This is a genomic window from Nitrosomonas supralitoralis (assembly GCF_003011925.2).
GTDB classification, from domain to species: Bacteria; Pseudomonadota; Gammaproteobacteria; order Burkholderiales; family Nitrosomonadaceae; genus Nitrosomonas; species Nitrosomonas supralitoralis.
Genome location: NZ_PXXU01000026.1, coordinates 1 through 47,794, shown reverse-complemented (window position 1 = coordinate 47,794; position 47,794 = coordinate 1). Strand labels below are relative to the sequence as shown.

Here is a 47,794-nt window from a genome sequence, read left to right as displayed (position 1 = left end):
TAAAATATATAGAAGAGATAGTAGGTATAGTAGAAATAGGAAAGGGAATACATGCATATAAAAGCCCCCGTAAACTTTCCGCGTTTTATCTGTGCATGGTGTGCAGTTCGCTGAAACGCACACCAGTAGAGGGCTAGAAGCGCACACGTGTAGCTGTGCACCATCTGTGCTATCTGTGCAGTTGAATCAGGAGCTTAAAAATGTTTATGCTATTAATCAATGAGATAAAAAATATGCCACAAATGAAGGCAAATTGAACGTGATACCTGTTCTGTAGAAGTGGGCCACAATTTAAAACAAGACTCAAATGTTCGCAGTAAATTGCTCGTAACAATATTTTATGCGAAACGTAGAAATTTTTGCATTCAGCCCTAAATTTTCTTAGGTGGTCTTCCAGTCCAAGCAACTCCTGCTAACTTAGCTAGCATGTAAAGCTCAAATGATGCTTTCCGGTGTGCTATACGTTCCGCTAGAGAATCGTTCATTCCTTTAGAGCGGGCTCTCGCTATAGCCTTGCGCCCATCGATTGTGCGTGGGCCACCATTACCGTGACTTTTACACTTTGATTTTCCCGGTATGGCTTCACGAGGACATCGTTGACCCTTAGAGTATTGGATTTTTGCATTACATTGCATCAGGCTGAGCTATAAGTTAGAGTTTAAATTTTTTTTGAAAGTGCTAGATGTGTAAGAATCGCTCCTCCGAAGAGAATTGCTGACCATCCCCCGCTGGCATCACCATCATCTAGCATAATGCCTCCAGCGATCAAGGACAAAATTCCAAGTATTGCAAAAAACCATCTATCTATGTTCAAAAATATTTCCTTAATTAGGTTTATCGAATAATTTTGGCACTCGGTAATTCACATACTCATCTATTCAACCACTTATGAATATCTATATAGTACCATACTAATCCAAATCTTTAATAAAAGCCCAACCTCGATTTTATTTTCTGTTTATATTAAAGTAATATGTGTTCTCATCTGTTGCATATTATAAAAAATTGATAATCGAATGTATAAATTTGAGTATATAGGTATGTGTAGGAGTCCCTAAACTCTACAAGGGGGCGCCCCCGGCACCGGGGTATCCTTTAAAAGTGTGCAGTGGACACTAAAGACCTTGGCCGCGCTCCAGGATTAACCACATTCAATTATTTTACCTTAGCCTATACCAATTTACCCTGTAATGTGCGGGTAATGCTAACCAACTCAGAATCGTCTACTCAATCTGAAATGCAGTAACTTTTACAGTAACACGAATGCGATATATTACTATATACAGCATTCATAACGGTTTTGGCTAGTTATTCAATAGACGCCGTCCCAACACCAAAGACCAACCCTTCATCCGGTTGGTTTTTTTTCGCCTACTTTCGCGTGTTTGCGGGGGCTCATGCGGATTCTTGCGGACTTTGAGGTTGCATAAACCCCGAAAAATCTGCTCACTTTTTCTCTCTTTGTGCCATTATTCTCTCCACCCCTACCCGTCATGCAAGTGTGAAGTCCGCAAGTTCGTATTATTTAGACGGTATAAATCAAGGAATTACGCGCGGACTAATCAAGCGGTTTATTTGCAGCATTGGTAGGGGAAGGAAACAGCATCTAGGCGGAGAGAATAAAAAGAATATGAAAAACTACGCATCATTAGTCTTTTGTGCCTCAATGATGCGTGCACGTATTACATCCAAAGTATGCCTCCGCTCCCACCATCTTACCACTCCTCGCCATCACCATTATCCTGCGAATTTTAATCAGGAGTAGCGATGTCAACAGCAGAAACGAGGCGAGAACATATTGAGGCATAGCAGTCTAGCGGCATGACGCAACGTGCGTATTGCCAGGTACATGGTTTGAATGTCAAAACGTTTGTTAGTTGAGTGCGTGCATACAGGGGTGTGCAATGTAGCCGATCCGCATCTATGATTCCGGTAACGATCAAGCCGATGGATGTGTTACGGTGGCGTGGCCAGGGTGATCATGTATTGGAGTTGCCGCCGACGGTAGCGCCATATTTGTTGGGGGACTTACTCAAATGTCTGGGTTGATCGTAAACCCTGGGCGTACCTGGTTGATGGTTGAGCCGGTGGATATGCATTGCGGCATTGATGGGTTGTCGTTGTTGGTGAAGCAGCGACTGCAACAATCGTCTTGTTCTGGATCAGCGTTTGTGTTTTGCAATCGTGCGGGCAATCGCATCAAGGTGCTGCTGTGGGATAGCGCCGGCGTGTGGTTGTGTCAGCGGCGACTGCATCAGGAGCGGTTTGTTTGGCAGCGCTCCGAGGAAGGGGGCATCACCATGACGCAGGCTCAATGGGAGTGGTTGATCATGGGGGTGGATTGGCGTCGTTTGAGCGCAACAATTTGCGTCAAGAAATATAGCTGAATAAACAACTGGAAGAGAAGAATCAAGCTTTGGTATACGAATTGGCGCACTTACGCCGCATGCGCTACGGCTCGAAGAGCGAAGCGATGTCAGAGATCCAGTTAAGTCTGTTCGACGTAGCGACAATTCAAGCGGAAATTGAGCAACTGCCGCTGCCTCAACCAAAAAAACCAAAGCGCGTTCGTGCCGGACGCCAGCCACTGCCGGATCATTTACCGCGTATCGAGCATCGTCATGAACCGGCATCTTGCCAATGTCAACAATGCGGCAGTGTGCTGACCAAAATCAGCGAAGATGTCACCGAACAGCTCGACGTCGAATTCGCCAAATTCTTCGTGCACCTCCACATCCGTCCGCAATACGCCTGCCGGTGCTGCGAAACCATCGTCGCAGAACCGGTGCCACCCACAATCATCGATGGCGGCATGACAGCAACTGGCCTCTTGTCGTGGATCGCTGTTTCCAAATACCTTGATCATCTACCGCTCTATCGCATCGCGCAAATCGCGGCGCGCGATGGCGTGACATTACCGATCTCCACCTTGGCCGAATGGGTTGGTTGTGTCGGTGCGGCACTGCAGCCGCTGGTTGATCGATTGACTTGGCATCTACTGCAAGGCCGCACGTTGCATGCTGTTGAAACGCCGGTGGCGCAGCTCGATCCGGGCAACGGCAAAACCAAACGCGCCTACTTATGGGCGTACCGCAGTAACGATTTCTAGTTGGGGCCGCGCATCATCGTGTTCGACTACCAAACCAGTCGCAGCGGCAAGCACGCACTTAATTTCCTGCGCAATTGGCATGGCCACCTGGTCGTCGATGACTATAGCGGCTACAAACCGTTATTTGCCATCGATGATCGCACCGAACTGGGCTGCTGGATGCATGCGCGTCGTAAATTCTTCGACTTGCACACAGCCAACAGCAGCGAAATCGCACTTGAAGCGTTGCAACGCATCGGCATACTCTACGCCATCGAAGCAGAAGGCGACCAACTCACCGTTGAAGCGCGACAACAACTACGCACAGAAAAAAGCATCCCGGCGCTGCAATCGCTACATGGCTGGTTATTGCACATTCGCCAGCAAACCGCTGACGGCAGCAGCACCGCCAAAGCGATCGACTACACCTTGAAACGTTGGCTAAGTCTCATCTGCTACGCCAACAGCGGCTCTCACCCTATCGACAACAACCCGATCGAAAACTACTTCCGCGCAATTGCCATCGGCAGAAAGAACTGGCTCTTCACCGGATCTGAACGCGCTGGCCAACGCGCCGCCGCCATCCAATCCCTGCTCACCACCGCAAAACTCAACGGCCTCGACCCCGCAAAATGGCTAACCGAAACCCTCGAAAAACTCCCCACCTGGCCTAACAGCCGCATCGACGAACTGTTGCCGTTTGCGCCAGAGGTTATTGAAACATTAATGAAAGAGTGTGAGTAGGTGGTGGGTTTAAAGGCTTACCTTTAATTGCCGAACGTAGTCTATTTCCTCTGGAAGATTTTCGTCTGCTTTCCCATCGCCTTGATCTCTCACATCTCCAGTTGATGGACAAACGCATTCCATTAAATCTCAAGCAGGAACTTTGACAAGAGCAGGCGTAAATACGAAGATTCTGCCATTGGGTGGCTTACTTATTGATGGCCAGACATTCATTACGCTTTCTTCCGGAGAATATGTTACGTTCCGCTACAGCGTTGCAGCAGGTGAATGGGAACAAAGGTAGCAGCGTGAGAAAATTGATAAAAAAGTAATCAATATTTATTCATAGTTATTGAAAACTTGCGTATTGGCAATTTCGTGGATAAACCACTACGGATTATTTTCGGATTTTATACCCTGTTTTTAGCATTCGCAATGTGCACCACGATACCACTAGGAACCATGCCACCAGAATCCCAAGGCTGAGGTAAGGTGAAACATCCGAGACGCGAAAGAAGCCGTAGCGAAACCCGTCTACCATGTAGAAAAACGGATTCATATACGATAATCCTCGCCAGAATGGAGGCAACGAGGGGATCGTATAGAATACCCCCGATAAAAATGTCAATGGCAGGACGATAAAGTTTTGCAACGCAGCAAGCTGTTCAAATTTTTCCGCCCAAATACCCGCAATGATGCCTAAGGCACCTAGCAACGCAGCGCCTATCAAGGCAAATGTGAATACCCATGCGAACGAGTACAGGGGAAGTTCAAAAAACGCCAGCGTCACCAAGTAGATACCCAGTCCTACCATCAGACCACGAACTACCGATGCCAGTACATAAGCAGTGAATATTTCCTGGTAAGAAAGCGGCGATAACAGCATGAAGATGTGATTACCCGAGACCGTCGATTGAATCAGGCTTGATGAAGAGTTAGCGAAAGCATTCTGCAACATAGCCATTATGACCAATCCGGGGATCAGAAAAACCGTGTAGGTTACACCGGGATAAACCTGCACTCTTTCTTCCAGCGCGTGAGAAAAAATCAACAGATATAGCAAGGTGGACAGCATGGGTGCAAATACGGTCTGGAGACCGACTTTCCAGAATCGCAGCAGTTCCTTGTAGAGCAATGTAAGAAATCCATTCATACCGATGCAGATTCCAAATTCTCTGTTCCGTGCATGAGTTTTACGAACACTTCTTCCAGATCAGGTTGCAATATCTGCATATCCAGAATTTGGATCTGGGCCGCGTGTAATGCTGTAATCACATTTCCAAGCTGAGAGTATTCCTCGATTGCCAGAACGTAGTAGCCTTGGTCGTGGCTGATTGTCAGTAGCTGTAACGCTGTCGGCAGCGTATCGGGAGATAGCCGCAGGCGTATCCGGTGTCCTGAAATGTTGCTGATGAGATTTCTGACGCTATCAAGCACAACGATACTGCCATTTTTGAGCATTGCCACGCGGTTGCATAAAGCCTCTGCTTCTTCGAGATAATGCGTAGTGAGTACAATGGTATGACCGTTGCGGTTTAATTGCTTGATGAAACGCCAAAGGGCCTGGCGCAATTCCACATCTACGCCTGCGGTGGGTTCATCCAAAACGATTACCGGAGGCTTGTGGACCAATGCCTGCGCTACCAGTACGCGCCGCTTCATACCGCCGGACAGCAAACGCATGTTGGTATCCGCCTTATCGGCAAGGTCGAGATGATGGATTATCTCGTCTATCCAGTTGTTATTCTTCTTCAAACCGTAATAACCGGATTGAAACACAAGTGTTTCCCGAACGGTAAAGAACGGATCGAATACCAGTTCCTGCGGCACCACGCCCAGCATGCGACGTGCTTCACGATACCCGGTGAGGACATCGTGACCCATTACCCTGACACTGCCGCTGCTGGCAAGGGCAAGACCTGCGATGATATTGATCAGCGTCGTCTTTCCCGCTCCATTGGGACCAAGCAAAGCAAAGAATTCGCCGGCGTTGATTTCGAGATCAACGCCGCATAAGGCATGCAATGTGCCGAAACGCTTGTGCACCTGCTTGATTTCGATTGCCGGCGTCATGGAGAAAGCTCCTTTTTAGGTGAAGAAATGACAATTGCGTATCGCCCGGCTATACAGCATTTGGACGCATCTGCCACGCATGCTGCCGCTCAGCGCATCATAGCAACGCTCGGATTCTTATCAGTTCTGATGGAATCCCGCTGGTCGAGAACGAAGGTGAGTTTCATTGTACAGAGTGATCATCCGTTACCGGGAATGGGCCTCAACATGGCCATTCCTTGCCGGCGCCTGCGTTGTTTGCATGGGTTCACGAAATTCGTCGAGTAGCCGGGCTGAGGTGTTTTGCGAGAAATAGTTGCTCAGGTATTGATCGAAAGGGATCTCATCCGTGGCCTCGAGCTGTTTCTGTTGCGCCAGCGATGCTTTGACCTGGAGATCAAAATTCCTCTTTATCGTTGCATCCAGCGCGGCATTCCTGAAATAACGGGTGTATTCATGGGACTTCTGCAATACCAGCTCGGTAATCGACATCTTTTGCGCGCGCATGGCCGTTAGCATCCTTGCTGAAGCCGTCAACTCGGGATGGCGAATTTTTTCGATCTGCTGGTGCAATGCGCAGGTGTAGGGGATATCGGCATTGCCGTTATCCAGGATCTCGCAGATCTCCTGCATCTGCTCACACAGCATCAGCGCCCACTGCCGTAGCGGGACTTCACGCCTGTTGTCCAGCAGCTTAAGCCTTGGGTCCCGGCCGCGATTAGCCACCAACAATGCGTTATTGCTGATCTCGTCATGCTGCTTCAAGTCATGCCCCGAATTGGGCTGAAACAAACACAAAAGACTCAGTGCCTCAAGAAAACGCGTGGTTTCGATCGCAATGCCCGTAGGTTCAAACATATCCACATCCACGGAGCGTATTTCAACATATTGAATCCCCCGGCTTTCCAGCGCCTGCAGCGGCCTCTCGCCGGATCGCGCCGGCTGTTTCGGCCGCACCGAAGTGTAATACTCGTTCTCGATTTGCAGGAAATGGGTATTTAATTGCCGGTACCGGTTGCCTGCCTTTGTTCCGATCCTTTCATATTCGAGATAAGAGATCGTTGTCGCTCTGCTCAAATCGCGGATATATTCCTCAATACTGTTAAAGGAAATATGAAACGTAGATTGAACGGGATTAAAATAGCCGATCTGGCTCATTCTCAAAGAGGTCGCGTAAGGCTTGTAATAGGAAGTTTCATCGAACTTCTCCAAGGTGCGGAAATGCGCAGACTGACGGCTATCGATGAAGCTTTTGGCGACCGCCGGAGACGAGCCGAATAAATATAGGATAAGCCAGCCATAGCGCTGCAGGTTTCTAATCATTCCCATATAAGCCTGCGTCGTGAAGGATCGCAGATCGCCGATATTTTTCATGGAATGCTGGTATTGCGGCCAGAATACCTCAGGAAGCGAGTAGTTGAAATGGATCCCGGCGATGACTTGCATGCAGCGGCCATAGCGATAGCTTAAGCCCTGCCTGTAGATGTGCTTCATCCTCCCGACATTGGAGGAACCATATTCGGCGATGGGAATGGCCGGGTTCCGTAAATCGCCGACAGGCATACTGGTCGCCAGCAATAATTCGTCATTGATATTTGCGCAGACATATTTATGCAAGTCCGCCAAGGAATTCAGCACTTCCGTTCCATCCGATAATGCTGGCGTGATCAACTCAAGTAAGGCTTCAGAATAATCAGTTGTGATATTCGGATGAGTCAACGCGGCTCCAAGCTGAGCTGGATGAGGTAACAATGATATTGATCCCTCCCGGTTAATTCGGAGGCTCTCTTTTTCGATGCCTTTCAAGCCATGAATTAATAACGGCCGAAGAGATTCGTCGATAGTTGTCGCGGTTGTTGTGCGTTCGCTACAAGATAATTGCTTTGACATTTATCCTCCGATAGTGCTTGCGATAAACAAGTAGTCAAAGTATAGGCCTGAGAACGGATAACGTGTAGTCTGCTAAATTAGTTATCAGAGTTCTGTTTTTGAAACGATGAAGAGTGCAGTAGCAGAAATGGATCCGTTGCGCAGGTTCTGTTCTAGTAGTGTTAACAGGCCCTAGTCCTCGTGCAGCATCTCGAAACGTTGTGTGAGAAAATCGATCAATGCTCGTACGGATGGCAGAAGACCGCGCCGGGACGGAAACACCGCATGAATGATTTCCCGGCGCGGCGCCCAGTCCGGCACAAGCCTGACGAGTGAGCCAGCCGCCAGTTGATCTCGTGCTATGACTATCGGTAGCTGCACTACGCCCACACCGGCCACTGCGGCATCTCTCAGCGCAATCATGTCCGTCGTCACGAAGCGTGGCGTGTGATGAAGTGTTACGTGCGCGCCATCTGGCCCATGCAGCGCCCAGGCGTGGATTTGTTGCAGGATCCCTAGACCCAGGCTCGGCCAGGTGCTCAAAGCAGCTGGTGCAGCAGGAAAGCCGAGCCGGTCGACAAGGGCTGGACTGGCTACCAGACATTGGCCTCGATCAGCCAGAACACGCATAACCAAGTTGCTATCCTGCAGAGGCGGTGGCCGTACACGAAGGGCGACGTCGACCGACTCATTGACCAGATCGACACGTCGGTTGGTCGCCTCCATCTGCACCGTGACGTGCGGATAGCGCACCATGAAACCGGCCAGCATCACTCCCACATAAGCATTCACCAGCGGTATGGGGCATGTCATCCGGATTACACCCCGGGGTTCGGCTGTTAACGTGTCTATTGCTTCCTGGGCTCTCTCAGCTTCCACCAGCATCGCCTTGCAATGCGTGTAATAAGCCTCGCCGGCATCGGTAACTGCAAAGTGACGTGTCGAGCGCTGGATCAGGCGCACACCCAAGCGTTCCTCCAGCTTGGCGATGCGGCGGCTAAGCTTCGATTTCGGCATGCTCAGGACCCGGCCAGCCGGAGCAAAGCCGCCATGATCCACGGCTTGGACGTAGTAGTAGAGATCATTCAGGTCTTGCATAGGAGTTACCTATCGTTTCAAAAATAGAACTCTGATAACTGAATCAGCAGACTACCACCTGTCCGCTTCCAGGTCTATACTCTAACCACTTGTTAATCGCAAACAATATTTGCTAATTGCGCTAGCAAGCGGTTCCCTACAGAAAGAAGTGGTAGTGAGTTAACCAAAAGGAGTGCTGAAATGGCAACAAAGTATCGAAAGTTGCAGCAATTATCCGAAAGCAGATATTCGTGCTTCCAACATGCCGTCATCGCACGAATCAGCAATGTATAAGTTTGGCCTGCTGGATCTGCTTAGAAAAGCACTGTTCTGAAACGGATCTCAAACTTTTCCCTGACAGATGAAGTATATGCAATATCAAATGATGTAACGAGACTTATCCTCATTTGATATTTATGGATAATGAAGCGAATGCCCTTGGTACTACTGCCGACGGCACATCAGTACTATGCCTCTAATAAGGCACCTCTTAACATTAATCCGCAATGCAGAAGGAGTTTTACCATGTCCACACAATTAAACGTCGAGCGCACGCTGTACGGATTTTGGCTCTCACCTTATATGAGTCAGGTCGCACACATGCTCTCGGAAACCGGTCTGCCTTATCGCTATGAACGGGTGTCTCCGTTTCAGGGGGGCACACTCACGCCAGAGCACCTGGAACGAAACCCTCTTGGGAAAATTCCCACTCTAAGGGATGTCAATGGTGTTGATATTGCAGAGAGTCACGCAATCTGTCGCTATCTCGCGAAGATCTACCCGGAAGCGCAAAAGTTTTATCCTAGTGATGACCCGATGCTCTGCGCACAGGTCGATGCCAAGAATGACTTCATTACTTTTTCCATTGCAGGTCCATTCTTCAACTGGTTTGTTGTCAGCGCATATTTTCCAAAAGCATGGAAACTCAAAATTGAAAAAGAAGCACATCACTATCATCTTTGTTCGGTCTTGTTAAGCAAAATGTGGCTACCTCGACTAGTTAACGGCTCGAGAATGGAGCCATTCTTGCTAGGCAAAGAGCCCTTTCTGCCAGATTTCCAGTTGTTCTACACGCTCGAGCTTAGCAAAATGTTTTCCGAGCTCTTTGAAATACCCGAGATGCATCTTTTTCGAGACGATCCTGCATTACAGATGTTTTACGATGCTATGTGCGAGCGTCCTTCTACCCGTGAAATACTGGCGGCCAAAGAATCAGAACTCGATGTTACGAAGAAGGAACTCTTCGGGGGGTTTGGGGCAGCCTACCTTAATAAGCATATCGACAGAAAAATCATTGGAGGGCTATTCGGACGTGAAATCTGACTGCGGATAATCTGACAACATTAATATCGTAGTTGCGCTTGGGATCTCAGGCGATGACTATATTTTATGGTGTGTTGAATTAAGACAAACCGGGCAGTCAATTATTATGGTAGCAACAAATAGAACTGTCCGGTATTAATTAAATTTATCAATTTTACGATTTAATTTTGTGGTAAGGATGTTCTACGGGGCATGCTATTTCAGATTTTAAGTTCTACGTATCACTAAGCTGTTCCAGGACTGTTTTCGCTTCAATCAAGTCGAGGTTGTCGACGCGTTCGTTGAATCTGGAGTACACAGCATTTAAGATGCGTTTGGCATCATCCAATTTATTGAGTTTTCTCCAAAGCTTAGCCAGGCTCGTAGCGGCTCGAAGTTCAAGCATTGTTGCATGCTGATCCTGCGCAATCTTCAGGGCTTCACAAAAACACTCTTCTGCTGCCTGGGTTGAGAGGATGGATTGTCCGAGCAGCAGTTCGCCTTTCAGTCGAAGCAGCTCCGCGTGCCAAAACACTTCTCCCCCAGTGACAGCAAGCTTCAGCGCTTCCTCAATGGCGGCCAAGCCTTCATCAATTCTATTTCTACGTAAATAGATTTCCGCCAACAACGCCAATGTAAATGTGTTGTTGGTACTTGCACCTGTGGCCCAGGTGGCGGAAAGCCCGTTAATTAACTTGGCAAGACCTTCCTCTTGTCCATTTTCAGCCAACGCCCAGCCTTGAAAGGATGTCGCCCACGCCAATCCCAATTCAAAGGAGTATTGTGTGGAAAGCGCAATAGCTTCATCGGCAAGCTCCCGCGTTTTCTTCGCGTTGCGTAGAGTGGAGTAGATCCACGAGAGGGACGTTAAGGCAAAAACCATAGTGAATGGGTGTTCCAACTCCCTCGCCAAACCAATGGCCTCCAGCGCCAGCGGTTCAACGTGCTCAATTTCACCTAATATCCAGAATGTCCTGGCCAGGAAACTCCTCGCGGTTGTTACGGGATCCTTGCCGTAGAAGAAGACCTGTGAACGCTGTCGATTCGGATCATCAAGGGATTTTGCGGCGAACAGATGGGTTCTGGCTTCGTCAAACCGGCCAAGAAAGAAACAGGTCACACCCAAAGCATGGTGAGCTTCAATCAGTAGATCCGAGCTTTGCTCGCGGTGAGCCAGCGCGTGCAGATTTTCGGCCAGGCCGCGCGCATTGGCGAGGTTCCCTCTGACCAGATGGAATGCCCATAATCCCCGAATGGCTAGAAACTGATGCACGGAACTGCTGTGCTCCTGTAACAAATCCTTCGCTCTTCGATAATTGTGTTCCATTTCGTCGGATGCATAGCCTTTGACGGACAGCAATGGGACTCCGCGTGCAAGTAGGAGCTCCAACTCCAAGGCATTCCGCTCCGGGCCTTGCGGCAGTTCCTTGAGCAAATCCAGCGCCCGATTAAAATGATTGAGCGCTTCGATATTGGCTGATCGTTCCGCATCGCGACGAGCCGCACGATGCCAATAATCAACTGTCGGACCAGTCAAACCTGCCTGTTCATAGTGATAAGCCAGGAGTTCCGGTTCCATGTTTACCCACTCGGGGAATCGGCTCTCCAGTGTTTTGGCAATGCGAGCATGGAGTACTCGCCGGGGTTTCTTGGGTAGGGTGCTGTAGGCCGCGTCTTGGACGAGCGCATGCTTAAAGTGGTATGTCGCAAGGGGTATCTCGCCCTCTTGGAAAATGAGCCCAGACGCGACGATCAGGTCGAGGGCATTCTTTAACTGGCTGTCCGGCACTTCGACCGTGGCCTGTAACAGCTCGTAGGTGAATTCACGCCCTATTGCTGCACCGGTTTGGACAATTTCTTTGGCCGACCCCAACCGGTCCACCCGTTCCATGAGCAACGCTTGCAGACTGTCCGGAATGGGCAATCCCTTTAGGGGGCCCTTCAAGGTAAATGAATCGTTTCCCTCAGTCAGTAGCCCGGATCCAAGCACATTTTCCGTCAACGTTTCGATGTAGAGGGGTATGCCATCGGCCTTAGCCAGAATCGCCTGCTGCACCTCAAGCGGAAGCACTTTTCCTCCTGTCATCGTCGCAACGAGTTCAGCGCTATGCCGGCGTGGCAACCGACTGAGCGTCAGGGACGTCACGTGACTATATTCCGCCCACACCGGCTTGAAGTCGGGGCGAAATGTCATCAACAACAACACGCGCATCTGCCGGATGCGGCCAATGATTCGCGTCATGAGTTCCAGCGTTGTTGGATCAAGCCAATGGGCATCTTCCACAATGAACAACACGGGGCCGTGATCGGCCAGCCCTTGTAGATATTGCACGAGTGCTTCCAGCGTCATGTCTTTGCGTTTTTCGGATAACACATTGATCAGTGGGTCCCAGTGACCTCCGCGGATCGCGAGCAGATCCGCCAGTAATGACACCGTATCCTGGTTCTCGATGCCGCTTTCGCGAGCCAGAACATCGAGCTTCTCCCGTTGCGCCTGGGCGCTGTCCTGACTGGCCAGTCCCGCTGCCTGCCGCAGACAAGTGATCGCCGGATAGAGCGCCGTATTGGTATGGTACGGTGAGCATTGAAATTGAATCGTCTGGTACCTCTCCTCGGCGAGGCGGTCACACAAACTACGGGCGATTCTCGATTTTCCGATCCCGGCCTCACCGCATAGGAGCACGACCTGTCCTTCGCCGCCGACGGCTTCGCGCCAGCGACCCAACAAGAGTGAGATTTCCTGTTCTCTGCCGACGAAATTTGTTAATTGGCTGGATCGATAGGACTCAAACCGGCTGGCCGACGGCCTGATACTCAGAATCTGCCAAGCTTGGATAGGTGTGTCGAACCCTTTCAGCAAAAAAACGCCAAGATCCAAGAACTCGAATTCATTTCCGACAAGCCGTTTCGTCACCTGATCAATGATCAATTGATCGGGTTTAGCCAGTGTTTGGAGGCGGGCGGCGAGATTCGGAGTTTCACCGAACACTGACCGTTCTTTGGCAGTGTCCTGCCCCATTAGTTCGCCGACTACGACTTGACCAGTAGCGATCCCGATTCGTGCAGCCATACTAAACTGTGGATGGGAATTGTCTAGATTAAGCGACCTCACTGTGTCTAGAATAGCCAGTCCGGCATGTACCGCTCGTTCGGCATCGTTTTCGTGTGCATGGGGGTACCCAAAATAGACCAACATCCCATCCCCCATGTATTTTGCGATATAGCCATTGAGCCGACCAATCGCTTGGCTACAGGCGTCTAAAAACTGCCGGATCACCTCCTGGAGGTCTTCAGGGTCCAAACGGCGAGATAGTGTTGTCGAATCCACAAGATCACAAAACATCACCGTCAAGTGGCGACGTTCTGCTTGATCTCGTTCGGGAGGGAATGGCTGTTCTTCCGGAATGACGCCAACGGGTATAGACCCCGGGCCCATAACTTCATCGCTCTGTGGCAATTGAGCGATCGCGCGCAAGAGTTTTTTCCGATGTCCCAGTAAGACACCCATCGCCTCCAGATCGCCCTCATTCAGCTCGGGGAGGACATCCCAAGTGATCGCATTGTGCTGAAACGACTCGCGATATATACTGAGACCAAGGTTATCCAACCATGTCGATATACGATCATTCATCATGGACAACGTCGATGGTGGATATTCCGGCCCGGCATGGGTAGGATTAACTGCGTTGAGCGTAAGAAGTTACTCGTTGCGGATCGTAATCCTTTAATCGATAATAGACCTATGATGAACAACGCTTCCACGAATACGATCTCTAAAAAGTCTTTCACTCGAAAAATGGAACGCCGACTGGTAGGTATGGCAATGGTGGTCATTGCCTACCTGATCGAGAAAGCTGTGTTGCGTTCGATCAAGCGCAGTGGCACGAAATCTTCGGCGCCGAACAACCCTGCATCGTAAACCATTTTTATCTTCAACGCCCTCGCAGCAGATCGATAACCAAGCCAAGGGTCAGCAGACCTGCGACGACCCCGAATGTTATCGGTACCCATTCGGCAACAACCGTCGACGTGGCCGTGAGTCCGCTGGTCAGGACACTCGCCGCAGCGATCAGGCCGAGCGTCAGCCGTCGTCCCGTGTGACGCACTATATCCTCCAGCGAATTGGCCCGGAAGTTCACCACAAGCTTTGGACCGCCAGGGCGGACACCGACGAGGTTTTCGACCGCCTCGACCACGCGCAGGACCCGTACTTTCAACTTCTGCGATTGATACAAGAATGTCTTTGGATTGAGCGCGGTACCCATGCGTTTGACCATCAAGCGTATCAAGTACTTGCCTGCTACATCGTAAGGATCGAGTGCTGGATCGAGCTCGGCAGTCGCCAGCTGTACCTGCGCTAGTGCCTTGATGGCGAGCGTGAGCGAAGCCGGTAGCGGTACCCCGTGCCGTAACGAGACCGCGCTCATTTCTTGCAGAAGCGGCCCGATCTGCATCTCGGCAAGCGAGGCTGTGCGATATTTTGCCATCACTTCCCCGATCTCGCTCTGGAATCTGGCCACATCGAGATCGCTGCTATTGACTGCGCTCGTCATCATCAATGTGACATCGGTGAGAAACCCGGCATCTTCCTGCCACAGAGCCATCAACATTAACAAGAGATGCTCGCGGAGGTCGGCTCCTACCGCGCCGACCATTCCGAAATCGAGAAAATAGATGCAGTCCTTCCACCACATCAGATTGCCTGGGTGGGGATCGGCATGGAAAAAGCCATCGACGATGATCTGTTTGTAGTAGCTCTCCAACAGTTGGCGAGCGGCCTGGATGCGCTCTGGACCAGCCGGCGCCTGCTTGATCGGTATGCCCTGAATCTCTTCCATCACCAATAATCTGGACGTGGACAGATCCCGGTGTACTCTGGGTACGGCAAGGCGATCATAGTCTGCGAGCACCGCCTGCATCCGCCCGATGTTGTCGGCCTCCTGACGGAAGTCGAGTTCACGATGGAGCGAGGTGGAGAGGTGTTTGAACACGGCCTCCATATCGATCACCTGATTGAGCGCAGGACGCTTTCCGACTTTCTCCGCAAACACCTCGAGCAGGGCGAGGTCCTGTTCGATATCAGCACGAGCAGTGGGTCGCTGGACCTTGACTACGACCCGATCACCACTTTCGAGTGTCGCACGATGGACCTGAGCGATTGTTCCGGCGGCGAGGGGCTTCGGGTCGATCGACTTGAATACATCCTCCCACGGGACTCCCAATTCCTGTTCAGAAACCCGGACGACCTCGCTCTCAGTCATTGGCGGCACGCGGGATTGCAACAGGGCAAGCTCCTCAATGTATTCGACTGGAAGGAGATCGGGGCGGGTTGACAACACTTGCCCGAGTTTCGAGAATATCGGGCCCAGCTCTTCCAAGGCGGCACGTAAGCGTTTGGCCCGCTGATGGCGGATGGACATATCCGGTTCGTTGGATTGGCCGAACAGCTCTGTGAGGCCATGTTTCGCCATCACGGCTGCGATATGCGTAGCACGCGCTACCAGTGGAGGCTCAAAAGGTGAGGTGTCATTAGATAGATGAGCTCGCACCGAGTCCGATGCATGCTCACCGGTAGAGTGCGCGGTGTTTACAATAATCACGGTGCAGTGGGCACTGTGACTGATGCGATTCGGTATGTTACCGAGCAAAAACTCTTTTCGACCCGCCATGCCAAAATTGCCGACCACCAGTACATCGACTGCCTCCTGCTCAGCTGCGCGGACGATCGCCAATGCCGGATCAGCATCAATGACGACCCGGGCATGACCGCGGTCCCCGGCGACCTGCCGCGCGAAGTGCGCCAGTTCATTGTTGTCAGCCGCAGCGCGCGTTTGTTCGGCTTCGCCGAATTCTGTGGCGGACGGATACTGCGGCACCACCACCTGTACCACGAACAGCTCTGCATCGTAGCGGTCGGCGAACCCGGCGACCCAGTGGACGGCCTGGTCGGCGGTTTCGGAGCGGTCGCTACCTACCATCACGCGCCGTATGACATTACTCTCCAGATGATTTTGCATACGTGCAGCAAATTCTTTAGTAAGGATAGGATAGATATTACAGGATTTGTTACTGTAACGGATGTTGAAACATTCTGCCAGCCTATCTTGTTCATGGGATTTAGGGCGCAATGGAACGCAAAACCCGGTTAATCTGCATCGTTGAGATTGCGCAATGCCTATAGCTCGTCTCGAGTAACTGCTTCAGGAACTGCGAAAGCGTAGCGTCCTAACTAATTCATGTGCCGCGCATGAACGAAGGGTGGAAACCGCGCGACATCTTCACCTCGTACCGGTAGCCCTCCTGCTATAGCTGCGCAATCACCGCGCCGATATTGATTACCAGGCCAAGGATACTCGGACTCAAATCATTTCTGCTCGATACATTATAGGAGTGCATGGGGACTCGCTATCACAAGCTGTACCACGCTAAACGCCTTATAAGCGAGTCATTGACTGCGAGAATGTGACGGATGATACCAAGTCAAAACTGCGAACTCTCTACGAAATGTTGAATTCATTTAATCTGAAACCGCAGATGATGCTAAATTAACGTAACATCTTTTTTATTTTCAGGATTATCTCGGTAATGAGGCAAATAGCACGTTTTTAACATTCGGTATTACTTTTTATTATGAGACTACGCGAGAATATAATCAAATCCTATGGAATTTGTCATGTCAAACGAAGAAGTTCAAGATGAAGCTGGGTTTCTGGAGCGACTCTCGAGTGATTTAAAGCCCTTTTATGAACCGCGTTTACCCTATCACAATTGGGATGAACATATTGAGCATGGTCTTGGCATCATCGACAATCTTTGCGAGCAAGAAAAGGCAAAAGGCAACCCAATTAACTCCTTCATCGCCAAGGTTGCTTACATGGGCCATGACGCCGGTTTCCCACATGACCTCATAACGCCAGATATCTGGAAAAAGCATGGTAGTAAAGAGGGGTATTCAACCCATATAATGGATATTCTCTTGCAAAATTACGGGCTTGAAGAATCGTATATCCGAGGTGTTCAAACATGCATAATGTTTACAAAGATGGGTGAACAGTTGCCAGAAGATATAGATGAAGAACTTGGTAACACAGCTAAAGCTGTGCGCACAGCTGACCTTTCCCACATCTTTGGGCCTTATAAGGACTTTGTCATCGATAGCTTCAAGCTCATGGAAGAGGGCAAAATGTATGGCCGAGAAACAGTCTTGGCAGAATTCAAAGATAGAACCAGATTTGTGCTTACAAATTACTTGAGCCTCGGTTTTATTCCTTCTGGTGCTTACAGTATTGCAGATGGCATGAAAAATATTGAACGCTTTGGTAAAGATTCACCAAGCCGTTTATTGAAAGTTGTCGGGAATCAGGCAAACCGTTTCGCAAGTCTAGTAAAAAGAGAAGCTGCTTCGCTGCCAATTTCGGTTATTACTCAGGGAAATCGCAAGAATTCACGTAGATGAAGCACTCTTGATCCTCTCTCTCTGCTCCTCCCACAACGCCGGCGGATCAACCGCCAGATCGAACAAGATAATGTGATCGGGCAAAGTATCATCCAGAATGGCAGCAACAATTTCAGGTGCAAGCGTGGTCAAATTGACCATCCGGCTTACATAACTGTTATCAACGCTCTCGCGAGCAGCAATCTCTTTAAGGGATTTGGCCTCACCCGATTCCAGCATGGCTAGCCAACGATGCCCTCTAGCCAATGCCAGTTGCAAAGGTGTAGCGGCTACATCCCAAGGCCTGGGTTTGGCGATCTCTCCATTCGGTAACGTAACCAATTTTCTCCCGCTGCGGCGTTTGATCTGAAGTGGAATAGACAGAGTCAGCTTACCGTCACTAGATGGAATGACATTTGGTGTACCCGTTCTGTGAATGCGAGTCCCACTCATACCAGCGCCTCTTCCTTCTGTTTATCTTGTTCCGGGCGCAGTTCCAGCGCTAGACTTTTGATTCCGTTGGCGCGCAGCCTTACTTCGAGATCGCTCACTGACACGATCACTTTCTCCACCAGCAGTCTGACGATCCGACTCTGTTCCGCCGGAAACAGCTGATCCCAAATCACATCCAGCCGCGTCATGGCTACAGTGATCTTGGCTTCATCCAATCCAGGATCCAATTCGAGCGCACATGGAAGCATTTCTTTGAGCAAATCCGGAGAACGCAGGATAGTCCGCAACTGTTCGAGCACGGCCGATTCCAGTTCTGCGGCTGGCAAACGTGGCAACCCCGATGCTCCCGCGTGTTCCTTGGCATCGCGCTGCGGAATGTAGTATCTATAGCGGCGCCCATTCTTCTTGGTGGTGAACCAGGGTGACAGCGCACGTCCATCGTTTCCAAATACGATGCCCTTGAGCAGGTACGGTACCGTTGCCCGAGTGGCATTGCCACGCACCCGTCCGTTGCTAGCCAGGATTCCCTGTACCTTGTTCCACAACTCAGGATCAATGATAGGCACATGCTCAGCCGGATACCACTGCTCTTTGTGGCGTAGTTCACCAAGATAGGTGCGATTGTTGAGAAGTTTGTAGATCAAACTCTTGTCGATGGGCTTGCCTTCACGGACTTTGCCACCCTGCGTGACCCAGGATTTGGAAGTCACACCATCTAGTTTCAGTTCCTTGACCAGCATAGTGCCGGAGCCCAATTCGACAAAGCGCTGAAAGATATGTTGGACAATCTTGGCTTCCTTGGCATTGGGCACCAGTCTCCGGTTATCAACATCATAGCCCAGCGGCGGAATACCACCCATCCATAGCCCTTTCTTCTTGCTGGCAGTGATTTTGTCACGGATGCGCTCCCCAGTGACTTCGCGCTCGAACTGGGCGAAAGATAGCAGAATGTTGAGCATCAGCCGCCCCATACTGGTAGTCGTATTAAATTGCTGCGTGACCGATACGAACGACACATTGTGGTGCTCAAACACTTCGACCATTTTGGAGAAGTCAGCAAGACTGCGGGTCAAACGATCGATCTTGTAGATTACGATCACGTCGATCTTGCCGGTCTCAATGTCGGTCATTAGTCGCTTAAGCCCCGGTCGCTCCATATTTCCGCCGGAAAACGCCGGATCATCATAATCGTCAGCCACCGCCACCCAACCTTCGGCACGCTGACTGGCAATAAATGCATGACCCGCATCCCGTTGTGCATCGATGGAATTGTATTCTTGGTCCAATCCTTCATCGGTGGATTTTCGCGTATAAACAGCACAGCGCATGCGATTCTTCAAGCCTTCGCTCATCGCTTTGCTCCTTTCTTAACTTTGGTTTTCACTGGCGCTTTCAACCCAAAGAAAAGCGGTCCAGACCAGCGCGTGCCGGTAATCTCGCGCGCAATTGCGGACAGACTCGCATAACGCCTACTTTCATATTCATATTGGCCGTTTGCTTCCACCACAACACGATGCTCGACATCCTGATAGTCCCGGATCAATACGCTACCTGCCAAGGGGCGATAATCCTTTTCACGACTGCGCAGCTTGCCTTTTTCAATCAATGTTTTGATACGCCGCTCGTTACTTTCTAGCAGATTACGATCGGTTTTGCGGAATTCTATGAGTTGCAGTTTGTGTGCAAGGCGGCGCTCCAGAAACTGGCGGTTGTGATTTGGCGTATCGGTACCGAATAATCGTTTCCAAAGCACCTTGATTTCGGTCATCGGTAATTCAGGTAATTGGGCAATTTGTGAGACCACCGATGGTGGAAAAGTATATTGGGTGTTGCGTGTGTTCATTTTGACTCCGTTTTTGTTTTGTTGACGGGGTTGGAATGAACGCTTCGATGGCCAGAAGAGTCAAGCTCAAACTCGCTCTCTGGCAAGTCTTTCGGTGACGGTAGAGAATATGCGTTGCGCAAACGGATCAGTCCATTTGCCAGTAACGACGCTATCTCCTGTCTGCGCTGCTCCGTGGTCATTTTTTCGGGTGGGGTCTTGTTCACATCCATCATCGGTATCACTTCTCGATTTTCCAACTTATTCGATGGTGGAATTATCCGTATAGAGATCAAGCTGCGCCATGAGGAAATTTCGGGTACTTGCGAATAGATGATGGCTATTGCATAAACAACATGAAATTCATGTAGTGGAAGATTATTTTTGACTCAAGAACATTCGTTCTCTACAATATCACTCATGAAAAAAAATGACCCCAGCCCCACCAAAGACCATGAATATCTGGCTAAGCTACAAGCCTATTACGCCGGGCACAGGGTCATCCCCTCTTACTCTCGTCTCATGGAAATACTGGGGTTTGCTTCCAAATCGGCCATCAAAAAAGTGCTGGAACGGCTAGAGGCTGCTGGCATGTTGGAACGCACACCCGATGGTGATTGGGCTCCAAGTGACCTTTTTTTTGAGCGCGCCATCGCAAATCACCCCGTATCGGCAGGCACTCCAGCCTCGGTGGCGGATGAACCTTGTGAAAAAGTAATACTGGATCGTTTCCTGATCAAAAACCCATCGCAGACCGTTTTAGTTCGGGTCAAGGGCGATTCGATGATCAATGCGGGTATACACAACGGTGATTTAGCCGTTGTCGAGCGGCGCTCACATGCCGATCCAGGTGAGTTGGTGGTTGCTATCATTGATGACGAATTCACCCTTAAAACACTGGGACATGACAAAGTGGGATTCCATCTCATTCCAGCTAATCCACACTATCTCATCATCCGACCGCAAGGAAAACTGGAAATATTTGGGATCGTGGTCGGCCTCGTGCGCAAATATCCATAAGGAGAGAAATGAAAGTCTTCAACCCGGGGCATTTCCTGCGACACATTTCCATGCCGACATTGCGCGAATTTACTGAAGCGCATGTGCTTAATGCCAGCCTGAATATCGATTGGGGACAATCTCTGGATACACTACCGTCGATTGTAATCGATGCAGTTGAAGCTCTCGATAATTCTTTGCAAAGTTCCAGGCTGGAAGTAAGTAAGCGCGAAGCAATCAAGCACAATATCTCACTGTGGCATGACGATCTGCGCCGCGCTTACATGATGTCAAATGAGCTTGCGATCAAAGAGTTTCAACTAGCCTGCCAGGGTGATGCAATGGTTGAAGACGCCTTTGCCACGCGTGATGATCGTGAGAAATCCATATGGATGTTAACGTTCAGGGACAAGGTCTTCCGTGATGCCGAATTACACCTCGCTTTTCAGGCGAAAGCCAATGGCAAGTATTGGAAAAAGCACCGCATACAAGCAGGACTCAGTCCATGCCGTGATCGTGAAAAATTGGAATCCTTCTGCCTTGAAGTAGCCAAGCTTTACAAGAAAGAGGGAGCCGGTGAAAGCACTCACATCGAGCTTAGTGAACGCGGCATGGATAGCAGCATCCAGCTCACCATCTATGTGGAAGGCCCGGTGACGGCCATGGCTCACTTCGCTGACAATCAGTTCAAGCGCATCACCACCCGCATTGCCTTGGAAACGGCTCTGGTTTATCACCAGCATTCAGGTATTGTCGAAACCGTCGTCAAAGGAGGTGCAAAGAATCACACCACCGTGCTCGAACTATTCGGCAAACATGTGGTTGATAGGCAAATCGTCCCAGAAGAGATCGAGAAGAAACGTTACCAACTCAATGCATTGCGTGATGGAATGATAGAGCCATTCGAAGATTGGTCGGTCTATGGTGTGGAAAAAGTACGGCTGCGTCGTGCGCGCTTTACTCCAGTAAGAAGCACCGGTATCAGCTTCCAGATCGAGGCCTCCGCTGACAAGAATCAAGATGATGCAATTCGCATCGCGCTGCAGTCTCTCAAGGTCGAATACGCTTTCGAGACAGAATACCATATGGAGGGAGCCAGCATCATCGTGTACTTAGCTGCGACTGCAGAAAATAAATCTCAGCACTTCAGCTTTGATCTTTATTCTTCAGGTTCCTCGACCATCAAAAATCTGTCTGCACGCAATCAACCCATTGCACATGCGGTACTGCGCGCCTTGAATGTGATTGAGGCGGAAGACCAGGTTAATGAGCCAAGACAAGATGAGCCAAGAACAAATCAATGCCACGACACTGCTTTGTCGACTACTTGAACGCAATAAAGCTGAGATCAATGGAACTGCGTTACGAGAAGGCGAGCAGAAAAGTGCTGCTGAGCTTTTACTCAAAGAACGCATTCTCGTGTCCGGCAATCCACATGAGTGGATCACTTGTCCGGAATGCAGAATCGAAACCGCACGCGTCGTGCGAGAAACATCAGCAGACCAGATTTTGCTGCTATGTCCGGAATGTGAGGATTTCGAAGCACCTCGATATCATCGTGAAACTCACAAAGTACCATTGCAAAAATTCATACATCTACTGCTCAATGGACTAAACCTATCGATCAATGGTCTGAAACAAATCGAGCCTGATCTTGTTTGGCGACTGGGCACCACCGAGGAAAAACGTGGCAAGATGCTGACCTGGTATTTTGCTCGCTGCCTGTATCGACCTGAAATTGCGAATCGGTTACGCGATCAGATCATCCTCGAAAAAACTCAGAAATCCTGCCTCATTCTGACCAGCGGCGAAGTGCCGCTACCAGTTGGCTCTGCCTTGACTGAATTCGATGTCCGTCCGCTATTCACGGTCGGGCAGATTGGATCGAGATCTTTTGAGTTTTATCCTGATCGACAGAGCGCTCCCGGTGCACAAATATTGGATGAGGCAACGCCGGGTACCACATTACGTTATGTAAGAAACAAAGGAAAAGTCTATATCGACGGCCGTGAGTATCTCCTAGAGCCCATGCAGCAGCGCATTTTATCTGCTTTAATTGATGATCGTGACCATGAGATGGACAAAGAGGCAATCAAGACTGCTTGTGGTTCTGAATCCCAGCGCTTTTCCCCAAGCAAAGCATTCGATAAAGATGAAACTACAAAGCTCATTTATCGCACTTTTATCAGATTTCTCCCAGAGGATGACCGCTACTCATTGATTATCCCAAATGACGACCGTGACTGGTTGATCTAACCCTTCTAACATCCCAAAAACCCGGTTCTGGATTAAACCAGTCCGGGTTTTTTGTTTTTTGACCGCGCTATTTTATTTTGGGGAACGATTCTGGGGAATCTGGGGAATGGTTTGGGGAATCGCATTTGAGATATTTCCTCAACCGTTGACGACACCCATCAAGTGCTCGAATCCGGTGATATCGAAACCATCAAGGAGATCCTCAAATGCAACAAATAATCAAACACCTGAATCAAGGTGAACTAGCTGATCGGTGGGACATTAGCGTAGCCACCTTGGAACGCTGGCGTTCTGAAGGCATCGGGCCTGTCTTTTTAAAACTGCAGGGGCGCGTGCTCTATCGACTCGAAGATATTGAATCTTTTGAGGCTGAAAGCCTGCGCAAAAGCACGAATGAGCGTGTCAACGCGGGAGGCGCAGTATGAGCAGCTTCGCCCTTGAACAAATTCTTGCCACCCCGGCTGGCGTACTCGCCGAACAGTCCAGCGAATCGCTGTTCCAGATCAAGAATGATGCTAATGATCTTCTAGCTACAGCCAAGGCTCTCGTGGAGCATATCGATCAAGCCTTGAACCTGAAGTATTCTGATCGCGCACAGCAACTGCGTCTGGCCTCAAACAAGGACACCGGTATCGTGCACTTCGATGACGGCCATGTGCGCATCACAGCCGATCTGCCCAAGAAGGTCGAGTGGGACCAGGCAATGCTTTCAGACATCACGAAACGCATCGCCGCCAATGGTGACGACCCCTCGGAGTACGTCGAAATCAGCTATCGAATCTCTGAAGCTAAATTCAACGCCTGGCCCGATTCATTGAAAAGCGTATTTGTGCCAGCACGCACCCTCAAAACCGGCAAACCCGGATTCCGCCTCACATTACTCAAGGAAACAAACCATGTTTAAGAGAAATCGCACACTACTTGAAAAACTGAAAAACCAACATCCCTTTTCTCTGGAAAATATACCACAACTCATTCAGATAGAAGGTGAAGATCTGAACATCGAAAATACCACGCTTGACCAATTGGCCTTTGCCATCCTGGCGCTTGAAAACGAAGTCCGGCCAATGAACCGTCGCCTGTATGCGTTGCGTGAACTCTACGATCTGGCGCGTAAACGCAGCGCACTTGGGGCACAGCGCATGGAAGAAATTTTCGCCAAAGCGGAGGGACTATGAGCCTACCCATCATTAGTGCGGACCAACGATTGGCTGAAAAACGTGGTGTCAAAGGTGTTCTCGTTGGCACAAGCGGCATTGGCAAGACATCGCAGCTGTGGACGCTGGATGCCAACAGCACACTTTTTTTCGATCTCGAAGCAGGTGATCTTGCCGTAGAAGGCTGGACTGGCGACACCATCCGGCCTCGTACCTGGCAGGAGTGCCGAGATTTCGCGGTATTCATCGGTGGTGCCAACCCTGCCCTGCGCGACGATCAACCCTACAGCCAAGCTCACTTCGATGCGGTGTGCAGTAGTTTTGGCGATCCATCAATGCTGGAAAAGTACGACACCGTATTCGTCGACTCGATCACCGTAGCCGGTCGACTGTGCTTGCAATGGTGCAAAGGCCAGCCGCAGGCCTACTCCGAAAAAACTGGCAAACCAGATACCCGTGGCGCCTATGGTCTGATGGGTCAGGAAATGATCGCCTGGCTCACCCACCTGCAACACACGCGCGGCAAGAATGTGTGGTTCGTCGGCATCCTCGACGAGCGGTTGGATGACTTCAATCGCCGGGTGTTTTCACTGCAGATCGACGGTTCCAAGACTGGTCTTGAACTGCCGGGCATCGTCGATGAGGTGATCACCCTCACCGAACTGAAATCTGATGATGGGGCCTGTTATCGCGCCTTTGTCTGCCACACGCTCAACGCCTGGGGTTATCCGGCCAAGGATCGTTCCGGACGCCTTGATTCTCTTGAGGAGCCACATCTCGGGCGACTTATGGAGAAAATCGCCGGCCCTGCCAGAGCTGCACCTGAGCGACTCGATTTTACTCGCCCTAGCCCAATTGCTACCCCAGAACCTATTCCAACTCAGGAGTCCTGATTATGACTTACTTCGATTTCAATTCCGCATCAGAACAAACTTCTTTCGATCTAATTCCGAAGGGAACTCTCCTGCGCGTGCGCATGACCATACGCCCAGGCGGTTTCGATGATGTAACACAAGGCTGGACCGGTGGCTACGCGACGCGCAACGACAATACCGGTTCAGTGTACTTGAATTGTGAATTCGTGGTGATGGAAGGTGAGTATGCCCGCCGCAAAATGTGGTCGCTGATCGGCCTCTTCAGCCCGAAGGGGCCGGAATGGGCCAACATGGGTCGCACGTTCATCAAGGCAATCCTCAATTCTGCGAGAGGGATTCACCCGGGCGACAACAGTCCGGCCGCACAGAATGCTCGTCGCATTGGTGGATTCGCCGATCTCGATGGCATCGAGTTCCTGGGCAAGGTCGACTGGGAGAAGGATCAGAATGGCCAGGATAAAAGCGTCATCAAGGCGGCGATAACGCCAGATCATAAGGATTATGCGGCGACCATGGGTGCGCCAGGCGGTGCAGCAACGACATCGGCGACCAGTACATCCAGCTACGCCCAAGCCACAGGCCGCGCCCCGACACCAAGCCGCCCGAGTTGGGCTCAGTAACGGAGGATCATAATATGATGCTTCGTCCCCGCCAATCACTTCTGGTCGAGCGCTCACTGGCAGCGCTTAACCAGCATGGCAACACGCTATCCATCGGCCCAACAGGCTCGGGTAAAACCATCATGCTGTCAGCTGTGGCAGGCAGCATGTTAGTCGAACCAGTCGCCAAAGCTTGTATTCTGACCCATCGTGACGAGTTGACCCAGCAGAATCACGTAAAGTTCGGCCGGGTCAATCCGGGTATCAGTACTTCTATATTTGATGCCAAGGAGAAATCCTGGTCTGGACGTGCCACCTTTGCAATGGTGCAAACACTATCGCGAGACGATCATCTCGATTCGATACCGGGAATCGACTTGCTGGTAGTCGATGAAGCCCATCATGCAGCAGCACCGGGTTATCGACGCGTGATTGATCAGGTGCTCACCCGAAATCCAAAAGCGCATATTTTTGGAGTCACGGCGACACCCTCCCGCGGTGACGGAAAAGGGCTGCGAGAAGTATTCAGCAATGTGGCTGACCAAATCATGTTGGGCGAATTGATCGCATCCGGACATCTGGTGCCCCCACGCACCTTTGTCATTGATGTTGGCGCACAGAATGAATTATCGTGTGTGCGCCGCACAGCCGCAGATTTCGATATGAATGAAGTCGAATCGATTCTCAACAAAACACTGATCAATGATCAGGTCATCAAGCATTGGCGTGAAAAAGCTCACGGACGTCAAACCATCGTTTTCTGCTCTACTGTAGCGCATGCGGATAGCGTCTGTCAGGCATTCGTGAAGGCTGGCATCACGGCTGTGCTGATCCATGGTGAATTATCTTCTGGTGAACGCAAAAGCCGGCTATCCGAATACGAATCTGGATGCGCGCAGGTAGTCGTCAACGTGGCCGTGCTGACGGAAGGCTATGATTTTACACCGACTTCATGTGTAGTACTGCTTCGACCTAGTTCCCATAAATCCACACTCACACAGATGATCGGGCGTGGACTGCGTACAGTCGATCCTGTCGAGTTTCCAAATGTAGCCAAGACCGATTGTATCGTACTCGATTTTGGCACAGCCACGCTGATGCATGGTTCGCTTGAGCAGGAAGTCAATCTGGACGGCCAACTATGCAATGGAGAGGCCCCCACCAAGGATTGTCCGTCTTGTCATGCCATCGTCCCACTTGCCTGCAGCGAATGTCCCCTGTGCGGTTTCGTGTGGACACAGGAGGAAATCGCGAGCGGTGTACTGGATGATTTTGTCATGACCGAGATCGATCTGCTCAAGCGATCGAACTTTCTCTGGTGTGATTTATTCGGCTACGACGATGCGCTGATGGCAAATGGTTTTACCGCATGGGGCGGCGTGTTTCTTATGAATGGACGCTGGCATGCAGTTGGCGGTGGAAAAAATCTGCAAACTCGATTGTTGGCAGTAGGCGATCGCACCGTTTGTCTGGCTCGCGCCGATGACTGGCTCAACGAAAACGAATCTGCGGATTCAGCCCATAAAACACGGCGTTGGCTTAGTCAGCCTCCTACAGAAAAGCAGATGCTTTATCTGCCGCCTGAACTTCGATGCGATTTTGGCCTGACTCGCTATCAAGCATCTGCGCTGTTGTCATTCCAGTTCAATCGCTCAGAGATCCGTCGATTGGTCACATCGGCTAATGACAATTACCAGGAGGCGGCGTGAGATGTGCCATCTGCTCAAGACAAGCCAAGGGATTCGGTTGGTTCAACGCGAGACTGCCACGCACCAATCCGCGTCGCTATTCGGACAAATGGGTGTTCTGTTCCAAGCGCTGCCTGAATTCATTCTCAAAAATCATGAAAAAAACGGATGTACACATGATCGACCCGAGTGATCTGGAACGTCAAGCAATGCGCTCCTGCTTGATCCCATTGGGTGAGTATGTCGCCTCCATTAGTATGGAACGTTCTCTGGCGGATTACAGCCAGGAAGAAGTACTCACGTTGATCGACGTGGTGGTCACTGCCTATCAGGAGCACATGATTAATGAGCATGAGCGTATTGCAGAAAAGGAAAGTGCTTTCTTTGAGGAACGGATTGCCCGGCAAACTCAAACCGCATCGACAGGAGTACCGTTCTGATGCTTGATTACAACCACCAAATGAAATTGTATGAGCGCATCACCGCGCTGATCGATCAGGCAATGGATGCAGAACGTTGTCAACAAAAGCCACGGCAATACCTGGGCGCCTCGCGACTGGGTGTGGCTTGCGATCGTGCCTTGCAATATGAATATGCCGGTGCACCGGTCGACCCTGACCGAAGTTTATCCGGTCGTATCCTGCGCGTATTTGCGGTTGGCCATGTGCTGGAAGATCTGGTGATCCGGTGGTTACGTATGGCCGGTTTCGAACTCTACAACCAGAAGGCTAAAGGTGGCCAATTTGGCTTTTCTGTCGCTGACGGCCGAATCCAGGGACATGTGGACGGCATAATCAAAGCCGCACCAATCGATCTTGGACTGACTTTGCCGATGCTGTTCGAATGCAAAACCATGAACGACAAATCCTGGCGCGAAACCGTCAAAAAAGGTGTGACTACCGCCAAACCCATCTACGCCGCACAAATGGCAATCTATCAGGCTTACATGGAAGGTGAGATCGAAGGCATCAGTCGCAATCCGGCGCTCTTTACTGCCATCAACAAAGATACGCAAGAGATCTGGTTCGAACTGGTGCCATTTGATGCAGGATTGGCTCAAAAGATGTCGGATCGTGCCGTCAAAATCATCCAAGCCACCGAAGCCGGTGAACTTCTGCCGCGCAGTTTCATGGATGCATCACATCACGAGTGCAAGTTCTGTTCATGGCAGGATCGCTGCTGGAGGTTGGCATGATGACGGACAGCATCATCTGGCTCGACTTCAATGACGCGCCTGAGCAGCGCGATGTACTGGTTTCCGATACCGAGGCACTACGTGCAGGATTGCTGGATCGGCTGGAAGCCGTTCTCCACTACCTTTTCCCGCATGGCCAAATCCGGGGCGGCAAGTTCTACGTCGGCGACGTCGATGGAAATGCGGGCAAGAGCCTGGTGGTCGAACTTGAAGGGCCACGGCGCGGACTGTGGAAAGATTTCTCTACCGACGAGGGTGGCGATGTCATCGACCTGTGGGCTCAAGCGCAGGGATTATCTGCCAGGGATGATTTTCCGCGCATTGCGAGCGATATTCGACAGTGGCTTGGTTTGGCACCTCCGATCCAAGACTCCGTGCGCCGTGATGTTCGAAACCAGCCAATGGATGAACTCGGCCCCTACACTGCCAAATGGGACTATTTGACTGTCGATGGCGAACTGATCGCCTGTGTATACCGCTACGATCCTCCGACAGGCAAGGAATTTCGCCCTTGGGATGTTCGCGCCAGAATGTGGCGAGCACCAGACCCGAGGCCGCTCTATAACCTGCCGACAATTTCCAAGATGCGGGAGGTGGTGCTGGTCGAGGGTGAAAAGTGTGCTGATGCGCTGATCGCTTGTGGCCTTGCGGCCACCACCGCGATGAACGGAGCCAAGGCACCCGTGGATAAGACCGATTGGTCACCACTAGCTGGAAAATCCGTATTGATCTGGCCGGATCGGGATGCGCCTGGCTGGGATTATGCCGAAAGTGCCGCCCGTGCTTGCGTCGCAGCTGGGTGTGCTTCTGTGTCGATACTGGTGCCACCATCGGACAAACCTGACAAATGGGATGCCGCCGACGCAATTGTCGAAGGATTTGATTGCTCAGCGTTCATCGCGAGCGCTGAACGCCGGGTGATCAAAGCTGCGCCACCCATCCTACCGACCTTTACCCTTGGTGCGCTGCTGGATGATGATTCGCCACTACCTGCTGATCTGATTTCACCGCGCGTGCTCACACCGGGTGGCATGCTGGTGTTCGGCGGCGCCCCAAAGGTCGGCAAAAGCGATTTTTTGCTGTCATGGCTGACGCACATGGCGGCTGGTGCGACTTTCCTTGGCATGCATCCACCTCGTCCGCTGCGAGTCTTCTATCTACAGGCCGAAGTGCAGTACCACTACCTGCGAGAACGGGTGAAGGGCATCAAACTGCCAGCGAGCCGGATACCGGATGCCCGGGAGAATTTCATTGCCACACCGCAGCTGCGGTTAATCCTGGACGATGCAGGGCTCGCCCAGATCATCCCGGCCGTAAGGCAAGCATTTGGTGAAAAAGCACCCGACATCATCGCCATCGATCCAATTCGCAATGTATTCGACGGTGGCGATGGTGGTGGAGAAAACGACAACGACGCCATGTTGTTCTTTCTGTCGCAGCGGGTGGAGCGGATTCGTGAGGCAGTAAACCCTGATGCTGGCATCGTGTTAGTGCACCACACCAAGAAACTGGGCAAAAAACAGTTTGAGGAAGATCCGTTTCAAGCCTTGGCCGGCGCGGGTAGTCTGCGTGGTTACTACAGCACCGGGATGCTTTTGTTCCGCCCCGATGAAACACTCACCACGCGCGAGTTGATCTTTGAACTCAGAAATGGCGCGGCCATTCCACAAAAGCACATCGACAAGATCAAGGGTGAATGGCGAGAAGTCACTGTCAATGAACGGTTGATTAAACAGGACTATGGAAAGCGCCTTGATGCCGAGCGACGACGCAAGTGCGATGTCATCTTGCAGATTTTGTTCGATGAAGCGGCACAAGGCCGATGTTATACCGCCAACCAGTTTGCTGAAGCCTTCGAGGGCAAGGGAGGGCTTGGCGCGGAACGGACAATACGCGAGCGCCTGTCAGTGCTGTCAACAAAAGGCTACGTCAAGTTTTTCCGCAATCCTGAGGATTATGGGCTGGCCCGATTATCTCGCAGCAAGCTTGGCTATCTTTGTGTTGAAGATATGGTGCTGCGCATCGAGAGTAAACCAGATCCCGACACCGGCGAAATACCCATTTCGGTAATTCCGGTTTTGCCTACCCACTATAAGTGCCCCACCACGGGTGCGCTATTACCTGTAGAAACCCCCACTATTTGGCTCTATCACGATGAGGAGGAAGTATGATTAGCACTGCAATTTCAGTTGGCAGCTCCGCCAACTTGCCAACTGACGCAAGTAATTGTTTTTTCTCAATATGCAACCTGGTGTTTGTTGTCGGGAACTCCCTCCCCCCTTCGGGGGGAGAGAAACACTTCGTTTTCTCTCCCCCGAACCGAAGGGGTCTGCCTTGGCTCAAGCAAAGTGGCAACCATTCCGGAGTATCTATCATGACACTAGACCTTGGTACTCAAACCGGTTGGGCATTGCTCAGTCGGGATGGATCGATAGCTAGTGGATCAGAATCTTTCAAACCTGGACGCTTTGAGGGAGGTGGCATGCGCTACCTGCGTTTCAAGCGCTGGCTCACCGAAGTCAAGCAGTGTGCCGGTGGCATCGACACCGTATTCATGGAAGAAGTTAGACGGCACGCGGGCGTAGATGCAGCGCACGCTTATGGCGGCTTCCTGGCCACGCTCACCGCGTGGTGTGAGCATCACAACATCCCGTACCAGGGTGTGCCGGTGGGCACGATCAAGAAACACGCGACTGGCAAAGGCAATGCAAGCAAGGACGAGATGATCGCATCCGTTCAATTTCGTGGCTATGCCCCAGTTGATGACAATGAAGCCGATGCGCTGGCACTGCTGCATTGGGCGCTGGAACATGGAGGTGCAAGATGAAAATTCCACAACAACACTACCGCTGCCCACTCGGCCGTCTGCAACCGCAAGTGACCGATCTGGAAGTAATCAAACAAAGTGGCTGGCGTGATCAGCACATTTTGGTCGTGTCGCCGGATGATGATCGCCTCGACTGGACGGAACGAGAGTTGCTCAGGCGCATAGGCGAGCGTCTCTATGGTACGAAAGGAGCAAGCCATGGTTAAATGGACAGCTGAACTCGTTGCAGATCGCTTTTCAGAGGCAGCTCAAACAGCAGAACGTCTTCCACCGGTACGCGTCCAGGGCTACTTCAATTGCTGGCCGGACATTCAGCGTATGTCCTGGGAGAACCTTGGCGCCGAACCGTTCATCTATCGATTCCCACCCACCCCAGCCGCAATCGACCGTATGCATGAAACCATGCATTGGGTGCAGTGGCTGGAAGAGGAACAGCGGCATCTGGTCTGGATGCGCGCCAAGCACTATGAGTGGCATAAGATTGCAAAACGCTTTGGATGCTGCACCAAGACTGCTCAGCGACGCTGGCAAAGGGCGTTACAGATCGTGGTTGATCATCTCAATGAAGTGCCTGCGACTGCTTGCGTTAGTAATTTTAATAAAAATTGAGAATGTTTGATGGAGATTGCGGAATGTTTCGGAGAAGCGCTAATTTGAAGGCTTACAGGGGGTGTCGCATTTCAGGAATTTTCTGCTAGAATTTGCACTATAGTCGAAGCAAGAACGCACTGAATACCACCCAGACCGATTCTACCTGTCAAACCACGCAACTTGCGTGGCTTTAGTAAGCCAGTGCGGGTTAATGCGGAAATTTGACGGGTCCTTCCTAAGCAGAGTTGGATGCGGGGGGCGGCAGCGCAGCATAGCGCTAGCGACAGGCCACAAAACAAGGTTACCGGGGTTACCAGTTACCACTCCACTACTTCTATAATTTTAATCTCATTCTAACCCGCCTTTGTTGCGGGTTTTTTTTATTGCCCATGCAAAACCTCCACATCGAATACCGGCCGATCGAATCGCTCGTGCCGTACGTCAACAATGCGCGCACGCACTCTGATGAGCAGGTTGCACAAATTGCTGCCAGCATCCGGGAATTTGGCTTTAACAACCCGATCCTCGCAGACGGAGAACGCGGATTAATTGCGGGGCACTGCAGATTGCTCGCTGCGCGCAAGATTGGACTGGACACTGTACCGGTGATCGAACTGGCTCACCTCTCCCCCACTCAAAAGCGTGCCTACATTCTGGCCGACAACCGTCTGGCTGAGAATGCTGGTTGGGACAAAGAATTGCTGGCTCTGGAACTTGCCGATCTCAAATTATCCGAATTCGATTTGGATTTGCTTGGTTTTGGCGGCGATGAACTGGACGAATTGTTGTTTGAAGAAAATCCTGCAGGCTTGACCGATGACGATGCAGTGCCGGAAGTGACGGAGAATCCGGTATCACGCACTGGCGATGTATGGTTGCTGGGCAACCACCGCCTGCTGTGCGGTGATGCAACCCAGCCGGAAGATTACAAATTACTGCTGGGGAGCGAATTGGCAGATATGATTTTTTGCGATCCACCCTATGGCGTCAATTACGCCAACTCTGCGAAAGATAAATTGCGCGGCAAAAATCGCCCCATTTTGAACGACAATCTCGGCAGCGAGTTTGGCCCATTTCTCGAAGCTGCTTGCAGCAACATGCTCTCGGTCACCAAGGGTGCGATTTACATTGCCATGAGTTCATCCGAACTCGATACGTTGCAATCAGCGTTTCGTGCTGCTGGTGGCAAGTGGTCGACGTTCATCATCTGGGCCAAGAACACTTTTACTTTAGGGCGCGCCGACTACCAACGCCAGTATGAGCCGATTCTGTATGGCTGGCGCGATGGCGCTGACCATTTCTGGTGTGGCGCACGCAATCAGGGCGATGTGTGGCAGATCAACAAACCCGCCAAGAACGATCTGCACCCCACCATGAAGCCAGTAGAATTGGTGGAGCGCGCCATTGTCAATTCCAGCAAGGGTCGAGACATCGTTCTGGATCCGTTCGGTGGCTCAGGAACGACATTGATCGCTGCCGAGAAATCAGGGCGTCAGGCGCGGTTGATGGAACTTGATCCAAAGTATTGCGATGTTATATGCCGAAGATTTCAGGATTACACGGGACAGGAAGCAAAGCGCGCCAGTGATGGCGTTTCCTTCAATCAGATAGTTCCAGGACAAAACTCATTGGACAAACCAGCGGAGCATCGCCCAACCTGCTACACCCCATAGTCCAAGAATGATGACAAGACCAACATAGCTTTGCGGCTTTTCTTTTCGTTCCAAGAGCCACCGGTCGGATTCAGCACGGCTATCCGTCAGCACGTGCTCGGGCACGATCTTCAACAGCAACCAAACCCCAAAGGGAACGATGATCAAGTCATCCAAATAACCCAAAATAGGAATGAAGTCAGGGATGAGGTCAATAGGACTGAGTGCGTATGCAGTGATAACTGCTGCAAAGGCTCTCGCATACCAGGGAGTGTCAGGATGTTTTAGCGCGAACCACAGCGTCATTACGTCACGCTTCAAGGCTCGCGCCCATATCTTTAAGCGCTGCATAAAAAACAACTTTTGAAAAATCAGTAGACTCAATTGTCTCACAGCACTGTTTATGCAGCTATCTCATTAGGAATCTCACAGTGAATCGCAAAGGTAGATTTGGTAGCAACTTTGTAAACTTGGTGCATTGCGGTGAATGGATGGCTTAATTGCCGCAATAGTTGCGGCGAACAATTTGACCTTGCGGAGAATATACTTCATAATCTCCGCATGAATAGCGGAAATAGAACTTACCTCTGGCAACAGCCTGACTGGCCTCACTGGCGCTATGAAGCGCAACGTCTGACTGGTTTATTGGCTCAGGTCCACCACGCCCAAGGTCACTTGCAGGGTCGAATGCGCGATCTGGGGCTCGGGTTACGCGACCAGGCCACTTTACTGGTGTTGACCGAAGATGTGCTCAAGACCAGCGAGATAGAAGGCGAGCGACTGAATCCAGATACGGTGCGTTCTTCCATCGCGCGCCGTCTCGGCGTCGAGATCGGCGCCCTGGCTCCTGCTGATCGGCATGTCGATGGCGTGGTCGACATGGTGCTGGATGCGACCGGTCACTTTGACCAACCTCTGACTACAACCCGATTGTTTGGCTGGCATGCGGCGTTGTTTCCCACTGGTTACAGCGGCTTGACCAAAATCCACACCGGAGGCGGGCGCGATGACGCATTTGGCCCGATGCAAGTCGTATCCGGGCCAGTTGGCCGCCAGAAGGTGCACTTTGAAGCGCCGCCCGCCCAGCGGCTAGAAGCAGAGATGTCAGATTTCCTGTTCTGGTTCAATGCGCACCAGGAATCTGATTCGGTAGTAAAGGCGGGCCTGGCCCACCTGTGGTTTGTGACCATCCACCCGTTTGACGATGGCAATGGACGCATCGCGCGTGCAGTGGGTGACATGGCTCTGGCGCGCGCAGAACAATCGGCGCAAAGATTCTACAGTCTATCCGCGCAGATACAGCGAGAACGCAAAGATTATTACGACATGCTCGAACACACGCAAAAAGGCCCACTGGATGTCACCGATTGGCTGGAATGGTTTCTGGGTTGTCTAGTACGTGCCATCCAGTGTGCAGAAGACACGCTCGCAGTCGTTCTGACCAAAGCCAGGTTCTGGCAGTGTTGGGCAGGCACGCCGTTCAATGACCGGCAAATAAAACTGCTCAATCGGCTGTTGGATGGGTTTGACGCCAAGCTGACCAGCAGCAAGTGGGCCGCTATCGCCAAGTGCTCACCTGATTCTGCGCTGCGCGACATCACGGATCTGTTGGATCGCGGTGTACTGATGAAATCAGATGCAGGTGGGCGCAGCACCAGTTACGAGTTAAAACCGCTCAGCTAATTGCGTCAACCGAACTGGTACTCACCCGTGGACTCTTCTTGATCAGCGATCAAGATATCGCGAATCATGGTAAACGGTAGATCCGGGTTTTCCTCGGCAATCTTCCCAATCTGCGACCAGTATTCGATCTGTTTTGGCACCGAGCGATGCTGAGTTTGCGCGTAACGCTTGGCTTGGGCGACCAGGTTCTCTGACAGTTTTACGTTTACAGCCATAGCAATCTCCGAATCAAAGGACAATTTTAGCTAAAACAGCTCCATAAAGGTGCTTAGAAGAACTCTCTATCATCAGTTTTATGATGCAAATAAGTCTAAACGGTTATACTGCGGGCTTCTCAACCAACAGGAGCATTCACAGCATGAACAAAACCGAACTGATTGAACAGATTGCTACCCGCACAAATTTGACCAAAGCTGATGCAGGTCGTGCCTTGAATGCTGTGCTCGACACTATCGTCGAATCCGTTGCCAACGGTGACGATGTATCGTTACCTGGTTTCGGATCGTTCAAATCAGCCCAACGTGCTGCTCGTGAAGGCAAGAATCCAAAGACCGGTGAGAAACTTTCGATTGCTGCGACAACCGTGCCGAAATTCTCTGCTGGTGCAACTTTCAAGAGTGCAGTTGCCAAGAACTAAGCCCTTTAAAACCACAGAGAGCGGTATTTGCCGCTCTCTGCATAGATAACTTATCCGATGTGATACACCCTCTCGCCACCCTCGGGTTTTTCCGATGTAATGGCAAGTCCAAGCTTTTTCTTGAGTGCTCCAGCCATGGAACCACGAACAGTGTGTGATTGCCATTGCGTTGCTTGGCAAATCTGCTGAATAGTCGCGCCCTCTGGACGCTTGAGCATGGCAATCACTTGTGCCTGTTTGCTGTTTTCCCGTGAACGAATTTTTGGTTTACTCACTAGTTCGACTTTAGCAGAATCGGTGACTACATCAAGCACTGCAGGGTTGATCAAACCCCGGTGCGGCAGCCCCATGGCTTCATAGCCCAGGGTTGTGATAAACCAGTCAGTTTTGTCGGTGGTGATCAAACCCCGGCTGAACAGGCTATCGATCACTTTCTTTTTGGCTCCACCCTTGATGGTGTCAGGAAACCAGGTCAATTTGCCGTCGGTATGTTTTGCGGCATGGCTGAGAATTTGTTGCTGTGCGGGACTGATTTTGATTGTCATGGCGATTCTCTTGATTAAAATTGCTTGTGATTGTTTTTGGTCGCTTGTTGCCCGGCATTGAAGGCAGCTTGCAAGGCATCCTTGATGCACCACGCAGCGATGTCATGGAAATCAAGGCTGTCACCTGTGGCGCGTTTCCAGAGTGTCGATGTCTAGATGTTGTTGTGCGATCTGGTTCAGGATAGTGACAAGTTGTTGCATGCTATGTCTCCTTAAACGTAGTGAATCTTTGCAGCTTGGTCAAACCCAACCCAAACGCCGTTTTTGTCCAGACCACGTGCGGCCAATTCTTCGCGTGCTATAAGATTTAAATCCAACTCGCCGCGTGCGACTGCTGCCAATACCTTGGTCAGCGCAATTTGGATAAAACCGACTTCATCGATCGTAAAACCGTTGGTGGTGTAGCTCATTTCTTTCTCCTGCATGTTTGTTGATGACAGTGACATGAACGCTCTTTTCAATCACAAAGACAAGTAGAACATACACTTATTTCAACAAAAGATTGATAACAATCATGGGTCTATCGATTCGCGCCTATGCCCGCCACCGCGGCGTCTCCCATGTTGCCGTCATGAAGGCAATCGAAGCTGGCCGGATCACGCAAGAAGCGGATGGCGCCATCGATCCTGAGCAGGCAGATCGTGAATGGGAGCAAAACACAGCATCTCCTCGCAAGCGATCCTTTATGCAAAATCAAGCAACTGAGCCAATTCAGTCCACATTGTCACCCAACGGCACTTCACTATTACAAGCCCGCACGGTCAATGAGGTCGTCAAAGCCCAGACTAACAAGGTGCGCTTAGCGCAGCTCAAAGGTGATCTCGTCGATCGACCACAGGCCATTGCTCATGTCTTCAAGCTGGCCAGATCCGAGCGCGATGCCTGGCTCAATTGGCCCACGCGCATTTCAGCGCAAATGGCAGCAAAGCTCGATATCGATGCACATACGCTGCATGTAGCGCTTGAGGCAGCCGTACGTGAGCATTTGCAGGAACTGGGTGATTTAAACCCACGGGTGGATTGATGCTGGAGTTCGATTACGAAGGTGCACTGGATATTGAAAGATCCTGGCGCGAAGGTTTGATGCCAGACCCATTGCTGACCGTATCCGAGTGGGCCGATCGTCACCGGATGTTATCCAGCAAGGCTTCCGCCGAACCTGGCAGATGGCGCACCAGCCGCACACCGTACTTGAAGGCAATCATGGATTGCTTGTCGCCGATGTCACCTATCGAGCGGGTGGTGTTCATGAAAGGCGCGCAGGTGGGCGGCACGGAATGTGGCAGCTGCTGGATTGGCTACATCATCCACCATGCGCCCGGTCCCATGATGGCCGTGTGGCCCACGGTGGAAATGGCGAAGCGCAACTCCAAGCAGCGCATCGATCCGCTGATCGAGGAATCCCCTGTGCTGGCAGAATTGATCGCACCAGCCAGAAGCCGCGATGCTGGTAATACGATTCTGGCTAAGGAATTTCGTGGTGGTGTATTGGTGATGACTGGTGCCAACAGTGCGGCGGGCTTGCGCTCCATGCCGGTACGTTACCTGTTTCTGGATGAGGTGGATGGTTACCCAAGTGATGTCGATGGTGAAGGCGATGCGATTTCACTGGCCGAGGCACGCACCCGAACTTTTGCGCGCCGCAAGATTTTTATCGTGTCCACACCCACGATAGCAGGAGCCAGCAGTATCGAGCGGGAATTTGATGCGAGTGATCAACGTCGTTACTTCGTTCCCTGCCCACATTGCTCACATCGGCAGTGGTTGCGCTTCGAGCAATTGCGTTGGGAGAAAGGTCAACCCGAAACAGCAGCCTATATTTGTGAATCCTGCGACCAAGCCATCTATGAACAGCACAAAACCTGGATGCTGGAGCATGGTGAGTGGCGGGCGATGTCTGAAATTACCAGCAAGACTGCCGGATTTCATCTATCCAGTCTCTACAGTCCCGTTGGCTGGCGCAGTTGGCGAGATATTGCTGCTGCGTGGGAATCTGCCGTGAACAAGGAATCAGGATCGGCTTCCGCCATCAAGACTTTCAAGAACACCGAATTGGGTGAAACCTGGGTCGAGGAAGGCGAAGCCCCTGACTGGCAACGTCTGATCGAGCGTCGGGAAGATTACAAAATCGGCACCGTACCTGCCGGTGGTCTTTTACTGACAGGTGGTGCTGACATACAGAAAGATAGGATCGAGACCTCAATCTGGGCCTTCGGGCGCGGCAAGGAATCCTGGCTGATCGAACACCGGGTACTGATGGGCGATACTGCGCGCGATGCGGTATGGAAACGCCTTGCCGAAATGATTGCCGAAACCTGGACGCACGAGTCCGGTGCAGTTTTACCGCTTGCGCGTTTTGCCATCGATACCGGATTTGCGACTCAGGAAGCTTATGCTTTCGTGCGTTTGGTTAAAGATTCCAGAATCATGGCAGTCAAAGGTGTGGCTCGTGGCGCCGCTTTGGTTGGCACACCCACTGCCGTGGATGCCACAACCGGCGGCAAGAAACTGCGTCGGGGTGTCAAGGTTTTTTCGGTGGCAGGTGGCATTGCAAAGCTAGAGTTCTACAATAATCTCAGAAAAAGCGCAGATGTGCTGGAGGATGGAGTCACCATCCGGTATCCCACGGGTTTCGTGCATCTGCCCAGGATCGATGCTGAATTCATCCAGCAGCTCTGTGCCGAGCAATTGGTCACCCGGCGCGACCGTAAAGGTTACGCCATCCGCGAATGGCAAAAGATGCGCGAGCGCAATGAAGCACTGGATTGTTACGTTTATGCACGGGCAGCAGCGAGTCTTGCAGGTCTGGACAGATTTGAAGAACGTCATTGGCGCGAGCTGGAAAAACAGCTTGGAATGCAGGAATCGCAAGCAGCAGTCAATCCGGATATCAATGATCACAGCCTCATCCAATCCGGTGAGTCTGTTGTTGATTCTAGGGAAAACCAGCGCGGCAGGCGGTTGATTCGTAGTCGCTGGATGATCTAATACAGTATGCCTAGCGGGGTTTGGCTGGTTGCTTTATTGCCTGCTCACTGGATTCACGCAGTAACGAATCCCAGTCATCTGGAGGATTACCACGGTCGAGCATTTTTTGAAATACTGCATAAGGGTCATGTTTACTGCCTTTTGCGCGCAACGTGTTCGCGTCATTCACCCAAGCGTAGACGATGACCTTGGTGCTCGAATCATACCGAAAGAATAAACGAAACCGCCGGCCGATCTTGGCACGTCGCCAATGCCGAAAGTCTGGCCCCATGGTATTGCCCTGCCGGTATTCATCCCGGCCAGGATCGCTGGGAATGATTTCCAACATCAGTTTAGCCAGCGCAGCATAAAGCTTGACGTTGGCATTCTCGCGCGCTTTGTCTGGACTAGCCGCGAGAGCCTTGTCAGAAGCTCTCTTCAAGCGCTCCAACTGTTCCAGTAAACAGTGATGGAACAGCAATGACCACTGACCGGGCATCAAAGACTGACGTCGCCTTCGATGTCTTCAGACAGATCAACCGGATGTTTGAGCGCCTGTTTCAGGCTCTCGGCCAGAGCAGTCGGCAACACCGTGATATTTTTGCCCTTGACCAGATCATGTTCGAGTAAAGCCAGGAATTGTGCAATGGCCGGATCGGTATGTTCCCCAGTATCCGCGCGCGAAACGGTAATGGCTTTTCCGTCGAAATCGAACACGACTTTACCACCAGAATCGACACCCAATGCCTGGCGGATCGCCTTGGGCAGTGTGATTTGTCCTTTAGAGGTAATGGTTGCAGTTTCATGAATGCGGGGCATGGTGGACTCCTATACGTAATTAATGATGATAGTAAGGAATTATCCTTACTTCGTCAAGAGCAATAAAAGTCAAGATGATTTTATTCTATGGATGACCAACCAATGGCCTACACCCAGGATCAATTGACCGCGCTGGAAAAAGCACTGGCACGCGGTGAACATCGCGTCACTTTTGCTGATAAGACGGTTGAATATCGTTCAGTAGACGATTTGAAAGCCGCCATACGCGAAGTCAAGCGCGGATTGGGCACCACAAACTCTGCTTGCCAGATTCGCATCACCACTGACAAAGGGTTTTAATGAGTTTTTTCTCAAACTTGAAACGTCAGCTGTTCGGCAGTAAAGGTGCGCCCATCTATGATGGCGTTGGTTCTGGTCGTCGCTCTGTGGCGTGGATGCCGGGTAATCTGGGTGCAGTAGCAACCCTGGCCTATGCGCAGGATGATCTTCGCGCCAAAAGCCGTGATCTTATCCGACGCAATGCCTGGGCGGCTGCAGGAGTGGAAGTTTTTGTTGCAAATGCCATCGGCACGGGCATCAAGCCGCAATCGATGGTCGCTGATAATCTGATTCGTGAAGCGATTCATGCACTCTGGTGGGATTGGTGTGAGGAAGCTGATGCTGCAGGACTCACCGACTTCTATGGCCTACAGGCACTGAGTGTCCGAGCAATGCTGGAAGGCGGTGAAGCGTTCATCCGTATTCGTTACCGTCAGCAAATCGATAATCTCATCGTGCCGATGCAACTACAGGTACTGGAACCTGAACATGTGCCAATCACCTATAACGCTGTGGCCGAGAATGGCAACAGGATCCGCTGCGGCATCGAATTCGACAGTTTTGGGCGGCGTGTAGCCTACTGGATGTATCGCTCCCATCCATTGGATGCGCTTGCCTCCCCCATGAGCAGTGTGGGCGACAATCTGATTCCGGTGCGCGTACCCGCTGCGGAAGTCATTCATTTGTTCCGCCCCTTGCGACCCGGCCAGATTCGTGGAGAACCCTGGCTTGCACGCGCTCTAGTCAAACTCAATGAGCTTGATCAGTATGATGATGCGGAACTGCCTAACAGTCGAATTGACGAGTTGCTACCGTTACCACCTGAATTTATTGAAATACTGAGAAAAAATAATTGATAGATGGTGGCGCTGGACGCTTACGAACTTATTCTCTATTTGGCCAATTCTTCTCTCCACCCCAATAGTCGAAGTCCGCAGGTTGATATTTTTATTTCTCGTTAATTCAACATATTACGCGCGGACTTATCAATGCGGTTTGATTGGAGAATTGGTAAGAGCAGTGAACCTTATGTTGATAACATATCTAAACTTGCCTCAGAACAATCCAAAATTGCTTATATTCTTGATACACACGAAATATTGAGGTTGAATTCCTTTAGACTTACTTTATTTTTTTATAATATTGAATCATGTCAGCACATAAAGGTTACGGACAAACTTGGTGGGGAGCACAGTGGCTTAACTCGCTTTCTCAAATCGACTATGACAATCGGTTACCGCGAGGGCGCAGTTATGCCAATAAAGGTTCTGTGACGAAAATTGAGATACAGCAGGGAAACATTTATGCCAAGGTCAAAGGTTCGCGCCCGCAGCCTTACACTGTAAAAATCGAGGTTCCGGCTATGTCGCAACAACAGGCCAAGGTTTTACTTGATGCTCTGGCGCTGGATCCGGTGGTTATCTCGAAAATGCTCAACCGTGAACTGGATCCTGCTGTTCTGGAACGCGCTAGAGTGCTAAAGATCGATATTTTTCCGGCACGCTGGTCGGATCTATCCATGGGGTGTTCCTGTCCGGATTGGGCCGTGCCGTGCAAACATCTGGCTGCGGTGATTTATTTGATTAGCCGGGAAATTGATGGCAACCCTTTTATGGTGTTTTCGTTGAAGGGAGTCGATCTCATCCAGGAACTGAAAGCCCGCCATATTTCGATTGAAAGCGAAGCAAAGGCAGCGCTTCCGATAGCCAGCGACTTGCTGAATCTATCACAGCAAGATGCTGTGACGGTGCAGGATGCTACTGATGCAGTGAACTACAGCGTGTTGGATTACTCGACTTTGCCTGATCTTGCGGTTTCTCTAGTGAGTGTACTGCCTGCAAATCCTGCTTTCTTTCAGCAGGGTGATTTTCGTGTCATTTATGAGAAAGTGATGAAGCGAGTGATCAAGCAGGCCCGGCTTGCACTCAATACTGTCATGGAAACGGATCAAGCGAAATCCGTAATTAACGCTGCGGATAAGCCGCACATATCACTCAATACTAGCTATCAACCTACCCTTGCCGGACTGACGGTGTCATTGCGCTGGTCAGATTGGGTATCCGATCTGCAACAGATTGCCGAAGCTGATTTGCCGGACCTTCAACCCGAAGTTGCGGCTATGCTTCATGCACGCATGACTAGCTTGCATTTGCTGGCAAAGGGCGCAGTCTTACCGCAGGTGTTCAATGCAGATAAATTGGGCGTGGGACTGCGCTGGTTACCGGCAATGCTGGATGAGACGGTGAGCGTGTTGATCGGTCAGTTGGCAGCGCGTCTGCCATCCGGATTGCTGGCTTTCCACGGTGACAAGCAGGTGGTCAATCTCTCGGGAGAAGCCCAATCCGTGGCGCTATGCAGTTTATTTCTGAGCGAATTTATACGTCGTTGGAGCGATGCCAGTGCTGAGAAGCCCTATGGTAACAAACTGATCGATCTGTTTTTTGGTCACGGCCACGCGCGGTTTGAAGGACCCGGAGAAGGTGAAGTGGGCAGCGGGATGCAATTATGGCTAGCACGCTTTCATATTGGCTATCAGGCCCATGTGCCGGTGTTGCGGTTAGAGGAAGAAAATATTGGATTTAGCTTGTCATTGGGCGTGGCGTCACGTAATGACCTACTGCAAGAACCAGCCACATTTGTCAGTCTGCTAACCGATCCAGCATGGCAGGAGAATCGATATAGTGTATTGAGAACGGTGGCATTGCTGGCGGAATTCTTCCCGGACTTTAACGGTTATATCAATACGGGTGCAACAACGCCGATAGCGCTGAGCGCTGAAGCACTCCCGGCATTTTTATTTGATGTGCTGCCTATTATCCGGCTAATGGGAATACGCGCGTTGCTGCCCAAAGCGCTGGACCGCGTGCTGCGGCCGTGTTTATCGATGAAACTATCCGGTAAGGATACCAGTAGTTCCGGCTATCTCAATGCGAATGATATTTTTGGTTTCGACTGGACTGTGGCGATTGGGCATAACCAGCTTACGCAAACGGAATTTGAAGAACTGGTGAAAACTGCGCACGGGATTGTGCGTTTCAGGGGTGAATATGTTTATCTGGATCCTGCCGAAATTGAACGGCTGCGCCTGCAACTGGAAAAACCACCGCGCACTACGCAGGCAGAGCTGCTGCGTAGTGCCTTGACCGAAGAGTATCTGGGTTCACCCATAATGCTGGACGCTCAGGCGCGGGACATTATTCGTCAACTTACCGAAATAAGCAGTGTGCCGCTGCCCGGTGCGCTCAATGCAATCCTGCGTCCTTATCAGGAGCGCGGCTATGCCTGGTTATATCGCAATATTCGTATCGGGTTTGGTAGCGTTATCGCCGACGACATGGGGTTGGGCAAAACCCTCCAGGTGATCGTTACTCTGCTGAAACTCAAAGAGGAAGGGAAGCTGGAAGAGGCTAAAGCGCTCGTGATTGTGCCGACCAGCTTATTGACCAACTGGACAAAAGAAATCGCACGCTTTGCGCCGACGCTGACAGTGGAAATTTTTCATGGCACGGAACGCGCGCTGGAAAAAGAACGCACGGATATACTGCTGACGACCTACGGCTTGGTGCGGTCTGATCTGGCCAAGCTCAAGAAATTGTCTTGGTGTATCGTCGTCGTGGATGAAGCACAAAATATCAAAAACCCGGCCACTGAGCAGACCAAAGCTGTCAAGGCGATCCCAGCGGTGAGTTTCGTTGCCTTGACCGGCACACCCGTTGAGAACCGGTTGTCCGAATACTGGAGCATCATGGATTTTGCCAATCGTGGTTTTCTGGGCAATCTCACCAGTTTTACCAAAGAGTTTGCGGTGCCGATACAAAGCCATCATGATCAGCACGTGGCAAATCGGTTTAAGCGCATCACTAGCCCATTTCTGCTGCGGCGGCTTAAGTCGGACAAAAGCATCATTAGCGATCTGCCCGACAAGATTGAACAGAATCAATACTGCGAGCTGACGAAAAAGCAAGCGGCATTGTATGAATCCGTTGTGCGTGAAGCCTTGCGGGTGATCAGTGGCGAATCCGACACATTCAAACGCCAGGGGTTGGTGCTGCAAATGATCATGGCCTTGAAGCAAATCTGTAATCATCCTGCGCAATATCTTAAAAAGGGAGATGCTGGCGCCAATTTGTCAGGCAAAGCCGAATTGTTTCTTGATTTGCTTGAACCCTTGCTCACTGCCCATGAGAAGGTACTGGTGTTTACACAATTCCGCGAAGCGGGTGAGTTGCTGTCGGCATGGATCAAGACACGATTTGGGCGTGAACCGCAATTCCTGCACGGCGGTGTTGCACGTAAAACACGCGACAGTATGGTGGAACGTTTTCAGAATGACCGCACCGAACGCATATTTCTGCTCTCGCTAAAAGCAGGCGGTACCGGCCTTAACCTGACAGCCGCCGCCAATGTGATCCACTTTGATTTGTGGTGGAATCCGGCTGTTGAGTCGCAAGCAACCGACCGGGCTTATCGCATTGGCCAGAAACATAACGTACAAGTCCATCGTTTGATTACCCGAGCAACATTCGAAGAACGCATTAATGAAATGATTCAATCTAAGCGAAATCTGGCTGATATGACTGTTGGTAGCGGAGAAAAATGGATAGGGAATCTAAGTAATTCTGAGCTAAAAGATGTGTTTAGTTTTGGGTAAAGAAACGATTTGCCATTTACCCCAACCGTTCATCTTCAATCCAACATCCAAACCAATCGGCCATGACCACGTCGACTGCACCCCTATCGAAATGAATTGGTCATCGAGATGAATTCTAACACTTGATATCCGCTTCACTAACGACTTTTTGCCCGCCGTCGAAGAGGAAGCCGAGAGCCCGGCAAAACCTTTAGAGCCAGCCAAGCGCTGGCATGAAATCGTCAGGGAGCAGGACAGAGAACGGTTCTATTCCGCACCGTAGCCCGAACAGATGCCCCTACTTTTGGCCGAAAGCCCACCTTTTCGGCCATTTGCCCCCGAGGGCGGAATCGGGAATTGAACCCGCGCCCGTCCTCCGATCGGGATAGCAAATCCTGCCCGCATTGGCCCTGAATTAGATGATTTGGCCGAAATACTTCAGGACCGTGTCGCCTTTCCGCGACATGCCGGATGGCTCGGGCGCTACTGTATGTGTAGCGGATCGATGCCGCCTCAAACGATCTCACAATGCGCCGGCAAGTTAAAATAACTTGATATTTTGCGCGTTTAGTGCATAATTTCGATATATTTTTAATTGTCGAGGTGATGCAATGCTGGTCGAGTTCCGCGTCAAGAACTTCCGCAGTCTGCGCGATGAGCAGGTGTTTAGTCTTGTTGCGTCCAAGGACAAGACCTTGCAGGACACCCACACCTTGGCCACGGGCATCAGCGCCGCGCCCACCCTGCTGCGCAGTGCGGCGGTCTACGGTGCCAACGCCAGCGGCAAGTCCAACCTCATCAAGGCGCTGCAATACATGCGCGGCGTTGTGACCGAATCGGCGACGGCGATCCAGCCCGGTCAGTCCTTTGCGGTGCAACCCTTTAGGCTAGATGCTGACTCCGCCAGCCAAGCTACCGAATTTGAAGTCACTTTCCTGCTGGATGGTGTGCGCTACCAGTATGGCTTTGCCATGACTCCGCAGCGCATCGTCAGCGAGCACCTGCTGGTCTACAAGACGTTCAAACCGCAGCGTTGGTTCGTTCGTCACTTTGATGCCGAAACCGGTAAGGATGTCTACGACTTCGGTCCCGGCCTCAAGGGATCCAAAAATGTATGGGAAGGCGCTACCCGCCCGAATGCACTGTTCCTGTCGATGGCGGTGCAACTCAATAGCGAAGCCTTGCGCCCGGTGTTCGACTGGTTCGTGAATCGGCTGATCATCTTCAACGAACAAGCCCAACTCAGTCCGCAGGTGTCTATCCAGATGCTCAAGCAGGCTGACGACCGCAAGGAGATATGCAACTTCCTCACTGCCGCCGACATCAGCATCTCCGACATCGATGTGGAAACTCGCAAGGTGCCCGGACAGGCCGTTCACTTCGACCTAGTGGCCGGCAAAACCGAAGTGCGACCAGAGGAGCTGGAAGAGCACCAGCTGCGCTTCCACCACGTTACCGAACAGGGTAAAGCCGTGTTTGATTTGATGGACGAGTCCAGTGGCACGCGCAATCTGCTGTTTCTTACCGGCCCGGTTCTGAACGTCCTAAGCAAAGGGCTGACGTTGGTCATCGATGAACTCGATACCAGTTTACATACCATGCTTGTGCGTGAGCTGGTGCGGTTATTCCACTGGCCCGAGATCAACACTGGCGGTGCGCAATTGATCTTTACGACCCACGATACCTCGCTGCTGGACGCCCCCGACCTGTTTCGGCGCGATCAAGTGTGGTTCGTGGAAAAAGATCGTGATCAGGCATCGACATTGGTCAGTCTTTCCGAATTCAGTCCGCGCAAGAACGAGGCACTGGAGCGCGGCTACCTGATGGGGCGGTACGGCGGCATCCCATTTCTCAGTCACACGCTGGGGTTGAAGCACTAATCGCCCGCGACAACTCCCCCAAGGAGCGTCAACAGAAGCAGCTCGAGCGCAAGCAGGGGCGGCGTACCAGTTACGACCGCATTTTGATCGTCTCCGAAGGTAGCAAAACTGAGCCGAACTACTTCCGTGAAATCCGCGCGGCCTATCGTCTGCATATCGCCAATGTGGAGGTCTGGCCCAGCGAGTTAGGTACCGCGCCCATCCAGGTGGTGCAGTACGCCCAACAATTGTTTGAAAGCGGCGACCGTCACAAAAATGTCCAGCGGCGTGCGTTCGAGAAGGTCTATGCCGCGTTCGACCGCGACGATCATGACAGCTATTTCGACGCGCTGCGGCTGGCTGAGTCGCTGGATGGTAAGCTCAGGAACGACGCCAAGCAGCCGGTCGTTTTCCAGGCCGTTGCCTCGGTGCCCAGTTTTGAGCTGTGGCTGCTGCTCCACTACGAAGACATTCAGGCTCCGCTATACCGCGACGAAGTGATGCGCCGCCTGAAACAACATATCCCTGGTTACGAGAAAGGTTCAGGTAAAGCATTTGCAACCACCAGCGAACATTTGGCCGTCGCCAGCCAACGCGGAGAACGATTGGCGGCACGTTTTACTGCCTACACGGATCCCGAGCCTTTTACCGCCATTGCCGGACTGGTGGCGCTGCTGACCACACTTCGCAGCTGAATTTTTCGGCTCTATGTGAA

At 51.3% G+C, this 47,794-nt stretch carries 49 protein-coding genes and 2 pseudogenes; 33 read left to right on the top strand and 18 right to left on the bottom strand.

Annotation, left to right across the window (positions count from 1 at the left end):
• Nucleotides 1-658 precede the first annotated feature (658 nt).
• On the bottom strand, nt 659-814 hold the full coding sequence (locus tag C7H79_RS17945; RefSeq protein ID WP_172592404.1) for a hypothetical protein: 156 nt from the start codon (nt 812-814) through the stop codon (nt 659-661).
• Between the two features lie 1,001 nt (nt 815-1,815).
• Between C7H79_RS17945 and C7H79_RS19675 the strand changes: the two are divergent.
• From C7H79_RS19675 to C7H79_RS17935, 5 genes and pseudogenes are all read left to right on the top strand, one after another.
• A pseudogene (locus tag C7H79_RS19675) lies at nt 1,816-1,881 on the top strand (hypothetical protein); the annotation flags it as partial.
• 42 nt (nt 1,882-1,923) lie between these two features.
• On the top strand, nt 1,924-2,049 hold the full coding sequence (locus C7H79_RS19230; RefSeq protein ID WP_258577631.1) for a hypothetical protein: 126 nt from the start codon (nt 1,924-1,926) through the stop codon (nt 2,047-2,049).
• Nucleotides 2,037-2,387 carry an IS66 family insertion sequence element accessory protein TnpB gene (gene tnpB, locus C7H79_RS09745; RefSeq protein ID WP_106707088.1) on the top strand — a complete coding sequence of 117 codons (351 nt, stop codon included), beginning with the start codon at nt 2,037-2,039 and terminating at the stop codon, nt 2,385-2,387. The genes C7H79_RS19230 and tnpB overlap by 13 nt, the downstream gene beginning before the upstream one ends.
• Before the next feature lie 17 nt (nt 2,388-2,404).
• A pseudogene (gene tnpC / locus C7H79_RS09740) lies at nt 2,405-3,832 on the top strand (IS66 family transposase); the annotation flags it as partial.
• A gap of 142 nt (nt 3,833-3,974) precedes the next feature.
• On the top strand, nt 3,975-4,115 hold the full coding sequence (locus C7H79_RS17935; RefSeq protein ID WP_172592403.1) for a hypothetical protein: 141 nt from the start codon (nt 3,975-3,977) through the stop codon (nt 4,113-4,115).
• A gap of 93 nt (nt 4,116-4,208) precedes the next feature.
• On the opposite strand, the gene C7H79_RS09735 is transcribed toward C7H79_RS17935, so the two are convergent.
• From C7H79_RS09735 to C7H79_RS09720, 4 genes are all read right to left on the bottom strand, one after another.
• Complete coding sequence (locus C7H79_RS09735; protein ID WP_106707087.1) at nt 4,209-4,964, bottom strand: ABC transporter permease; 756 nt, start codon at nt 4,962-4,964, stop codon at nt 4,209-4,211.
• The gene (locus tag C7H79_RS09730; RefSeq protein WP_106707086.1) at nt 4,961-5,884 is read right to left on the bottom strand and encodes an ABC transporter ATP-binding protein; all 924 of its coding nucleotides are present in this window, start codon (nt 5,882-5,884) and stop codon (nt 4,961-4,963) included. Before C7H79_RS09730 ends, C7H79_RS09735 begins: the two co-directional genes overlap by 4 nt.
• A 186-nt stretch (nt 5,885-6,070) precedes the next feature.
• Nucleotides 6,071-7,753, bottom strand: coding sequence for a glutamate--cysteine ligase (gene gshA, locus C7H79_RS09725; protein WP_106707085.1), 1,683 nt, complete (start codon nt 7,751-7,753; stop codon nt 6,071-6,073).
• A 171-nt stretch (nt 7,754-7,924) separates the two neighbouring features.
• A complete protein-coding gene (locus tag C7H79_RS09720) occupies nt 7,925-8,830 on the bottom strand; it encodes a LysR family transcriptional regulator (RefSeq protein ID WP_106707084.1) in 906 nt (301 codons plus the stop codon).
• 504 nt (nt 8,831-9,334) lie between these two features.
• Between C7H79_RS09720 and C7H79_RS09715 the strand changes: the two genes are divergently transcribed.
• On the top strand, nt 9,335-10,132 hold the full coding sequence (locus C7H79_RS09715) for a glutathione S-transferase family protein (RefSeq protein WP_172592402.1): 798 nt from the start codon (nt 9,335-9,337) through the stop codon (nt 10,130-10,132).
• Nucleotides 10,133-10,346: 214 nt separating this feature from the next.
• On the opposite strand, the gene C7H79_RS09710 is transcribed toward C7H79_RS09715, so the two are convergent.
• Complete coding sequence (locus tag C7H79_RS09710) at nt 10,347-13,745, bottom strand: ATP-binding protein (RefSeq protein WP_106707082.1); 3,399 nt, start codon at nt 13,743-13,745, stop codon at nt 10,347-10,349.
• Between the two features lie 33 nt (nt 13,746-13,778).
• On the opposite strand from C7H79_RS09710, the gene C7H79_RS17670 reads away from it, so the two are divergent.
• The gene (locus C7H79_RS17670) at nt 13,779-14,030 is read left to right on the top strand and encodes a hypothetical protein (protein ID WP_147383579.1); all 252 of its coding nucleotides are present in this window, start codon (nt 13,779-13,781) and stop codon (nt 14,028-14,030) included.
• A gap of 13 nt (nt 14,031-14,043) precedes the next feature.
• Here the strand turns inward: C7H79_RS17670 and C7H79_RS09705 are convergent, their stop codons facing one another.
• On the bottom strand, nt 14,044-16,128 hold the full coding sequence (locus C7H79_RS09705) for an AarF/UbiB family protein (protein WP_106707081.1): 2,085 nt from the start codon (nt 16,126-16,128) through the stop codon (nt 14,044-14,046).
• Between the two features lie 656 nt (nt 16,129-16,784).
• Here C7H79_RS09705 and C7H79_RS09700 point away from each other — a divergent pair.
• Complete coding sequence (locus tag C7H79_RS09700) at nt 16,785-17,567, top strand: hypothetical protein (protein ID WP_106707080.1); 783 nt, start codon at nt 16,785-16,787, stop codon at nt 17,565-17,567.
• Here C7H79_RS09700 and C7H79_RS09695 read toward each other — a convergent pair.
• The 3 genes from C7H79_RS09695 to C7H79_RS09685 are packed head-to-tail and all read right to left on the bottom strand — an operon-like array spanning nt 17,556 to nt 19,842.
• Entirely contained in the window at nt 17,556-17,999 is a 444-nt protein-coding gene (locus C7H79_RS09695; protein ID WP_106707079.1) for a ParB/RepB/Spo0J family partition protein, read from the bottom strand. The two genes, C7H79_RS09700 and C7H79_RS09695, sit on opposite strands and share 12 nt — an antisense overlap.
• Nucleotides 17,996-19,351 (bottom strand): recombinase family protein, encoded by a 1,356-nt coding sequence (locus C7H79_RS09690; protein WP_106707078.1) that lies wholly within the window; start codon nt 19,349-19,351, stop codon nt 17,996-17,998. Before C7H79_RS09690 ends, C7H79_RS09695 begins: the two co-directional genes overlap by 4 nt.
• Nucleotides 19,348-19,842 carry a DUF2924 domain-containing protein gene (locus C7H79_RS09685; RefSeq protein WP_106707077.1) on the bottom strand — a complete coding sequence of 165 codons (495 nt, stop codon included), beginning with the start codon at nt 19,840-19,842 and terminating at the stop codon, nt 19,348-19,350. The genes C7H79_RS09690 and C7H79_RS09685 overlap by 4 nt, the downstream gene beginning before the upstream one ends.
• 501 nt (nt 19,843-20,343) lie before the next feature.
• Between C7H79_RS09685 and C7H79_RS09675 the strand changes: the two genes are divergently transcribed.
• The 16 genes from C7H79_RS09675 to C7H79_RS09595 all read left to right on the top strand — a co-directional run bounded on the left by C7H79_RS09675 (nt 20,344) and on the right by C7H79_RS09595 (nt 33,681).
• A complete protein-coding gene (locus tag C7H79_RS09675) occupies nt 20,344-20,841 on the top strand; it encodes a LexA family protein (RefSeq protein ID WP_242447230.1) in 498 nt (165 codons plus the stop codon).
• Between the two features lie 8 nt (nt 20,842-20,849).
• Nucleotides 20,850-22,151, top strand: a complete 1,302-nt coding sequence (locus tag C7H79_RS09670; protein ID WP_197714619.1) for a hypothetical protein — start codon at nt 20,850-20,852, stop codon at nt 22,149-22,151.
• The gene (locus C7H79_RS09665) at nt 22,102-23,076 is read left to right on the top strand and encodes a hypothetical protein (RefSeq protein WP_106707074.1); all 975 of its coding nucleotides are present in this window, start codon (nt 22,102-22,104) and stop codon (nt 23,074-23,076) included. Before C7H79_RS09670 ends, C7H79_RS09665 begins: the two co-directional genes overlap by 50 nt.
• Before the next feature lie 206 nt (nt 23,077-23,282).
• Nucleotides 23,283-23,501, top strand: a complete 219-nt coding sequence (locus C7H79_RS09660; protein WP_106707073.1) for a helix-turn-helix transcriptional regulator — start codon at nt 23,283-23,285, stop codon at nt 23,499-23,501.
• Nucleotides 23,498-23,980: a hypothetical protein gene (locus tag C7H79_RS09655; RefSeq protein ID WP_106707072.1), complete on the top strand. Its 483-nt coding sequence runs from the start codon at nt 23,498-23,500 to the stop codon at nt 23,978-23,980. The genes C7H79_RS09660 and C7H79_RS09655 overlap by 4 nt, the downstream gene beginning before the upstream one ends.
• Nucleotides 23,973-24,254 carry a hypothetical protein gene (locus tag C7H79_RS09650; RefSeq protein WP_106707071.1) on the top strand — a complete coding sequence of 94 codons (282 nt, stop codon included), beginning with the start codon at nt 23,973-23,975 and terminating at the stop codon, nt 24,252-24,254. Before C7H79_RS09655 ends, C7H79_RS09650 begins: the two co-directional genes overlap by 8 nt.
• Nucleotides 24,251-25,126, top strand: a complete 876-nt coding sequence (locus C7H79_RS09645) for an ATP-binding protein (protein WP_106707070.1) — start codon at nt 24,251-24,253, stop codon at nt 25,124-25,126. The genes C7H79_RS09650 and C7H79_RS09645 overlap by 4 nt, the downstream gene beginning before the upstream one ends.
• A gap of 2 nt (nt 25,127-25,128) precedes the next feature.
• Entirely contained in the window at nt 25,129-25,728 is a 600-nt protein-coding gene (locus tag C7H79_RS09640; protein WP_106707069.1) for a hypothetical protein, read from the top strand.
• A 14-nt stretch (nt 25,729-25,742) separates the two neighbouring features.
• A complete protein-coding gene (locus C7H79_RS09635; RefSeq protein WP_106707068.1) occupies nt 25,743-27,416 on the top strand; it encodes a DEAD/DEAH box helicase in 1,674 nt (557 codons plus the stop codon).
• Nucleotides 27,413-27,835 (top strand): DUF6511 domain-containing protein, encoded by a 423-nt coding sequence (locus C7H79_RS09630; RefSeq protein WP_106707067.1) that lies wholly within the window; start codon nt 27,413-27,415, stop codon nt 27,833-27,835. The genes C7H79_RS09635 and C7H79_RS09630 overlap by 4 nt, the downstream gene beginning before the upstream one ends.
• Nucleotides 27,835-28,590, top strand: a complete 756-nt coding sequence (locus C7H79_RS09625) for a hypothetical protein (RefSeq protein WP_106707066.1) — start codon at nt 27,835-27,837, stop codon at nt 28,588-28,590. The genes C7H79_RS09630 and C7H79_RS09625 overlap by 1 nt, the downstream gene beginning before the upstream one ends.
• Nucleotides 28,587-30,761, top strand: a complete 2,175-nt coding sequence (locus tag C7H79_RS09620; RefSeq protein ID WP_197714618.1) for an AAA family ATPase — start codon at nt 28,587-28,589, stop codon at nt 30,759-30,761. The genes C7H79_RS09625 and C7H79_RS09620 overlap by 4 nt, the downstream gene beginning before the upstream one ends.
• Nucleotides 30,762-30,964: 203 nt before the next feature.
• Nucleotides 30,965-31,417, top strand: a complete 453-nt coding sequence (locus C7H79_RS09610) for a crossover junction endodeoxyribonuclease RuvC (RefSeq protein WP_106707064.1) — start codon at nt 30,965-30,967, stop codon at nt 31,415-31,417.
• On the top strand, nt 31,414-31,623 hold the full coding sequence (locus tag C7H79_RS09605) for a hypothetical protein (protein ID WP_106707063.1): 210 nt from the start codon (nt 31,414-31,416) through the stop codon (nt 31,621-31,623). Before C7H79_RS09610 ends, C7H79_RS09605 begins: the two co-directional genes overlap by 4 nt.
• Complete coding sequence (locus C7H79_RS09600; protein WP_106707062.1) at nt 31,616-32,026, top strand: DUF6362 family protein; 411 nt, start codon at nt 31,616-31,618, stop codon at nt 32,024-32,026. Before C7H79_RS09605 ends, C7H79_RS09600 begins: the two co-directional genes overlap by 8 nt.
• A gap of 371 nt (nt 32,027-32,397) precedes the next feature.
• Complete coding sequence (locus C7H79_RS09595; protein WP_106707061.1) at nt 32,398-33,681, top strand: site-specific DNA-methyltransferase; 1,284 nt, start codon at nt 32,398-32,400, stop codon at nt 33,679-33,681.
• Here C7H79_RS09595 and C7H79_RS09590 read toward each other — a convergent pair.
• Nucleotides 33,634-34,044, bottom strand: a complete 411-nt coding sequence (locus C7H79_RS09590) for a YkvA family protein (protein WP_242447229.1) — start codon at nt 34,042-34,044, stop codon at nt 33,634-33,636. The two genes, C7H79_RS09595 and C7H79_RS09590, sit on opposite strands and share 48 nt — an antisense overlap.
• Nucleotides 34,045-34,221: 177 nt before the next feature.
• Between C7H79_RS09590 and C7H79_RS09585 the strand changes: the two genes are divergently transcribed.
• Entirely contained in the window at nt 34,222-35,343 is a 1,122-nt protein-coding gene (locus C7H79_RS09585) for a Fic family protein (protein WP_106707059.1), read from the top strand.
• A gap of 5 nt (nt 35,344-35,348) precedes the next feature.
• On the opposite strand, the gene C7H79_RS09580 is transcribed toward C7H79_RS09585, so the two are convergent.
• Complete coding sequence (locus C7H79_RS09580; protein WP_106707058.1) at nt 35,349-35,558, bottom strand: TA system antitoxin ParD family protein; 210 nt, start codon at nt 35,556-35,558, stop codon at nt 35,349-35,351.
• 143 nt (nt 35,559-35,701) lie between these two features.
• Between C7H79_RS09580 and C7H79_RS09575 the strand changes: the two genes are divergently transcribed.
• Complete coding sequence (locus tag C7H79_RS09575; protein WP_106707057.1) at nt 35,702-35,980, top strand: HU family DNA-binding protein; 279 nt, start codon at nt 35,702-35,704, stop codon at nt 35,978-35,980.
• Between the two features lie 50 nt (nt 35,981-36,030).
• On the opposite strand, the gene C7H79_RS09570 is transcribed toward C7H79_RS09575, so the two are convergent.
• The 4 genes from C7H79_RS09570 to C7H79_RS09560 are packed head-to-tail and all read right to left on the bottom strand — an operon-like array spanning nt 36,031 to nt 36,971.
• Nucleotides 36,031-36,525 carry a DUF3489 domain-containing protein gene (locus C7H79_RS09570; protein WP_106707056.1) on the bottom strand — a complete coding sequence of 165 codons (495 nt, stop codon included), beginning with the start codon at nt 36,523-36,525 and terminating at the stop codon, nt 36,031-36,033.
• Between the two features lie 14 nt (nt 36,526-36,539).
• Nucleotides 36,540-36,611, bottom strand: coding sequence for a hypothetical protein (locus C7H79_RS19445; RefSeq protein WP_374058005.1), 72 nt, complete (start codon nt 36,609-36,611; stop codon nt 36,540-36,542).
• Nucleotides 36,612-36,645: 34 nt separating this feature from the next.
• On the bottom strand, nt 36,646-36,726 hold the full coding sequence (locus C7H79_RS19440) for a DUF6900 domain-containing protein (protein ID WP_374058004.1): 81 nt from the start codon (nt 36,724-36,726) through the stop codon (nt 36,646-36,648).
• A gap of 11 nt (nt 36,727-36,737) precedes the next feature.
• Nucleotides 36,738-36,971 carry a hypothetical protein gene (locus tag C7H79_RS09560; protein WP_147383578.1) on the bottom strand — a complete coding sequence of 78 codons (234 nt, stop codon included), beginning with the start codon at nt 36,969-36,971 and terminating at the stop codon, nt 36,738-36,740.
• A gap of 125 nt (nt 36,972-37,096) precedes the next feature.
• Here C7H79_RS09560 and C7H79_RS09555 point away from each other — a divergent pair, with 125 nt between their 5' ends.
• Nucleotides 37,097-37,549, top strand: a complete 453-nt coding sequence (locus tag C7H79_RS09555; protein ID WP_242447228.1) for an elements of external origin — start codon at nt 37,097-37,099, stop codon at nt 37,547-37,549.
• Nucleotides 37,549-39,513 (top strand): phage terminase large subunit family protein, encoded by a 1,965-nt coding sequence (locus tag C7H79_RS09550; protein ID WP_172592400.1) that lies wholly within the window; start codon nt 37,549-37,551, stop codon nt 39,511-39,513. Before C7H79_RS09555 ends, C7H79_RS09550 begins: the two co-directional genes overlap by 1 nt.
• Nucleotides 39,514-39,523: 10 nt before the next feature.
• Here the strand turns inward: C7H79_RS09550 and C7H79_RS09545 are convergent, their stop codons facing one another.
• Together C7H79_RS09545 and C7H79_RS09540 are read right to left on the bottom strand one after the other, a co-directional pair.
• Nucleotides 39,524-39,991: a type II toxin-antitoxin system YhaV family toxin gene (locus tag C7H79_RS09545; protein ID WP_106707053.1), complete on the bottom strand. Its 468-nt coding sequence runs from the start codon at nt 39,989-39,991 to the stop codon at nt 39,524-39,526.
• Complete coding sequence (locus C7H79_RS09540; protein WP_106707052.1) at nt 39,991-40,311, bottom strand: type II toxin-antitoxin system PrlF family antitoxin; 321 nt, start codon at nt 40,309-40,311, stop codon at nt 39,991-39,993. The genes C7H79_RS09545 and C7H79_RS09540 overlap by 1 nt, the downstream gene beginning before the upstream one ends.
• Before the next feature lie 87 nt (nt 40,312-40,398).
• Between C7H79_RS09540 and C7H79_RS09535 the strand changes: the two genes are divergently transcribed.
• From C7H79_RS09535 to C7H79_RS09515, 5 genes are all read left to right on the top strand, one after another.
• A complete protein-coding gene (locus C7H79_RS09535; RefSeq protein ID WP_242447227.1) occupies nt 40,399-40,611 on the top strand; it encodes a phage head-tail joining protein in 213 nt (70 codons plus the stop codon).
• Nucleotides 40,611-41,447, top strand: a complete 837-nt coding sequence (locus tag C7H79_RS09530) for a phage portal protein (RefSeq protein ID WP_106707051.1) — start codon at nt 40,611-40,613, stop codon at nt 41,445-41,447. Before C7H79_RS09535 ends, C7H79_RS09530 begins: the two co-directional genes overlap by 1 nt.
• A 293-nt stretch (nt 41,448-41,740) precedes the next feature.
• Nucleotides 41,741-45,241 carry an SNF2-related protein gene (locus tag C7H79_RS09525; RefSeq protein ID WP_106707050.1) on the top strand — a complete coding sequence of 1,167 codons (3,501 nt, stop codon included), beginning with the start codon at nt 41,741-41,743 and terminating at the stop codon, nt 45,239-45,241.
• A gap of 590 nt (nt 45,242-45,831) precedes the next feature.
• Entirely contained in the window at nt 45,832-47,100 is a 1,269-nt protein-coding gene (locus C7H79_RS09520) for an AAA family ATPase (protein ID WP_106707049.1), read from the top strand.
• 83 nt (nt 47,101-47,183) lie between these two features.
• Nucleotides 47,184-47,774 carry an RloB family protein gene (locus C7H79_RS09515; RefSeq protein ID WP_197714617.1) on the top strand — a complete coding sequence of 197 codons (591 nt, stop codon included), beginning with the start codon at nt 47,184-47,186 and terminating at the stop codon, nt 47,772-47,774.
• Nucleotides 47,775-47,794 lie beyond the last annotated feature (20 nt).

Bases quoted from the DNA above. Each gene is read 5' to 3' on its own strand.
- C7H79_RS19230 (WP_258577631.1), top strand. From the start codon at position 1,924: ATGATTCCGGTAACGATCAAGCCGATGGATGTGTTACGGTGGCGTGGC.
- tnpB (WP_106707088.1), top strand. From the start codon at position 2,037: ATGTCTGGGTTGATCGTAAACCCTGGGCGTACCTGGTTGATGGTTGAG.
- C7H79_RS09735 (WP_106707087.1), bottom strand. From the start codon at position 4,964: ATGAATGGATTTCTTACATTGCTCTACAAGGAACTGCTGCGATTCTGG.
- C7H79_RS09730 (WP_106707086.1), bottom strand. From the start codon at position 5,884: ATGACGCCGGCAATCGAAATCAAGCAGGTGCACAAGCGTTTCGGCACA.
- gshA (WP_106707085.1), bottom strand. From the start codon at position 7,753: ATGTCAAAGCAATTATCTTGTAGCGAACGCACAACAACCGCGACAACT.
- C7H79_RS09720 (WP_106707084.1), bottom strand. From the start codon at position 8,830: ATGCAAGACCTGAATGATCTCTACTACTACGTCCAAGCCGTGGATCAT.
- C7H79_RS09715 (WP_172592402.1), top strand. From the start codon at position 9,335: ATGTCCACACAATTAAACGTCGAGCGCACGCTGTACGGATTTTGGCTC.
- C7H79_RS09710 (WP_106707082.1), bottom strand. From the start codon at position 13,745: ATGATGAATGATCGTATATCGACATGGTTGGATAACCTTGGTCTCAGT.
- C7H79_RS17670 (WP_147383579.1), top strand. From the start codon at position 13,779: ATGGGTAGGATTAACTGCGTTGAGCGTAAGAAGTTACTCGTTGCGGAT.
- C7H79_RS09705 (WP_106707081.1), bottom strand. From the start codon at position 16,128: ATGCAAAATCATCTGGAGAGTAATGTCATACGGCGCGTGATGGTAGGT.
- C7H79_RS09700 (WP_106707080.1), top strand. From the start codon at position 16,785: ATGTCAAACGAAGAAGTTCAAGATGAAGCTGGGTTTCTGGAGCGACTC.
- C7H79_RS09695 (WP_106707079.1), bottom strand. From the start codon at position 17,999: ATGAGTGGGACTCGCATTCACAGAACGGGTACACCAAATGTCATTCCA.
- C7H79_RS09690 (WP_106707078.1), bottom strand. From the start codon at position 19,351: ATGAGCGAAGGCTTGAAGAATCGCATGCGCTGTGCTGTTTATACGCGA.
- C7H79_RS09685 (WP_106707077.1), bottom strand. From the start codon at position 19,842: ATGAACACACGCAACACCCAATATACTTTTCCACCATCGGTGGTCTCA.
- C7H79_RS09675 (WP_242447230.1), top strand. From the start codon at position 20,344: ATGGAAATACTGGGGTTTGCTTCCAAATCGGCCATCAAAAAAGTGCTG.
- C7H79_RS09670 (WP_197714619.1), top strand. From the start codon at position 20,850: ATGAAAGTCTTCAACCCGGGGCATTTCCTGCGACACATTTCCATGCCG.
- C7H79_RS09665 (WP_106707074.1), top strand. From the start codon at position 22,102: ATGAGCCAAGAACAAATCAATGCCACGACACTGCTTTGTCGACTACTT.
- C7H79_RS09660 (WP_106707073.1), top strand. From the start codon at position 23,283: ATGCAACAAATAATCAAACACCTGAATCAAGGTGAACTAGCTGATCGG.
- C7H79_RS09655 (WP_106707072.1), top strand. From the start codon at position 23,498: ATGAGCAGCTTCGCCCTTGAACAAATTCTTGCCACCCCGGCTGGCGTA.
- C7H79_RS09650 (WP_106707071.1), top strand. From the start codon at position 23,973: ATGTTTAAGAGAAATCGCACACTACTTGAAAAACTGAAAAACCAACAT.
- C7H79_RS09645 (WP_106707070.1), top strand. From the start codon at position 24,251: ATGAGCCTACCCATCATTAGTGCGGACCAACGATTGGCTGAAAAACGT.
- C7H79_RS09640 (WP_106707069.1), top strand. From the start codon at position 25,129: ATGACTTACTTCGATTTCAATTCCGCATCAGAACAAACTTCTTTCGAT.
- C7H79_RS09635 (WP_106707068.1), top strand. From the start codon at position 25,743: ATGATGCTTCGTCCCCGCCAATCACTTCTGGTCGAGCGCTCACTGGCA.
- C7H79_RS09625 (WP_106707066.1), top strand. From the start codon at position 27,835: ATGCTTGATTACAACCACCAAATGAAATTGTATGAGCGCATCACCGCG.
- C7H79_RS09620 (WP_197714618.1), top strand. From the start codon at position 28,587: ATGATGACGGACAGCATCATCTGGCTCGACTTCAATGACGCGCCTGAG.
- C7H79_RS09610 (WP_106707064.1), top strand. From the start codon at position 30,965: ATGACACTAGACCTTGGTACTCAAACCGGTTGGGCATTGCTCAGTCGG.
- C7H79_RS09605 (WP_106707063.1), top strand. From the start codon at position 31,414: ATGAAAATTCCACAACAACACTACCGCTGCCCACTCGGCCGTCTGCAA.
- C7H79_RS09600 (WP_106707062.1), top strand. From the start codon at position 31,616: ATGGTTAAATGGACAGCTGAACTCGTTGCAGATCGCTTTTCAGAGGCA.
- C7H79_RS09595 (WP_106707061.1), top strand. From the start codon at position 32,398: ATGCAAAACCTCCACATCGAATACCGGCCGATCGAATCGCTCGTGCCG.
- C7H79_RS09585 (WP_106707059.1), top strand. From the start codon at position 34,222: ATGAATAGCGGAAATAGAACTTACCTCTGGCAACAGCCTGACTGGCCT.
- C7H79_RS09580 (WP_106707058.1), bottom strand. From the start codon at position 35,558: ATGGCTGTAAACGTAAAACTGTCAGAGAACCTGGTCGCCCAAGCCAAG.
- C7H79_RS09575 (WP_106707057.1), top strand. From the start codon at position 35,702: ATGAACAAAACCGAACTGATTGAACAGATTGCTACCCGCACAAATTTG.
- C7H79_RS09570 (WP_106707056.1), bottom strand. From the start codon at position 36,525: ATGACAATCAAAATCAGTCCCGCACAGCAACAAATTCTCAGCCATGCC.
- C7H79_RS19440 (WP_374058004.1), bottom strand. From the start codon at position 36,726: ATGCAACAACTTGTCACTATCCTGAACCAGATCGCACAACAACATCTA.
- C7H79_RS09560 (WP_147383578.1), bottom strand. From the start codon at position 36,971: ATGTCACTGTCATCAACAAACATGCAGGAGAAAGAAATGAGCTACACC.
- C7H79_RS09555 (WP_242447228.1), top strand. From the start codon at position 37,097: ATGAAGGCAATCGAAGCTGGCCGGATCACGCAAGAAGCGGATGGCGCC.
- C7H79_RS09550 (WP_172592400.1), top strand. From the start codon at position 37,549: ATGCTGGAGTTCGATTACGAAGGTGCACTGGATATTGAAAGATCCTGG.
- C7H79_RS09545 (WP_106707053.1), bottom strand. From the start codon at position 39,991: ATGCCCGGTCAGTGGTCATTGCTGTTCCATCACTGTTTACTGGAACAG.
- C7H79_RS09540 (WP_106707052.1), bottom strand. From the start codon at position 40,311: ATGCCCCGCATTCATGAAACTGCAACCATTACCTCTAAAGGACAAATC.
- C7H79_RS09535 (WP_242447227.1), top strand. From the start codon at position 40,399: ATGGATGACCAACCAATGGCCTACACCCAGGATCAATTGACCGCGCTG.
- C7H79_RS09530 (WP_106707051.1), top strand. From the start codon at position 40,611: ATGAGTTTTTTCTCAAACTTGAAACGTCAGCTGTTCGGCAGTAAAGGT.
- C7H79_RS09525 (WP_106707050.1), top strand. From the start codon at position 41,741: ATGTCAGCACATAAAGGTTACGGACAAACTTGGTGGGGAGCACAGTGG.
- C7H79_RS09520 (WP_106707049.1), top strand. From the start codon at position 45,832: ATGCTGGTCGAGTTCCGCGTCAAGAACTTCCGCAGTCTGCGCGATGAG.